The sequence below is a fragment of the Microtetraspora sp. NBRC 16547 genome (assembly GCF_030268965.1).
In the GTDB taxonomy this organism is placed as follows: domain Bacteria; phylum Actinomycetota; class Actinomycetes; order Streptosporangiales; family Streptosporangiaceae; genus Microtetraspora.
The window spans coordinates 284573-342243 of the sequence record NZ_BSSE01000002.1 but is presented as its reverse complement, the minus strand read 5'-3'; the positions used below and the strand labels follow the sequence as shown (position 1 = coordinate 342243).

Here is a 57671-nt window from a genome sequence, read left to right as displayed (position 1 = left end):
GTCGCCGTCGGCGGTGACCTCGACCGCGCGCAGCTCCGGTCCCGCGTCCGAGTCCGGGTCGCCGACACGGACCACGGGCAGGGCCGATCCGGTACGGCGAAGCCGCAGCGAGAGGCCGGGAACGGCGGGCGCGGGCCGCTTGGGCGTGTCCCAGCCGAGATCGTCCTGCCCGCTGAGGTTGATGAGGTGCACGGTCTGTCCGGCCGGCGAGCCGACGACCCTGCGCCAGACCGTACCGGCCCTGGGCTCGTGATGCGTTGGCGCGCCGTGTACGTCGATCTCGTCGTTGTGTGATCCGGCGACCGAGCGGGTGATGTCGGCGCTGCCCGGCGCGAGGAGCAGGTCACCGGTGGCGACCAGGAAGTCGTACCAGCGCACGAGCATCGCCTGGGTGTCTCGCGCGGCGACCTGGTTGTCGACGTAGTACGGGTCGACCAGGATGTTGCCGCCCTCGCCCGCCAGCAGTTGGGTGCAGCCGTGCGAGAACAGGGTGGCCATGGTCAGCTTCGTCGTCAGGTCGGCGTCGCCGCGCTTGTAGGCCGACTGGTAGGCGGCCATGATCGCGGGCCGGCCGGGTGCGAGCAGCCTGGCCCGGGTGGCGGCGGCGGCCAGGTCTCCGAGCTCGGCGTGCGGTTCCCACGGTTCGTTGTAGGTCGCGCCCTGCGGCGCGTCGGCCGTGGCCCAGACCGGGAAGTCGTTGACGTTGTTGAAGATCAGCTTGGCCTCGGGCAGCCAGCCGCGCACCGCCTCGATCAGGCTGACGAACGCCTCGGCGACGTCCACCTGCCCGCCGTCGGGACGTACGGCCCTGCGCGGGTAGCCGTACTGGTCGAGGTGGAAGCCGTCGAAGACGTCCGCGACCTTGGCCAGCTCGGGCACCCAGATGATGTCCGAGCGCATCACGTCGGGCAGGTCGGCCCCCGCGGCCGAGGTGATCAGCTTCTGGTGGAGCTGGTCGTACGGCACGGCCACGTCCTGGACGTTCGCGCCGGGGTGCTTGGCCTTGAAGCCGGGGATGACGACCTCGCGCAGCGTCTTCACCTCGGGGATCTTCTTTCTATCGGGGGGTGATGCCGACGGCCTGGTGGATCACGAGGCAGGCGGCCCCGCGCGCCCACAGCTGGTCGTCCACCGCGTCGACGACCAGCTCGCAGTCACGAGCGGCCGTGGAGAAGGCGTGCGCCTCGGCGGCGGCGGACGCGGCGGGACCGAACAGGTCGTGCGCGTTGACGTCCTCGCCGGAGAGGATCACCATCTCCAGGTTGAGCAGGTTGTAGAGCGCGGCCAGACCCCTCCCCAAGGCCTCGCCCGCGGCCTCGAAGGCGGCTCGCGCGGCGGCGCCGGACGGTCCGGAATCCTCCCGGGCCAGCCGCGCCGCTCTGACGATCGAGCGCAGGGCGGGTCCGCCCCGCTCAGCTATCGAGCGCAGGATGGCCGGGGTGGAGGCCATCGCCTCCAGACAGCCGCGGTTGCCGCAGCTGCACTCCGGCCCGTCCTGATAGAGGGGCAGGTGGCCGAGCTCGCCCGCCAGGCCGCCGGCGCCGGTGTAGAGCCGACCGCCGAGCAGCAGGCCGCAACCGATGCCGGCCCCGACCGTGACGACGGCGAACGACTCGGTGCCGCGGCCCTTGCCGAACCAGTGCTCGGCCACGACCAGGGTGTTGACGTCGTTGCTCACCACGGTCGGCAGCCCGGTCAGCTCGGCCAGCGGCCCCGCGACGTCGACGTCCTCCCAGCCCAGGATGCCCGAGTGCACGATCTTTCCGGTGGTCTGGTCGACGTGACCGCCGACGCCCACGCCCAGGCCGAGCGCGGGCGGGCCCTCGGTGACCATCAGTTCCGCGACGGCGTCGGCGGCCGTGCGCAGGACGGACTCCGGCCGGTGACCACGCAGCCGCCGCTCGGCCCGGGCGGTGACCCTGCCCTCCATGTCGGTGAGCACGGCGGTGACCTTGGACGGGTGCAGCTTGACGCCGGCCACGCGATGCCGGTCGCGGTTGACGCTGAGCATCCGCCGCGGCCGTCCCGGCGTGCCTCCCGCCGACGCCACGCCGGTCTCGACCAGGTAGCCGGCCTCCATCAGCGGGGCGACGACCTTCGTCACGGTCGAGGGGGACAGGCCCGTACGCTCGGCCACCTCGACACGCGACAGCGGGCCCGCCGACAGAACCGCCGCGAACACCGCGGCCCGCGTCTGCCCGGAGATCACATCCGGGCCGTCACCGGGCAGGAGTAGTGCGGGAACGTCCATCGAAGGCTCCTCCGTGGTCGACGTGCATGGATCGTGGCACGGGCAATTTTCGTTCGTCAAGAAACCCAGCAGCAGATTTTCTTGACGAACGAAAATCACCTGCTGAATCGAGCCGAGAGCCGCCTCTCGCACCGCGATAGATCCACCCTCCTTAGGTTCGTGTGGTCGAGGCCGCAGACATCGGATCTCTGAGGGGAGAAGCGCAACCCAGCTCTCGTCCGTACCAGGGGCGTGGTCGCAGCGAGTGCGTCGCCCGGTTTCGGGTGACCGCCGTGAGCAGGACATTCACGCGATCAGCTGCTGTTTCGGCGCGAGAAAGCGCGAGCGGGCCCCGCGGTTCGGTCTAGACCGACGAGCTGATCTGATGCTGACCATCTCCATTCCGGCGGCCTAACTGGTCTATACCCCCCGCTCCATTTGAGGTATAAGTCTTTCAATCTCGCTCGAAAGCAGGTTGAATTGCGCATGAAGCGACATGTAGCCCGATTGGTCGGAGGGGTGGCGCTCGCGTTATGCGTGCCGCTCCTCGCCGTCCCGTCCGCGGCGGCCGACCCCGCCCCAACGAGCACCAACCCCAACGCCAAGCCCGCCGTGGTCCCCGCGCTGCAGCAATGGGAGGGCGGAACCGGCTCGTTCGAGCTGCGTAAGCACAGCCGAATCGTGCTGGCCAAGAGGCAGGTCGACGAGCTCGAGGACCAGGGCGCGCGACTCTCGGCCGAGATCGAACAGGTGACGGGGCGAAAGCTGGATGTCTCCCCCCGGATCCCGCAGGATGGCGACATCGTCCTGTCGATCGATCCCGCCCTCGCCGACGCGGCGGGTGGCGCCCGGTTCACGGAGGAGGGCTACACCCTCACGGTCACCGATCGCAACGTGACGATCGCCGCGCCGACCGCGAAGGGTGTCTACTACGGCACGCGCAGCCTCCTGCAGATCCTGCTGCTCGACGACGGCCGCGACTCGGTCCCCGTGGGCACGGCCGTGGACTGGCCGAACTACAAGGTGCGCGGCTTCATGCTGGACGTCGGACGGCGCTTCTTCACCGCCGACTACATCCGCGACTACCTGCGGCTGATGGGCTGGTTCAAACTCAACCAGCTGCAGTTGCACCTCAACGACAACGGTTTCAAGGGCGACAAGCCCTCCTGGAGCGACGTCCAGGCCGGCTTCCGGCTCAAGACCGACAACCCCGAGCTGGCCGGGCTGGCCTCGGCGGACGGGGCCTATGACCGCGCGGACTGGGACTCCTTCGAGGACACCGCCGCCGCGAACGGCGTCACGATCATCCCCGAGTTCGACGCGCCCGCCCACTCGCTGGCGTTCATCAAGTTCCGCCCGTCGCTCGGCCTCAACAACGGCGATTCCGACCACCTCGATCTGTCCAAGCCGGAGACCACCGCGTTCATGAAGTTGGTGTTCGACGAGTTCGTGCCCTGGTTCCGCAGTCCTGACGTGCACTTCGGCGCCGACGAGTACACGGTGGACAAGCCCCGCTACAAGATTTACTTCAACGAGATGGCCGCCCACATCCGCGCGCTCGGCAAGCAGCCGAGGGCCTGGGGCAGCCTGTCGGTCATGACGGCCGACACCGACGGCTACGACCGCGACGTGATCATGAACAGCTGGAACAACGGCTGGTACGGGCCGCAGGCGCTCAAGCGGGACGGCTACTCCTTCATCAACACCAATGACGCCCTGCTCTACGTCGTCCCGTTCGCGGGCTACTACCACGGCCGCGGGCTGGACGGAAAGTACCTCTACGACCAGTGGGAGCCGCACGTCTTCCCCGGCGGGCAGGACGTGGCCCCCGGTGACCCGCAACTGCTCGGAGCCATGTCGGCGGTGTGGAACGACCTGACCGAGGCCACCTACACGGAGCTGGACGTGCACGGGCTGGTCGAGCCCACGTTCGGCGTGCTGGCGCAGAAGATGTGGAGCGGGGCCAAGGCCGGCGTGCCGTACAGCGCCTTCCTCGGCACGGTGCGCAAGCTCGGCGTGGGCACCGGGCTGACGAAGGTCGCCACGACGCTGGCCTCGGCGGCCTCGGGGGAGGTGAGCCTCGGCAAGGAGGCGACCGCCTCCGCCGGTGAGGCGGCCGCGGCGTTCGACGGGGTGCGTAGCACCAAGTGGGCCGGCGGTCCGGGAGACGAGGCCTGGCTGCGGGTGAACCTCGGCAAACCGTTCGCGATCAGCAAGGTCGAGCTGGACTGGGCGCCCGCGTACGGCCGCGACTACGAGATCCAGGTGTCCAGGGACGGCGAGAACTGGACCACGGTCGCCGGCCGTACGGGCCGCGAAACCGCCGGAACCGACACTCTCACGTTCGATCCGGTCACGGCCCGGCACGTACGGCTCGTCGGCACGCAGGCGGGCAAGAAGCAGAACGGGTACGCCCTGTGGAGCATGCGCGTCTACGAGGTGCCGGACCTGGCGCTGCACCAGCCGACCACCGCGTCGTCGTCCGAAGTGGCGAGCCTGGGGCCGGAGAACGCCACCGACGGAGACCCCAAGACCCGATGGGCCAGTGCCTACCGCGACGGCGAATGGATCCAGGTGGACCTCGGCTCCCCGCAGAGCGTCCAGCGCGTCCTGCTCGACTGGGAGACGGCCTCCGGTCGTGACTACGACATCCAGGTCTCCGACGACGCCGCCAACTGGAAGACGGCGGTCGCGGTCCGGGGCAAGCCCTCGGGCGCCCGCGTGGACGAGCTCACCTTCGCCCCGGTGACCGCCCGGTACGTGCGGATGCAGGGTGTCAAGCGGGCCTCCGGCTTCGGCTACTCGCTGTGGCGCTTCGAGGTTCGCTCGATGAGCCCTGAGCCCGACCCCGCGTAGGCCCGCGAGGGTGCGCTGACGTTTCGAGATCACGGGAGATCTGCGCCGGTCCTGGCATCGCCGGTGCGGCCGGCGCAGATCTCCCTCCCCAACCCCCCAGGAGCCGCATCGTGAGACGACGTCGCCGACATCTGTTACGAACCACCAGGATCACCGGGACCGCCATAACGGGTGCCCTGGCCCTGATTCTTACGACAAGCCCATCGACCGCCTTCGCAGCAGACAACGCCCCACCCGAGCGCTACACCGGCGACTACGCCTCGCTGGAGAAGCACCCCACGCCGCAGTGGTTCGACGACGCGAAGTTCGGCATCTTCATCCACTGGGGCGCCTACAGCGTCCCCGCGTGGGGGCCGCGCCGGAGCTATGCCGAGTGGTACGGCAACTACATGAACAGCAAGAACTCGGCCACCTACGTCCATCACCGGGACACCTACGGCGAGGGCAAGAACTACGACGGTTTCATGGACGACTGGAAGGCCGAGAACTACAAGCCGGACGAATGGGTCACGCTGTTCAAGGACGCCGGCGCCAAGTACTTCGTGCTGACGTCCAAGCACCATGAGGGCGTCGCCCTGTGGGACACCAAGCAGAGCACCCGCAGCGTCGTGCATCACGGCCCCAAGAAGGACCTGGCCAAGATGCTGTTCGACGCTGCCGAGGGCTCGGGCCTGAGGCGAGGCTTCTACTACTCCAACTACGAGTGGTACAACCCCAACTACACCGGGCGGCAACCGACAAATCCGTATACGGGGGCGCAGATCCCCTATACCGGTGTCACCACTGGTCAGAACTACGTAACCGACTACATGCTCCCGCAGATGAACGAGCTCATCGACGACTACGATCCGGACATCCTGTGGTGCGACGGTGAGTGGGACCGGGACGCGAGCTACTGGAAGATGGGCGACACCATCGCCCACTTCTACAACCAGGCCGCCGACCGCCCCCAGCCCAAGGAGGTCGCCGTCGCCAACCGGTGCAGGGTCAAGCCCGGCCCGTACCGCGGCGACCAGCTCGACTTCGAGACGCCCGAATACGAGAACGTCCCGGACATCAGGACGAGCAAGTGGGAGTCCAGCCGCGGGATCGGCTTCTCCTACGGGCTGAACAAGAACGAGCCGATCGAGGACTACATGTCCTCCACCGAGATCGTCCACGACCTGGTCGACATCGTCAGCAAGAACGGCAACCTGCTGCTCGACGTCGGGCCGGACGCCGACGGCACGATCCCCGAGGCCCAGGCCTCCCGGCTGCGCGACGTCGGGCGGTGGCTGAAGACCAACGGGGAGGCGATCTACGGCTCGACGTACTGGACGCGTGCCGAGGAGCCGGCGAGCACCGTCCCCGTCCGCTACACGGTGAACAAGGGGGACCTGTACGCCACCGCGTTGGCGTGGCCGGGGAACACGCTCACGCTCGGCGCGGATGTGCCGGTGAAGCCAAACACCAAGATCACGTTGGTCGGCGGCACGTCCGAGGCGGCGCTCAAGTGGGACCGCAACAGCGCGGGCGACATCGTCGTCACCATGCCGCAGGGGGGAAGCGGGATCGATCCGCTCGGCAGCGCATACTCCTTCAGGATCCACACCCCGAACGCGCCGATCTCCGCCCGGGCGGTCCTGGACCTGCCGGCGCGCGTCTCCCCGGGCGCCACGATGGACGGCACGCTGTCCTACACCAACGTGGGGGACACCCCACTCAGCGATCTCGCCCCCACCGGTCTGACGCCGGAGGGCTGGACCGTCACGGGTCTGCGCCCGGTCGCCTCCCTGGAGCCGCGGCAGACGGCCACGTTGCCCGTGCGGATCACCGTTCCGCCCGGCACACCTCTGGCCAGGAACGTCCCGGTCACGGTAACCGCGTCTGTGGCCGGCACTGGCGCCGGGCGTACGGTGACCGCCACCGACACCGTCGAGGTGGCGCCGGTCAACCTGGCGCTGGGCAAGCCCGCGACCCAGAGCAGCCTCGGCTGGGGCGGGGTGCCGGAAAGGGCGGTGGACGGAAACACCAGCGGCGTGTTCGGGCAGGGGTCGGTGACCCACACCGCCGAGCCGTCCAACCAGGCGTGGTGGCAGGTGGATCTGGGAGCCGCCGACACCCTGGCGGAGGTGCGGATCTACAACCGGACGGACTGCTGCGCCGACCGGCTGCGCAACTACTGGGTGATGACGTCCGAGCAGGAGATCCGCGGGCAGACCGTCGATGAGGCGAAGTCCTCGCCCGGCGTGACCGCGACCCGGCAGGCGGCCACGGCGGGAACGCCGAGCGTCATCGACCTGGGCGGCGTCAAGGGGCGTTACGTCCGGATTCAGCTCGAGTCCGCCACCGATCCGTTGAGCCTGGCGGAGGTGGAGGTCTACAACCAGAAGGTCACCGCGGCGGCCGTGCCGGGCGTGGTGCCTCAGCTGTCGAGCTGGAAGGCGGGCTCCGGGAGCCTCACCCTCGCCGACGACGCAGGGGTGAGCTATCCGGCGAATCAGAAGTCGCTGTCGACGACCGGCGCGACGATGCCCGGCCTGGCCGACCGGACGCTCGCCCAGGTGGCGGAGACCATCGCCGCCGACTACACGACGGTGACCGGACGGCCGATGGCGGCGAAGCCGGGCACCCGGGAAAGCGATCACGGGATCCGCCTGCGGCTCGTCGAGGAGAACGAGCTCGGAGCGGAGGGCTACCGGCTCACCGTCGACGATCGGGTCACCGTCGAGGCGAACACCACCGCCGGCCTGTACTACGGCGGTCGGTCGGTGCTGCAACTGCTGCGCCAGGACGAGGGCCACGCCCGCCTGCCCAAGGGACAGGCGGTCGATGTCCCGAGCAAGCCGCAGCGGTGGTTCTCCATCGACGCCGCGCGCAAGTACTACACGCCGGAGTACATCAAGGACACAATCCGCGAGATGGGCTGGACCAAGCAGAACATGTTGCTGCTGCACCTGGTCGAGCCGGAGGGCTTCCGTCTCTACAGCGACAACCTGCCCGGTCTCACGTCCAGCAAGTTCGCCTACAGCCGGGAGCAGATCCGGGAGTTCGTCGAGCTGGGCCGGGAGAACAACGTGCAGGTCGTGCCGGGGCTCGAGTTTCCGGGGCACGCCGATCCGGTGTCGAACTACTTCAAGGTCGGTATGGGGCACGGTCCCAATCCCGATGGGTCGGGCGCCACGCCGGACAACTCCTGCGGCCAGAGTTACACCTACGGCTGGGTGACCTCGAGCTTCGCGATGAACATCATGCGGCCCGAGGCGGTCACCGCCGCCGAGTGGATCCTGGATGAGTTCATGCCGTGGTTCGCCAGCCCGTATGTGCATCTCGGCGGGGATGAGATGCCGTCGAGCCTGACCAACTGCCCCGCGGTCAAGAAGTTCCTCGCCGACAACTCCGACCGTTACAGCACGTTCGGCGACCTGTTCAACGACTACGTCAACAAGCTGAACGATCACGTCGTCGCCAAGGGCAAGCGCTCGATCATCTACAACGGCTTCGAACGCGCCAGCGCCCCCAAGCAGCAAGTCTCCACCAATGTCATCGTCATGGACTACCTCGGCAACGGCAGCGATCCGCGGCTGGCCGCCTACGACCGGATCCAGGCCGGGCCAGCGGCCAACCTCTACATCGTCGGCAAAGCGCTGGGGAGCTACGGCAACCCGGGATGGGCGCACTCGTCCTGGCGGCTGGACCCGAATCCGAAGATGCTCGGCGGCATCGTGCACGTCTGGAATGACTACCAGATGTGGGCCGTGGACGGCTACGCCGAGCAGTGGGCGGCACCGCAGCGGGACGCGGCTGGCAACACCATGTGGCACAACGCCGCTCCCGCCACCGGCTACGCGCAGTTCGCCGAGCTCAAGGCCAAGATCGGCAAGGCGCCCGGGTGGAAGGGCTTCGAAGCCCAGCAGCCCACCACCGACGGCAAGCCGATCCACACCTACACCTTCGAGCCCGCGCCGTACCCAGAGGGCTGGCACGACGGAGCGCCGGGCATGAACGTCCGCCCGGTGCCCGACGGAACCGGATCCCTGCACATGCAGACCGAGATCGACGAGGCGAACATGAGGGTGCCGTCCTACGTCGACGGCCGGTCGGGCAAGGCGTTGAAGTTCAGCGGTCGCGGTGACGGACTGGGCATCGGCGGCCTCGACATCTCCGGACCGTGGACCTACAGCCAGTGGGTGCGCAAGGACGGAACGCTGAACGACGCCAACCTGCTCGGCTCCAGGCAGGGCAACATCAAGCTGGAGCAGTACGGCAGCGGCGGCAAGGTCGGCTTCACCAAGGTCGGTGTGCAGGACTACGCGTTCGACTACTCGGTGCCGCTGGGCCGATGGACACAGCTCACCTTCGTCTCCGACGGTTCGGCCACCACCCTGTATGTCGACGGGGAGCGCCGTCAGACGCTGCCGCAGACCATCGCGCTGCCTCAGGCGTACTTCGGCCAGCTCAACGGCACCACCCTGAACGGGGCGATAGACGACGCCGCCGTCTACGCCCAGGCCCTGACCGACGAGCAGGTCCGGGCTCAGTACGTCGCTTCGACGAGCTGAACCGCATCCGTCACGTTTCGCCCCCTCGACTGGAAAACGCCGGCATGACGTGTTGATCACTGTGCCGGTCTAGACCACTGGAGACTTCGTGAGAAGACGCAAGATCACCCCCAAAGCCTGCCTCGCGCTGGCCGCTACCCTGAGCGCCGGGGCGTTGCTGCCCATGCCCGCGGCCCATTCCGCCTCCGCTCCGAACGCCGCTCTCCCCTCGGTGTCGCCCACCCCGCAGTCGCTGGTCGGCAGCGGTTCCGCCGCCGTCGTGACCGGCCGGGTGCTCGTGGTCGCCGACGACCAGACCGATCCTGCCGCTCGTGACCGCCTCGTCCGGGAGCTCAAGGCGCACGGCGCCGACCGGGTGGACATCGTCGCCCCCGACCAGATTCCCGCGGCCGCGGCCGGCCTGCTCACGGTGCGCCTCGGTCCCGCGGCACGGCCGGACATCGCAGAGGTGCTCGGCGACACGGTCGTGCCCGACCAGGCCGAGGGATACGCGTTGCGGGTCTCGGGAGGCAAGCCGCGTCAGATCGCTCTCGGCGGTAAGGACGCCGCGGGCCAGTTCTATGCCGTACAGACGCTGCGCCAGCTGTTCGTCCCGTCCGACGACGGTTGGAAGGTGGCCGGCGCGCAGGTCAGCGACTTTCCGTCCATGCCTCTGCGCGGCACCATCGAAGGCTTCTACGGCGCGCCGTGGACGCACGCCGACCGCCTTGACCAGATGGACTTCTACGGCGACGTCAAGGCCAACACCTACGTGTACGCGCCCAAGGACGATCCCTACCACCGCGGCAAGTGGCGCGATCCGTACCCGGCGGACAAGCTGGCCGAGCTGGGCGAGCTGGTGGCACGGGCCGGCACGAACCACGTGCGCTTCACGTTCGCCGTCTCCCCGGGCGAGTCGATCTGCTACTCCGACCCCGCGGACCGCAAGATTCTCAAGCAGAAGCTGCAGGCGCTCTACGACCTGGGCACCCGGTCCTTCTCCATCCCGCTGGACGACATCAGCTACACCCGGTGGAACTGCTCGGCGGATCAGGTCGCGTTCGGCGCGCCCGGACGCGCCGCGGCGGCGAAGGCTCAGGTCGACCTGCTCAACGACCTGCAGCGAAACTTCATCGCCACGCACGAAGGCGCCCGGCCGCTGCAGATGGTGCCCACGGAGTACGGCGATCTGACCGACACCGCCTACAAGCAGACCATGCGGGCCACCCTCGACCCCGCGATCGTGGTGATGTGGACCGGCACCGACGTCGTCCCCCCGGAGATCACCAACGCGCAGGCCGACAAGGTCTCGGCACTGTTCGGGCGCAAGGTCTTCGTCTGGGACAACTACCCGGTCAACGACTTCGGCAACACCAGCGGGCGGCTGCTGCTCGCGCCCTACGCCAAGCGTGAGGCCGGTCTGTCGGCGCACCTGTCCGGCATCGTGGCCAACCCGATGAACCAGCCGTACGCGAGCAAGGTCGCGGTCTTCGGCACCGCGGACTTCACCTGGAACGACAAGGCGTACGACGCGACCACGAGCTGGCCGCGCGCGATGGCCTACCTCGCCGGCGGCGACCGCGCGGCCACCGAGGCGCTCCTCGTCTTCGGCGACCTGGAGCACCTGGCCCCGACCTTCGGCAGCACCCCCTGGCAGCCCCAGGCGCCTGAGCTCGCCGCGCGCGCGGCCGAGTTCTGGCGGGCATGGGACGGCGGGCGACGCACCGAGGCGCTCACCGCGATGCGCGCCTACGCGAACGCCATCGCCGCGGCCCCGGCCACCATTCGCGGCGGATCGGTGGAGAAGGGGTTCACCGATGACGCCGCGCCCTGGCTGAACGCCACCGAGCTGTGGGGCAAGGCGACGGTCGCCATGCTCGACGCGCTCGAAGCCCGGCAGGCCGGTGACGACGCCGGGGCCGCCGCGTCGCTCGCCGACTCGCAGGATCTGCAGCGGCAAGCCCGCGCTGTCCGGGTCAACCCGCCGCGCAACACGTGGGGCTCGGTCCAGCCCAAGGTCGGTGACGGGGTGCTCGACGTCTTCCTGGTCCAGGCCGACGTCCGGCTCCAATTGTGGGACGTCGCCGGCGGTGGCAAGAACCTCGCCCTGGACGGCACGGCGACCGCGTCGAGCGTGGAGCAGGGCCTCGACCGGCTGGCTGCCCGGTACGTCAACGACGGATCGATGGGCACCCGCTGGGCTTCCGGCTACTCCGACAACGAATGGGTGCAGGTCAAGCTCGCCACGCCGGCGAAGGTCGCGGCGGTGACCCTCGCCTGGGAGAACGCCTGCGCGGCGGAGTACCAGATCCAGACCTCCGGCGACGGCGTCAACTGGACCACGGTCTCGACCCAGCGTCCGGACACGTGCGGCAACGACGTCGTCCGGCTCACCGCGGATGAGGCCGTGCAGTACGTCCGCATGCAAGGTGTGCGGCGAACGACGACGTGGGGTTACTCCATCTACGAGATGGGCGTTTACGGAGCTCCCGTGTCCTGATCCGGGTCACAGCAGGTAGGAGGGCCGGGGCCACCCGGCCCTCCTTTCTCGTTCATCGAACAGGTCGGTGTCCCGGCGAATCAGGCGCTGGCCGGAGACGGCCCCAGGCCGGCGATGAACAGGTCGGTCAGCTGGGAGATCGCGGCGCCGACCCGCTCGTCCGTCCAGAGTTCGGGGTCCTCTGTGCTGGCGAAATAGAAGCCACGAAGCAGCAGGTAGAGAACATCGGCGGCGAAGTCGGCGTCCGATACACCTGCCTTGGCCGCGGCGGCGCGCAGCAGCTGATGATGTTCGGTCGCGTCCTGACGCAGGAGCTCGAACGCCGCGCTGCGCGACTCGGCCTTGGCGGCGACGTCGAGCCATATCTGCCGTACGGCGCGGTCGTGGCCGACCGTGCCCGAGGACCAGGCCATGTAGGCGCGCAGGTGCTGTGCTCCTTCGTGCGGATTGACGTGGTCGTCCAGGTCTGCCAGCCATCCGCGTTGCGCGTAGCGGATGGCGTTGACCAGAAGGTCGGAGCGGGTCTTGAGGTAGTTCGTGACCACCGCGGTCGAGCCACCGAGCTCGGCCGCGACCGCCCGGATGGTGATCGCCGCTGGACCTTCGCGCTCGGCCACACGCAGCGTGGCCTCGGCGATCTGTTCAAGACGCTCGGTGATGTCGATCTCGATCGGCATTGGCTGACCACGATTCTTCTCGGCTGCTGGATCTTCGCTGGTGTACGCGTGACGACTGCGTCCCCGGTGCACACGTGACGACTGCGTCCTCGCGCGGGGTGGGATATGTCCCCGCAATGTCGCAGGAATTAGTTCTTGACGCTCACTCGGCAGAGCATATAGCTTCCTCCAACAACGTCATATAACAGTGTCATACAACGACGTTGCATAAACGCCCCGTTCTCACGTGAGACGCGCACCCGGCACCGGGCTCGGGCGATTTCACCAGCACAGAGGGGAGTGCCGTCATCACTTCCAGGGCAGCATCGCGCGCACGAACATTATTGGGCCGGCTCACCGCACTTGTGACCACGCTGGGCGTGGCCAGCGTGGTCATCTACGGCGCCATGTTCATCGTGCCCGGCGACCCGGCAACGTTGCTCGTCGGGGGGAGCAAACCGAACCCCGAGGCGTTGGCCGCGGTACGCAGGCAGTTCCACCTCGACGACCCGTTCTGGCAGAGCTATCTCCGATGGCTCTCCGGGGCGGTTCGCGGTGATTTCGGGGTGTCACTCGTCTACCGCAGCCCAGTCAGTGACCTCATCGCCAGCCGAGCGCTGACCACGATCTTGCTCGTCGCGTATGCGGCGATCGTCATCGTCATCGCCGGTGTAGGGCTCGGTGTCCTCGCCGCGTGGAAGGAAAAGCGCGCGGGTGTGGTGATCACGATGGCCACGACCGTGATGATGGGCGCGCCCACGTTCGTGATGGCCGTCATATTCGTCGCGGTCTTCGCCACGGGACTCGGGTGGTTCCCCGTCTTCGGCGCGGGAAGCGGTCTGACTGACCGCTTGTGGCACCTGACCCTGCCCGCTTTCGCGCTGGCCTTCTCCTGGATCGCCTACGTGGCTCAGGTGACGCGGGCCGCCGTACGCGACGAGATACGTTCCGAGCACGTCGACACCGCCCATGCTCGCGGTGTTCCGGAACGGCTGATCCTCCGCCGTCATGTCCTGCGCAACGCCTCGGGGCCGATCCTCACCGTCAGCGGACTGACCGTGGCCGGGCTCTTCGCGGGTACGGCGGTGGCGGAGCAGGCATTCGGGATCAACGGCATCGGGGCACTCCTCGTGGAGAGCGCGGCCAAACAGGACCTCGCGATCGTGCAGGCGATCTCGCTGGTGCTCGTCGCCGCGTTCGTGGTGGTCAACATGCTGGTGGATCTGTGCAACGCGCTGCTCGACCCGCGGGCGGCGGGGAGGGCGGCCAGATGAGCGTCCTCCAGGTGGCCCCCAAGCCCGACTCCCGCGAGATCACTTCATGGGGCGCCCGCTTCGACGGCCCCACCACCGTGGCCTGCGTCATCGTGGTGGTGTTCACTCTCGCCGCCGTGTTCGCGCCGGTCATCGCGCCGTACGACCCGACACAGGTCGACCCGTCCGCCGTCTACCAGGGGCCGAGCGTCGCCCACCTGCTCGGCACGGACAACACGGGACGGGACATCCTGTCGCGGCTGCTGCACGGCGCACGCTCCAGTCTCCTGGGCCCCGCGATCGTCGTTCTCATCGCGGCCGTCGTCGGCACCGTCATCGCCGTCTCCGCCGCCTGGATCGGCGGACGGTTCGACGCGTTCGTCTCGCGGGCCCTGGATGTGATCTTCGCTTTCCCCGGTCTCATCCTCGCGATCGTCGCGGTGGCGGTCATCGGTCCTGGGCTCCTCGCCCCGGCCGCGGCCCTGTCGATCTCCTACATCCCCTACATCGCCCGGGTGCTGCGAACCGCGGCGATCCGCCAGCGCAACCTCCCCTACATCGCCGCGCTCGAGGTGCAGGGTTTCGGCGCCGTCGCGATCTGCGTACGGCACCTGGTCCCCAACCTGCTTCCGTTGCTGATCGTGCAGGCGACCGTGTCGTACGGCTACGCGTTGCTCGACCTGTCGGCCATCTCCTTCCTCGGCCTGGGCACCCAGCCCCCGACCCCCGAATGGGGACTGATGGTGGCGAACGGCCAGTCGTCGATCATCGCCGGCCATGTCGAGCAGTCCTTGTACGCCGGGCTGACCATCCTCGTCGCCGTGGTGGCATTCAACGTGCTCGGCCAGGGACTGGCCAAGGCATTCATGGGAGATGACCGATGAGCGCTCTGCTGTCGATCGATCGGCTCCGGGTGGAGCTGCCCGCCGCCAAGAAGGGGATGCGCACCGTCATCCACGACGTGTCGCTCGACGTCCAGGCGGGCGAGGCGGTCGGTCTCGTGGGGGAGTCGGGGTCGGGAAAGTCCATGACCACCCGAGCGGTGATGCGCCTGCTCCCCGAGGGCGCTCGCCTCTCCGGCGAGATCCGGTTCGACGGGATCTCGATCCCCGGCATGGACCGGCGCGCCCTCCGCCGGTGGCGCGCGACACGGGTGGGCATGATCTTCCAGGATCCCCGGGCGCACATCAATCCCGTGCGGACGATCGGGGACTTCCTCTTCGAAGGCGTGATGCTGGACGGCCGGCTCTCGACCTCGCAGGCCCGCGAGCGGATCTCTCACCTGATGCGCGCCGTGGGAATCGCGGATGTCGACCGGCGCCTGAACCAGTACCCGCACGAACTCTCCGGTGGCCTGCTGCAGCGCGTGATGATCGCCGCCGCGCTGACCACCGAGCCGGAGCTGCTCCTCGCCGACGAACCGACGACCGCCCTCGACGTCACCACCCAGGAGGAGGTCATAGCGATCATCGACGAGCTCCGTCGCGAGAGAGGGCTCGCCATGCTCTTCATCACGCACGACCTCGACCTCGCCGCGGCGGTCTGCGGCCGGATCGCCGTCATGTACGCCGGGTCGATCGTGGAGGAGCAGAAGGCCGACGCGCTCGGCCTGGCCACGTCGCATCCCTATACCAAGGGGCTGCTGGCCGCGCGTCCAGAACTGGGACGTCGTGAGCGCCGTCTCCAGACGATCGAGGGCCGGCCGATCTCGGCGTTCGAGGTCGGCGACGGCTGCGCGTTCGCCACCCGCTGCCCGCGGGTACGCGACCGCTGCCGGCAGGAACGACCCGCACCGACCCAGGTGCCCGGAGGGCGGGTCGCCTGCCACTTCATCGACTTCATCGACGCGGCCGCCGGATCTCCCGCCGTGGGCAGTGGTGGAGGCACCCGATGAGCAACCCTGTTCTCGAGGTGCGCGACCTGCGCAAGGTGTACCCCGTCGCCGTCACCGACGACTGCCCCGACGGTGAGTTCACGGCCCTGCACGGTGAGAGCTTCACCCTTGCTTCCGGTGGCTCCCTGGCTGTCGTGGGCGAGTCCGGCTCCGGCAAGACCACCTGCGCCCGCCTCATCGTGGGGCTCGAACGAGCCACCTCGGGTGCCGTCCTGATCGACGGCGTGGAGCAGATCCGCACGCGCGCGAGCTCGGCGCGTCGCCGGCAGCGAGGGCGCCAGGTGCAGATCGTCTTCCAGGATCCCTATTCGTCGCTGGACCCACGCCAGCGTGTCCGTGACTGTCTGAACGAGGTGCTCAAGCTGCACTTCGACATGGACGCACGCGAACGCGCCCGCCGTGTCGGCGAACTGCTCGATCAGGTCGGTCTCGACGAGCGACAGGCGGGCGCCCTGCCGCGCGCGCTGTCGGGCGGACAGCGGCAGCGGGTCGCCATCGCCCGCGCCCTCGCCGCGGAGCCGAAGGTCCTGATCTTGGATGAAGCCGTCGCCGCGCTCGACGTGTCGATCCAGGCCCAGGTCCTCAACGTGCTCGCCGACATCCGCGACGCGACCGGTGTCGCCTACCTGTTCATCACGCACGACCTCGCCGTCGTCCAGCAGATCTGCGATGACGTCGTCGTCATGCGCTCAGGACGCATCGTCGAGCGCGGAACGGTCGCGAGCGTGCTGGAGCGGCCGACCCATCCGTACACCCAACGGCTTCTCGCGTCGGTGCCGCGTCCGGGCTGGACTCCGCGACGCCGCACGACCACCGGTGAGCCTCCGGCCTCGAACGGTCACCCCCTGCCCCCCGAATCCGAGACAAAGGAGCCCCTCCCATGAGGGACCGAACCGCCGCATCGTCCGGACACCGCCCCGCATTAGGAGCCGGCCGTCCCTTCCTCCTGCTGGCCGCCGGACTCACCGCGTCGTCACTCGCCGCGGGGTGCGCCGCCAAGCCGGTCGCACAGGTGTCGCGAGAAGACCTGGAGAAGTCGGTGACGTACACGACGGCGCCAGGAAACGGGCAGTTGGAGCGGTTGACCTGGGCGCTCGCCGGCGGGGAGCCGACGTCACTCGATCCGGCCCTGATCGGCGACTACCCCGGAAGCACGGTCGAAGCGAACCTGTGCGAAGGCCTGGTGCGGATGACCGCCGACTTCAAGATCGAGCCAGGCCTGGCGGAGAAGATCACTCGTCCCGACGACCGGACGATCGTGTACGACCTGCGGCCCGGCGTGACATTCACTAACGGCGACCCGCTCACGCCGGAGGACGTCGTCTACAGCCTGGAGCGGCACACGCAGGACAAGAAGCTCGGGTCCTTCTGGTCGTCGACGTATGACGGCGTGACCTCCATCAAGAAGACGGGGCCGATGCAGGTCACGGTCCAATTCTCGAAGCCGAGCGTGCTCTTCGAGGAGTCGATGGCGACCCCGCCAGGTGTGATCTCGCAGAAGGCCTACGTCGAGAAGGCGGGTGCTACCTACGGGACGCCGAAGGGGGGTGTGATGTGTACGGGTCCCTTCGCGCTGGAGAAGTGGGCGCCAGGGGAGCAGATCACGCTTACCCGCAACGACAACTACTGGGACAAAACCCGTCTGGCCAAGGCCAAGCAGGTCGACTTCAAGTTCATCAACGACTCGAGCACGCTGACGAGCGCTCTCCTCGCCGGAGAGGTCGACGGAATGTACGAGTCGCCGAGCACGAGCTATTCCGTGCTCGCCAACTCCGGGTCTGGAAAGCTGTACCTCGGGCCGAGCACCCAGATGGTGGAGCTCCTTCCCGCCCAGGAGACGGGCCCGATGGCCGATCCGCGGGTGAGACAAGCGCTTGATCTCGCCATTGACAAGACCGCCCTGGTCGCGAACGTGTACGGCCCGGCCGCGGAGCCGCTGAACACCATGATCCCGCCGGGCATGTGGGGGACCGGCCCCACGCGGACCGTCTTCGAAGAGGCGTACGGGAAGCTGCAGGACACCTCCAAGCCCGACCTCGAGAAGGCGAAGTCACTCGTGGCCGAAGCCGATCCGGCGAATCGGTCGTTCGTGGCGGCGATGCCCGCCGGCGACCAGACGGCGTTGCAGATCCTGACGTTCGTCCAGGCGGCCGCCAAGGAGATCGGGCTCACCATGACGATCAGGCAGATCCAGCCGACGGAGTTCTCCGACCTCTTCTACAACGCCGACCGGCGCAAGGAAGTCGATCTCGTCTATGCCGTCGGCTACAGCGAAATCGCCAACCCGATCTCCTATCCGGACAACTACGTGCGGGCGGATGGCCTCTTCAACTGGACGGGCTACGACGACCCCGAGGTTCGACGGCTCATGGATGAGGGGCTGCACACCGCCGACGTGAGCACGTCCGCCGAGCTCTTCGTCAAAGCGCAGGCGCTCTACACACCGGAACGCCTCGTCATCCCTCTGGCCGGCCCCTACGAACAGCTTTACATGAACAACCGCATCTCCGGTGCGCCGGTGTCGTTCGCGTACCTGCAGATGCCCTGGGCGGCCATGATCGGCGCCGTCTAGACCCACTCGCGGCCACTCGCGGCCACCCGGTCTCGCGCTCCGGCCGTGGACGCGGCGCGGCACCGGCACGTCACGGCCGGTGCCGCGGTTCACCGATGCGCGTTTTCCCTTTCCCCGTGCCCTGTTTTCTCCGTTTTGTTCCCTTTGTTCTCTTTTGCCCTGCACACGAGGAGATTCGGTTCTGTCCATGAGCACTACTTCCACCGGCTCGCGCTGGGGCAGCGCCCCCGCACCGATCGACGCGCGCGCCGACGCCACGATGCTGCGCCTGCGTGACGGTGTGCGCCTGGCCACAGACGTCTACCTGCCCGAGTCCCAGCGGCGGGACCTGCCCACCGTGCTGGTGCGCCTGCCGTACGACAAGTGCGGGCGCTACACCTTCATGCCGGCGGTCGCCGCCTATCTCAACGCGCACGGGTTCGCGGCCGTGGTCCAGGACGTCCGCGGAAAGTTCCGGTCCGAGGGTGAGCGCTTTCCTTTCGTGAACGAGGCCGCGGACGGCCATCAGACGATCGACTGGATCGTGTCGCAGCCGTGGAGCGACGGCACGGTGGGCATGCTGGGCGATTCCTACTACGGCTTCACCCAGTGGGCCGCGGTTTCCAGCGGCCACCCCGCGTTGCGGGCGATCGTGCCGCGCGTCACCGGCTCGCGGTTCATGGACATGTTCTCCCCTGACGTCGTGCCCAAGCTTCCGCTTTACGAGTGGGTCCTGCACACCTTCACGACGTTCGGGATGCTCGACGGGGCCGTCCTGCCGGCCAAGCCGGTGGCCGGGCTCGACTCGCTCCCCGAGTACGCGGCCCACATGGCCCCGCTGCTCGAAGACCTCGTCCGCAGCTGTGGTGACGGCACGCTGCTGCGGCGCGCGTTTCCCGCGGGACCGCCCGCCCCGGCCATGAAACTCCCCGCGCTCCACATGGGCGGCTGGTGGGACAACCTCCAGCGGAGCCAGCTCGACGACTGGCGCTGGGTCGGCTCGTCGCCCGCCGCGGCGCACCAGTTCCTGCGGATGAACGCCACGGATCACGAAGACTTCGAGCTGCGCGAGGACGGCGTCCCGCACGAGGACCACGAGGTCGACGACGACGCCCTCGTGCGCTATCTGCCCAGGATGCTCGATGAGCCCATCCGGTTCCTGGACCATTACCTGTCAGGACGTCCCGGCCGGTGGCGAGCTCCTCGCGTGCGGTACCGGATCGCCAACGCCGAATGGCAGATCGCCGACCGCTGGCCGGTCGGGGACGCCGGTCTGGTCGAGCTGCACCTGACGGAAGGGGAGCGGGCGCTATCCGGGGCGGACGGCGGTGCGCTCCGCACGCGGGCAGACGGCACGGGTTCTCACGTGTCGTGGACGCACGACCCCCTGAACCCGGTTCCCTACCTGGTCGACGTCGAGTGGAGCCAGCTCTCCGGGCTTCCGGACGAGCAGGTCATCCACTCGCGCGATGATGTCGCGACCTTCACCGGGGACGCGCAGGACGCTCCGTTCGACGTCGTGGGTCCGGTGGAGGTCGAGTTGACGGTGGAGGCCACGGCACCGTCCACCCATGTGATCGTCCGATTGCTCGACGTCTACCCGTCCGGGCGGGCACGGATGGTGCTGGAGGGCGCGGAGATCGCCTCAACCGGCGCCGGTCCGGCCCGGGTACGCGTGCGACTCGGAGACACCGCCTACCGCGTCCGCCCCGGGCACCGTCTGCGCCTGGCGATCAGTAGTTCGTGTTTCCCGCTCTATCTCGTGCATCCCGGTAACGGCGAAGACCCGTGGCACGCGTCGTCGTCCCGGCAGGCGAGGCAGACCCTGCACCTCGGCGGATCGGACGGCGGCGTACTTCGCCTCCCGATCCGAGGGCGACTCGGGTGATCGACCCCGCCGGCCCCCACCGAATCCCTTCATCGCGACCCCGATGGGCGCTCCCCGACCTCCGACAACGTGACAAGGAGTGTGGCTCCGTGACCGACCTCGCCTACCTGCCCGCGACCGAGGCCCTGCGGCTGTTCCGATCCCGCGAGCTGTCCCCCGTCGAGCTGATGACCGCCGTCATCGAACGGGCCGAGGCCGTCGAGCCTCAGGTCAACGCGCTGACCGAGCGCACCTTCGAGGAGGCGCTCCTCCAGGCCAAGCAGGCCGAGGACGCCTACCGCGACGGCTCGGCGCGCCCGCTGGAGGGCATTCCGGTGGCGGCGAAGGACGAGCAGCCGATCGCCGGACGGCTGGCCAGGACCGGCTCGCTCGCGTTCGCCGACAATGTCGCCGATGTGACCCACCCGGTCATCGAGCGGCTGCTCGCCGCCGGTGGCATCGTGCACGCCCGCACCACCACGCCCGAGTTCTGCTGCGCGGGCTTCACCCACTCCAAGCTGTGGGGGATCACCCGCAACCCGTGGAACCTGGACTACTCGCCCGGCGGTTCTTCGGGCGGCTCTGGGGCGGCGCTCGCCTCCGGCACGGCCACGCTCGCCACGGGCTCCGACATCGGCGGCTCGATCCGGCTGCCCGCCGCCAACACCGGCACGGTCGGCTACAAGCCGCCCTACGGCCGGGTGCCCGTGATGCCGCCGTTCAACCTCGACCACTACTGCCACGAAGGGTCGATGGCCCGCACGGTCGCCGACTGCGCGCTGATGCAGAACGTCATCGTCGGCCCGCACGCCAGCGACGTGGTCTCGCTCCGCCCGGCCGTTCAGATCCCCGACACGCTCGGTGACGTGGCCGGGATGCGCATCGCGTACGCGCCGAACCTGGGCGACTGGCCGATCGAGCCGGACATCGCGGCCAACACCAAGGCCGTGGCCGACGCGCTGCGGGATGCCGGGGCGATCGTCGAGGAGGTCGAGGTCGGCCTGAGCCGCGCCGACGTCTTCCAAGCCACGATGATCCACTTCGGCGCCATCTTCGGCCCCTCGGTCGCCCGGGTCGCCGCCGAGTTCGGCGACCAGCTCAATCCCTACTCCCTGGCCTTCGCCGAGACGGCCGCGAAGGCGATGGGGCAGGGAGGCGGCTTCCTGTCCGGGCTGGAGATGGAGGCGGCGATCTACGCGCCGATCGGCGAACTGCTCGACCGCTACGACGCGCTGATCTGCCCGACCACCGCGGCGCCCGGCCTGCTCGCGGGCGAGGACTACGTCGACACCAAGCTCACGGTGAACGGCGTGGAGCTCGACGACTATCTGGAGTACGCGCTGACACCGGTCTTCAACATCGCCAGCCGCTGCCCGGTGCTCAACGTCCCGTCCGGGCGCGCGTCCAACGGCGTACCGACCGGGGTGCAGATCGTCGGCCGCAGCTACGACGACGCGACCGTCTTCAATGTCGGCGCCGCCGTCGAACGCGTCCGCCCGTGGGCCTTCCGCCCCGAATCACTGTGATCCGGAGGTAGGCCCGCCCGCCGGGCCGTGCTCTGATCCGCAGGTAGACCCGCTCGCCGTCAACGGTGGGCGGGTCTACCTGCATTCCAGCGGCGTCCCTCCGGCAGGTCGCCGCCTCGAACTCCGTCACCTGGGGGACCGCCGATCAGGTCTCACGAACGTCGGGACATCCCACGGTGTTGCGCCGCCCAGTGACTCGGCCGGAGTGTGTGCCACACCACAGTTCTGCTGCCGCCTCCGATGGGTTTGCATGGTCCTCCTCGGGCGGTGTTGCCGGCCGCCGGGCAGGGCGTCCGGCCGCGGAGCGGTACGGGTCAGCGGACGGACTTGACGCGGAGCACGGTCAGTGAGCCCAGGATCGCCACCACGATGCCGGCGATGAAGAGCGTCGGGTAGCCGCCCAGGCCGATGAGGAACGCCGCTGCGAGGGGCGCGATCATCTGCGGTCCGGCGTTGGCGATGTTGAGCACGCCCAGGTCCCTGGCCGCGTTCTCCGGGTTGGGCAGGACGAGGGTGACCAGCGCCGTGTCGACGGCGTAGTAGGCGCCGAAGCTCACCCCGTTGACGGCCGCGAAGATCATCATTCCGGTCCAGGTGGGTGACAGCAGCAGGATCAGCAGCGCCAGCCCGGTGATCGCGCTGGAGGCGAACACGAACAGCCGGTACCGCTGCAGCTTGTCGGCCAGCGGCCCGCCGATCAGGGTGGCGACGACGGACGTGCCCGTGTTGATCAGGGTCAGGGTCGCCACGCCCCCGATGGCGGTCACGCCCGAGGGCAGCGCGATGTAGTCCTGGAGGATGTAGAGCTGGAACATCAGCACCATGAAATAGCTGAGGTTCATCAGCGCGCGGCCGAGGAACACCCACATGAAGTCGCGGTGCTTGAGAGCGGAGAGGAAGTCCGTCAGCGCGGCGAACGGCGACCTGCGCTCCTTGACCACGACCTCGTACTCCCCGGGACGGGGATCCCTGCTGAACAGCACCAGGAGGACGGCCGACGCGACCACGCCCCCGCCCAGGAGCAGGTAGCCCGCGACCGAGCCGATGTACGCGGCCGCGATTTGGGTGCCGATGATGGCGGCGACCGAGGTGGCGATGCCGGCGACGGCCGAGGCGGTGCCGCGCAGTTCCCTTGGCACACGATCGGGGACGACGGCCGTGAGCGCGGCCTGGAAGAGGTTCATCATGGCCTGGGCGATGGACCAGGCGACCAGGATCACAATGACGGTCTTGGCCGTGCCGAGGAACCACAGCGCGACGAACGCGGCCAGCGCGCCGCCGAGCAACCAGGGGTTGCGGCGGCCGAACCGGGAGTGCGTGCGGTCGGAGAGCGCCCCGCCGATCGGGTTGAACAGGGTGGCGAAGATCGCGCTGACCCCGGCGACCAAGCCCGCGTTGGACACCTTGTTGACGGGGTCGGCGACCTCGATGGCGCTCTGCACGAGCGGGCCGCCCACGCCGAAGTAGACGGCGAACATCGCGGTATTGGCGATGAAGAGGAGCCCGAAGAGGCCGGCCTGACCTGTCCTTCGCGCGGAGGTGGTGACGGTCATGATGCTCCATTGGGGGGTGTGATCGGCATCAAGGAGTGCGACGTGTCGCGACGTGTTTCGAGCACGGGAGACGTGCTCGCGCAGCGGCCCCCTCAGGCGGGAGCCGTAGCGGAAGATCTAGATCCAGCCCTCGAGGCCGGCCATGAAGTCTTCGAACAGGTGGCGATGGATCGTGTGTTCGGCGCCCTTCACCACGCGCACCTCGAAGTCCTTGGAGACGAGGGTGTCGGCGAATTCCGGAGAGACCAGCATGCTCGGGTCGGCCAGCTGGACCAATGACGGAACGACCGGCTCCGGCGTGAAGTCCGAGTCGACGAACGAGCTCAGCGCCACCGCGGTCGCCGGGTCCCACTTGGCCAGCATCTCGACCTCGAGCGCGCATTCCTCGGCGGACCAGCCGGGATGGGCCTGCTGCACCATCTCCACGGTCTGGTCCTTGGCCGCGGCCATCATCGCGCCGAGATCCACCCCATCGACCTGGGGAAGGCGGAACCCCGGGTCGGCGTAGACCGCCCTGCCCGGCTTGAGCCGCTCGACCGCGACGGCCAGGGTGAGGCCGCCGAGTGAGTGGCCGATGGCCAGGCCGGGGCGGGCCGGGACCGACTCCAGCACGCTCGACGCGTACAGCTCGGGGGTGTACCGCTCGGCGCGGGGGCTGTCGCCATGGCCGGGCAGGTCCACCGCGATGACCCGGTAGCCGCGCTCGGCCAGCGCCGGGCCGACCCGCCACCAGCAGCGGGAGTCGGCCATGATGCCGTGGATCAGTACGGCTACCCGGTCACCGGAGCCCCATTCGCGAGTGTGCAGCAGCATTGGAATTACCTCACAGAAGTGATCGACTGTTCGGCGCGCCGACGAGAGATGGCGTCCCCGCTTGGTCAGCCCGGCGTCGACGGCCTGCTTATACGTATAAGCAGTTGATAGCATCGCGCCCAGAAGGCGACAAGAGCAGGGTTCTGGTCTTTATCAACTCGCTATGATCCAGAATGGACGTGATGTCCGCTAAGCCACCCACAAGTCTCGACGTCGCCCGCGAGGCAGGGGTCTCCCAGGCGACGGTGTCGTATGTCCTCAACAACCGCGAGGGCATGCGGATCAGCGACGAGACGCGGGCGCGCGTCCGGGAGGCCGCCGACAGGCTCGGGTACGTGCCGCACGCCGGAGCCCGGACACTGCGGACCGGGCACAGCGGACTGGTGCTGGTCCCGCTGGTCGACATCCCCTACGGCGTGCTCGCCGTCGGCATCATGGAGGAGCTGGACCGCGAGCTCAGCAGGCTCGGGTACACCATGATCCAGTACGGCGCGCGCCGCCTGAAAGGCGTCGCCGCCGCCCGCGCGTGGGCCGAGCTGCGCCCGGTCGCGGTCATCGCCCCGGCCGAGCGGCTGACCCGGCAGGCCGTGGACGTCCTGCACTCGGCGGGGATCAAAGCGGTGGTCGGCCTCGGCGTCGTGGGCTGGTCCTCCGAGATCGTCTCCACTGTGACCATGGACCACGAGGCAATCGGGGTCACCGCCGCCGAACACCTTGCCGCGCGCGGCTGCTCCACCCTCACCGCGATCGTCCCGGTCGAGGACGGCCTGCGCGAGATGGGCCTGCGCCGGGCGTCGGGCGTGCAGCGGGTGGCCGCGGCCCACGGCGTGCCGTACACGCGGGTGGACCTGGCCTTCTCCGAGGCCGCGGCCGCCGCGATGCTGGACGTGTGGCGGGACGCGAACAGCGCAGGCAGCGCGGACAGTGTGGACGGCGCGGACAGTGTGGACGGCGCGGACACCGCCGGACGCGCGCCGGCGAAGCGTGGCGTGTTCGCCTACAACGACGACTACGCGATGCTGCTGATGGCCGTGCTCGCCGACAACGGGTTCTCCGTTCCCGGCGACGTGGCGGTCGTGGGGTGCGACGATTTGCCGTTGGCGAAGCTGCTGCGGCCCCGATTGACCACCGTCCGTTTCGACGTCGCGACCGCTCCGGCCGTGCTCGCCCAGGCTCTGGACGAGGTCGTCAAGGGCGGCGAGATCGGACGGCACCGCCTCACCCTGTGGACCCACGCCCTGGTCGAGCGCGATTCCACCTGAGAGCTGGTGATCAGCGGCAACTCGGTCCAACCGGCACGGCGAGACGGCTGGGTAGCCGTGGCTCAGCGCGCGGACAGCAGAACGACGCCGACGGTGACGATCCCCGCCGCGACGATGCGCCGGCGGCCGAGCCGTTCGGAGAAGAACAGCGCGCCGATGAGCGCGCCCCACAGGATGCCCGTCTCGCGGAGCGCCGCGACCTCGGCGAGCGCGCTCCGGGTCTGGGCCCACAGCACCAGGCCGTACGCCACCATCGAGATCGTCCCCCCGACGGCCGAGACCCGCCAGCGGTCGCGCAACGCGGGCACGATCGCCCGGCCGCGTACGGCCGCCATCACCGCGAGGGTCAGCACCCCTTCGACGGCGAACATCCAGACCGCGTAGCCGAGCGCCGTACCTGACTCCCGTACGCCCAGGCCGTCCACCACGGTGTAGGCCGCGATGGTCGCCCCGGTCAGCACGGCCGCCGTCACGGCCTGGCGAGATGGCATGCGTCGCCGTCCCGCCCCGGCGAGCGCCAGCGCCGCGAGCCCACCGCAGGTCGCGGCCAGGCCGAACACCTGAAGAAGCGCGAGCCTCTCACCCTGCAAGCCGGCCACGATCGCGACGAGCAGCGGAGCGCTCCCTCTGGCGATCGGGTAGACCTGGCCGAAGTCGCCCAGCTCGTAGCAGCGGATGAGCAGCAGCATGTACACCAGTTGCAGCGCGATCGAGACGCCCCAGTACGGCCAGGCCCCGGCCGCGGGCGGAGCCACGAAAAACAGCAGCGGCAGGCAGATCAGCGACTGGGCGATCCCCATGACGCCGAAGGCGGCGTGCCGGTCGGGCACCGCCTTGGCGAGCGCGTTCCACGTGGCGTGGAGTAGTCCGGCGAACAGCACCGCGACAGCGGAGAACACGAGTAACCCCCGAGAGCGAGCGCGTCAGCCGGAAACGCCGGCGCGGCCGTTTTCGAGGTGGCCCATCACCCGGCGGTGGAAGGACGGGTCCTCGGCGACCGTCAGCCGCAGGTCGTACCAGCCGGACGCGGTGTCCCAGTCGAGCACCGTCCGGTCTCCGGCCGCGACGAGCACGTCGCGCCGACCGGAGCCGTAGGCGAGCGCTTCGAGCGTGAACGTCAACGGCGCCGGTCCGGGGTTGGCGATCGTCACCGAGAGCCGGTGGCCCGCGCCGCAGGAGGACACCGCCACACGGGCGGCCGGGCCCGTACGGGACCCGGCGAACTCGCGCCGGAAGCCGTTCGGGCCGGTGAGGGTCAGCCGGTAGGCATCCACTCCGAGGGGGACGGTGAGCGACCGCGCGCCGAGCACGTCGAAATGGCGCGGGAACTCGAATTCCCCGGCGTACGGGTAGAGCGCGAAGTGGCTGCCCCGGTCCCCGACGTCGGTCATGGTGACGATCAGCCCGTCGTCCGCCAGGACGGCGGATGCCTCCGGCCGGTAGGGCAGCGGCCGGGCGGGCCGCGTGCCGGGCTCCTGCGCGGTGAGCCGCCCCTCGGCGGGGGGTGTCGCCGGCCAGCGCACCCGGAACGGGGGCACGGTCACGGCCGCCGCCGTCGGGGGCCCGGTCTCCTCCGGTGCCGCCGGCGCGGATGCGGGCGCGGGGGGCGCGGCCGAGTCGAACGCCGGCGTGAAGTCGAACGCCGAGGTGAGGTCGCCCGCCACGCGTCGCCGCCACGAGCTGATGTTGGGCTCCGCGACGCCCAGCCAGCGTTCCACGAAGCGGATCGTGGACGTGTGGTCGAACACCTCGGAGCAGACCTGCCCGCCGACGGTCCACGGCGACACGACCGTCATCGGCACCCGGTAGCCGAGCCCGATCGGAAGCCCGTCGATGAACTCGTCCTCGGTGCCCTCGGGCGGCAGCGGCGGCGGCACGTGGTCGTAGAACCCGTCGTTCTCGTCGAAGGTGAGGAACAGCGCCGTCCGTTCCCAGATCGAAGGATGCGAGGCGAGCGCGTCGAGGATCTCGTAGACGAGTCCGGCGCTGTGGGCCGGGCTGGACGGGTCCGGGTGCTCGGAGTACGCCTCCGGCGCGACGATGTAGGAGACCCGCGGCAGCCGTCCCTCGGCCACGTCCGCGCGGAAGGACGCGGCGAGCCGCCCGGGCGCGACCCTGGACAGTCCCCGCTGGTAGGCGTCCAGATCGGCGGGGGCGAGCTGCGCGACCCCCTTCTCCAGCGCCGCGAGCATCTCCTCCCGCTCCGCCGCGGGCAGCCCGGCGATCGACGTGTAGAAGGAGTGCAGGCTCCGGTAGGGAGTGTGGGCCAGGGCCTCGCGCGCGACCCTCTTGAAGGAGGCGAAGTAGTCCAGCGAGTTGCACTGGTAGTTGTCCCACTCCTGGTAGACCCGCCAGGTCTTGCCCGCCGCAGTCAGTCGCTCGGGGTAGGACGTGTGGGTGTAGCCGGGGTGGGTGTCCTCCTCGCAGGCGTCGTTCGCGGTGGTGCGCCGCCCCGACGGCTCGGGTCCGACGGTTCCCGACCAGTGATAGAGGCGGTTGGGGTTCGTCGGCCCGAACATCGAGCAGTGATAGGCGTCGCAGAGGGTGAAGGCGTCGGCGAGCTCGAACTGGAACGGCAGGTCCCGACGGTCGAAGTGGACCATCGCGCCCGGTCCCTTGCCCGCGATCCAGCCGTCGTGCCAGCCGCCGCCCCGGGTCCGCTGCCCCGTGTCCCATTCATGGTCGACGCCCTCGACGTACTGGAGGTCGCCTTCGGTCAGGTTCCGGTCACCCGTCCCTGCGCGCACCGGGTAGGGGAGGACACCGGACTGGTCGAACACCGGCCGGCCGTCCCGCAGCGTGATGGCGTTGCGGTCGCCGAACCCGCGCACTCCGCGCAGAGTCCCGAAATAGTGGTCGAAGGAGCGGTTCTCCTGCATGAAGAACACGACGTGCTGGATCGAGTCGAGCCCCCCGGGCGGCATCGGCCGGGCCAGCGCCGCCCGCAGGGACGGGGGAAGAGCAGACAAGGAAGGGGAGGCCTTTCAGATCTTGCGGCAGTAGAGCGCGTCGGGGGTACCGTAGCGGCCGATGCTGTTGGAGAAAGCGATCCCGGCGGCGTACTCGTCGGACGCGCACTGCGCCTTGTAGTAGCCGTAGGCGTAGTCGCCGCCCTCGCCGGACGCGGGACGGCTGTCGCCCCGGTCGTCCCACAGAGTCCGGCCGGCGCCGGCCAGCGGGATCCGGCCGGGGGCGCAGAGCACGGCCGACACCTTGTCGCCGCGCAGGCTGTAGCCGTTCATGAACTGGCCGTTGGGGCACTGGTACTTGGTGAACCCGGTCGCCCAGTCGGTGGTGACGCTCTCACTCTTCACCACCTTGGCGTCGCCCGACTCCCACAGGTTCGCCACCCCGGCGTCCGTGCACAGGCCGCCCTGGCCCTTCTGGCTGATGCCGATCATGCGCTGGTCGTCCGGGCAGGACAGCTTGCGCGCGCCGGAGTCCCAGTCGCCGCGGGCGCGCATCCGCGCGGACTGGTTCGCGTCGCTGCGGATGCCCTGGAGCATGGACCAGGCGCGGACGGGGGTGACCTGCCCGGTGTACCCGGTGGCGGCGATCAGGCGGCCCCAGTGCGCCGCCCGCCAGTCGTCGGTGTCGAGCACGCTGCGCAGGCCGCCGTCGGCGGCGTAGCGGACGAGGCCCCAGGTGTTGCCCTGGTCGTTCTCCTGGAATCCGACCATCGGCCAGTACGCGAAGTCGACGCCGTTCTCGATGAGGAAGTCGACCATGTTGGCGAACCAGGCCTTGTCCTTGTCGGTGGCGACCTTGCCGACGCCGAACTCGCTGATCCACACAGGGGCGGTGAAATGCCGGTCCGGGGTGGTCGCCACGTAGGTGGCGGTGTCGCGCATGACCGCGAAGAGGTCGGAGCGGCTCAGGTCCCGGTAGCGGTAGTCATGGGTCTCGCCCAGTCCGTCCGCGCCGGTGTGCTGCGGGCCGGTGTAGCCGTAGAAGTGCGCGGCGTAGACGAGCTTGTGCGAGCGGACGAGCGTCTGCGAGAGCGTCGCGACCGGCTTGAGCATCGGCCGGTCGTGCCACAGGCCGTCGACCGGGATGCCGGACCAGTTGATCCCCTCGATCATGATCAGCATGTCCGGGTCGGCCTCGGTGAGGATCCGGTCGCCCGCCCGCTGGGCGGCGGCGGCCCAGTCGTGGCTGTCGCCCAGGCCCCAGTTGGGGTTGTCCCAGGTGTCCCGGCGCACCTCGTTGCGCAGGTCGGCGCCGACGACCCGCTTGTTGGCCTGGTACCGCCGTGCCATGAACACCCAGTCGTCCAGCCATTTCTGGGTGCTCTGGCTGCTGTTCCACCGTTCGTTCCCGTCGACGGCGCAGCACCAGCGAGTGGTGGTCGTGTGGTTGTTGAGGATGACGGCGAACCCGTCGGCGGTGAGCGCCTCGACGACCTTGTCGTAGACCTGAAGGGGAGTGAGGCCGCGCAGCTGCGGGTTGGCCGCCACGCCCGCGTCGCTGACCGGCCGCGCGTCCGTGATCATCTCGTTGGAGAACGGCAGGCGGATGCTGTTGATGCCGAGCGCGTGGAAGTCCGAGATCATCTTGCTGATCGGGACCCGGGCCAGGCCGAGCGGGACCCGGTGAGAGGTCTCGGAGGCGAAGTTGTCGGCCGGGTTCTCGTCGTCGCCGCTGCCGGTCCAGGTGCCGCTGGCGCCGTGCCAGTTGCCGGACTGCAGTTTGAACCGCTTCCCGGTGGCGTCCACGATGTAGCGGCCCCGGGTGCTGAGCGGCCCTTCCCAGGACGCCGCGAGGGCGGTCGGTGTGTCGGCGGCCGCGGGCTGGGGAACCACGGTCAGGCCGCCGAGGGCGGTGGCGATGACCGCCAGGAGTGCTCCTAATCTCATTGAGTCACCTCGGATCGGGAGTGACGCGCGAGAACCGCGACGTCGCGGGGGTGGAGGGTGACCTGCTCGACCTCGGGGCGCCCGGGGGCGAGCAGGTGGTGGAACGGGCGCGGCAGGTCGACCGTGCGGACCCGTTCGGTGTGGTTGAGCAGCAGCAGGAACTCCCGGCCGCCGCCCGCGCGCACCGCGGCCTGGACGCCGTCGGGGAGGTCGGGCAGCACCGGCTCGGCGCCGGCCTCGGCGAGCGCCTCGGCCATGACCGCACGCATGATCGTCTCGTCCGGCCGGGTGGCGACGTAACGGACCGTGCCCGTGCCGAACCGGTTCCCGGTGACCGCGGGCGTGCCGTCGGCGAAGGCCAGCAGGACGTCCGCGCCCTCGATGCGTACGTCCTCCCGCCACAGATCGGCGGTGCCCTGCCCCAGGGGGAACGTCTCGCCTTCGGCGGCGGGGCGGTACTCCTCGACGCGCAGGCCGAGCGCCTCGCGCAGCGGCCCCGGGCAGCCGCCGTCGTGGATCCGGTCGTTGCCGTCCACCACACAGGTGAAGAACGACACCAGCAGGTGCCCTCCGGCCGAGGCATAGTCGGCGAGCCCACGCGCGTGCTCCTCGGTGAGGAGGTAGAGGTTCGGGACCACGACCAGTTTGTAGCCGGACAGGTCCGCGCCGGGCGGCAGCACGTCCACGCCGACGCCGAGGTCGAACAGCGGGCCGTAGTGGTCCAGCGCCCGGTCGACGGCCTTCAGCCCGTCGGACGGGCGGGAGTCCAGTTCGAGCGCCCACCAGCTGTTCCAGTCGAACAGCACGGCCACCTCGTTGGCGACGCGGGTTCCGGCCAGCTCCGGCACCGCGGCCAGCTCGGCGCCCAGGGCGGCGACCTCCCGGAACACCCGGGTGTCCGGACCCGCGTGCGGCACCATCCCGGAGTGGAACTTCTCCGCGCCGCCGCGTGACTGCCGCCACTGGAAGTACAGGACGGCGTCGGCACCGTGCGCGATCGCCTGCCAGCTCCACAGGCGCATCCGGCCGGGTTCCTTGATGCCGTTGCGCGCCCGCCAGTTGACCGCCGAGGGCGCCTGTTCGACCAGGTACCAGGGGTCGCCGCCGTGAGCGCCGCGCGCCAGGTCGTAGGCGAGGCCGGCCGCCACGTGCGATCGCGGCCAGAACGGGTCGGGGTAGCTGTCGAGCCCCACGACGTCCATCCGGTCGGCCCAGGAGTGCACGTCCACCGGTTTGTGGTGGGCGAGGAAGTTGGTCAGGATCGGCACGCCCGGTGTGACACGTCGCAGGATCGCCGCCTCGATCTCGAAGCACGCGCGCAGCGCCTCGTTGCTGAACCTCTTGAAGTCCAGTTGCTGGGCCGGGTTGGCGTACGTCGGCGCGAGCCTGGGGGGCAGGATCTGATCGAACGAGGTGTAGCGCTGGGACCAGAAGTCGGTGCACCAGGCGGCGTTCAGTTCCTCGATGTCGCCGTACCGCGCGCTCAGCCAGCGGCGGAAGTCGCGGGCGGACTCCTCGCAGAAGCACTCGGCGACGTGGCAGCCGTACTCGTTTCCGACATGCCAGAAGCCCAGGGCGGGGTAGTCCCTGTAGTGCACGGCGAGCGCCTCGACCAGCCGGGCGGCCCGGTCGCGGTAGACCGGGCTGGACGGGCAGAAGTGCTGGCGGCCGCCCGGAGACAGGACGGCGCCGGATTCGGTGACCGGCAGGATCTCCGGGTGCTCCGTGGCCAGCCACGGCGGCGGCGAGGCGGTCATGGTGGCGAGGTCCACGGTGACTCCCGCCGCCGCCAGCTCATCCATCACCGCGTCGAAGTAGGAGAAATCGTACGCGCCGGGCGCGGGCTCGACCCGCGCCCATCCGAAGACGCCGACGGTGACCAGGTTGACCCCGGCCTCGGCCATCAGGCGCACGTCCTCGGCGCGGATCTCGTCCGGCCACTGCTCGGGGTTGTAGTCGCCGCCGAAGCCCAGCCCGCCGAGGCGGTCGGTGAAACTCATGTACTCAGTCCTTCATTCCAGTGGCGGCGATGCCCTGGACGATGTAGCGCTGCGCGAACAGGAAGACCGCGATCAGCGGGAGGATCGTGACGACGGCGCCGGCGAAGAGCGCGGGAAGGTTGATCGTCTGCGAGGTCAGGAACGTGGACAGCGCGATCTGGGCGGTCCACGATTCCGGGTCCTGACCGATGACGAGGGGCCAGAGGAAGGCGTTCCAGCTCTCGATGAACGACAGCGTGCCCAGCGAGGCGAGCAGGGCGGCCGAGTTGGGCAGCACGAGCCGCCAGTACACGCCCAGATGGCCGAGGCCGTCCAGGCGGCCCGCCTCCTCGATCTCCTGCGGGAACTTCAGGTAGAAGTTGCGGAACAGCAGCACCGAGAACGCGTTGAACAGGCCCGGCGCGATGACGCCCCACTGGGTGTTGACCCCGCCCATCGCGCTGACCAGCACGAAGGTGGGCACGAACGTGGCCGAGGTGGGGATCATCAGGGTTACGACGATGAAGGACATGACCACGCCGCGGCCGGGCACCGCGATGCGGGCCAGGGCGTAGCCGGCCATCGAGCCGAGCAGGGTGGAGACCGGCGCGGTGACGATCGCGATGATGAAGGAGTTTCCGAGCGCGCCCGCCATCGGCACCGACGGGTCGTCGAACACGTCCAGGAAGCCCTGCAGGCTGAACGGGTCGGGCAGCCAGTGCCAGTTCGGGTCGGTGATCTGCATCCCGGTCATCAGCGCGGCGCGCAGCATGAAGTAGAAAGGCGCCAGGAACAGCACGGCGGCGACGCCGACGACCAGATAGGTCAGGACCGTCACCGGAGTCCTGCGCGTGGTCTTGCGCATGGTCAGTCCTTCCGGCCGAATCCGACGAGGCGGCCCTGCAGCAGGGTCACCAGGATGATCAGCAGGGTCAGCAGGAACGCCCCCGCCGAGCCCACGCCGTAGTCCTGGCCTTTGAGCGCGGTGTCGTACAGGAAGACCAGCGGCGGCCGCACGGGGGCGGTGGAGTTACCGGTGGCGGTGATGAACACGTTGTAGAACTCGTCGAAGGCCTGGAACGCGGCGATGAGGATCAGCATGAGGATCGCCACCGACGTGTTGCGCAGCATCGGCAGGGTGATGTGCCGGAACTGCTCCCACCGGGACGCGCCGTCCAGGGAGGCCGCCTCGTACAGGTGGGCCGGGATGGCCTGGAGGCCCGCCAGGAACAGGATCATGTAGAGGCCGACCTGGAGCCACAGGCGTACCGTGATGATCACGATCCAGTAGAGGGGCGGGTCGGTGCTGGCGATCCACGACTGGACGTCCCAGCCGAACAGTCCGCCGATGGTGTTGGCGACACCGGACGGCAGGCCGTTGAACAGGCTCATCTTCCAGATCAGGGCGGCGACGACGTAGGAGACGGCGGCCGGGATGAGGAAGCTGGTGCGGAAGAAGGCCCGGCCGCGGCGCAGCCCGTTCAGCAGCATGGCGAGCCCGAGCGACATCCCGAACGTCACCGGCACGATGAAGATCGTGAACAGGATGATCCCGGTCATCGACGAACGGAACGCCTCGTCCTTGAGCAGGAACGTGTAGTTGTCCAGGCCGATCCAGGATCCGAGATCGACGGTGCCGCGCGCGTCGCTGAAACTGAGCAGGAAGCTCCAGCCGATGGCGACGTATTTGAACAGGCCGAGGCCGAGGACCATGGGCGCGGTCAGCAGGGTGAACGCGCCCACGGCCTTCCAGTCGACCGGCCGCCCGCGGCGGCCGCGCCGGACCCCGGCCGGGCGGACGGCGACCGCCGCCCGCCCGCTCGTGGCGGTGTCGGACATGCTCAGGCCAGCTGCTTGTCGAGCTCGGCCTGGCACTTCGCCGCGGCCTCGTCGAACAGCGACTTGGCGTCGCCGCCGCTCTTGGCGATCTTCAAGACGGCCTGCGCGAACGCGGAGTCCATCGCGGTGTTCCACAGGTTCGGGTAGGCCTTGCTGGTGTTCGCCAGGATGTCGGCGGCGTCCTTCGCTGGGCCCGAGGTGAACTCGGTGGTCTGTGCCGCGACGCTCTTGCGCGACGGGACGTGGAACCCGTAGCTGACGCACCAGTCCTTCTGCAGGTCCGTCTGCTTGATCCAGAGCCACTCGATGTACTTCTTGGCCTCTTCGACGTGCTTGCCCTTGGCGTTCACGGCCGCGAACCAGCCGCCGATGCGGGAGACCGCCTGGCCCGTGTCGCCGAACTTCGGCCACGCGACGACACCGAAGTCGTCACCGAGCGCCTTCTTGATGGCGGGCATGGCCCACAGACCGCACCACTGCATGGCGGCGGCGCCCTGGATGAACGCGCCCGGGTCGTACCAGTCGGTGGTGAAGTCCAGCAGCAGCGACTTGTCGTCGTGCAACTGCTTGAGGCCGGCGATCGCGGCGATGGCCTCGGGCGAGTTGAAGACGACCTTCTTGCCCTCGGGGTCGAGCAGGTCGGCGCCGTTCGACCACAGCAACAGGTACGCCGCGTTGCCGATGCCGTCGGAGCCGACGAACAGGCCCTTCTGCTCCCGGCTGGTGAGCGTCTTGGCGGCGGCGGCCAGCTCGGCGAACGTCTGCGGCGCGGCGATCCCGGCCTTCTCCAGGACGCTCCTGCGGTAGTACAGGACCATCGCGTCGTCCATCATCTTCAGGCCGTAGAGCTTGCCGTCGGCCGTGGCGGAGTCCAGCGACGCCTTGGAGTACTCGGCCTCCTGCCCCTTGACGATGTCGTCGAGCGGAGCGAGCAGGCCGTTCTTGACGTCGACGTACTGGAAGTCGCCGATCTCGAACAGGTCGGGCGCCTGCGGGGTGAGCAGCGTCGAGTGGAGCTTCGCGGAGTAGTCACCCGCGATCCAGTTGACCTTGATGGCGACGTCCGGGTTGGCCTTGGTGTATTCCTCGGCGTACCTCATCACGGCCTGCTGGGTGCCGGCCTCGCCGTAGGCGTGGTACCACTGCTCCAGCGTGATCTTCGCGCCCGCCTTGACGGCGTCGTCCTTGCCGCACGCCGCGAGCGCCACGCCGCCGACGAAGAGGAGCGACCCGCCGAGGAAGGCGCGGCGGGAGGTCAGGTTAGTACTCATTGGGGGGTTCCTTTCTGAGGAGCCGAGGCGCTCCGGCGGCCCGTGGGGCGGGCCCTTGTTCTCGGAGGTAGTGCTAGGAGGGCGTGACCAGGGACTGAACGGCGACGGCCGCCGCGCCACGGGCCCATTCCTCGAACGGCAGCGGGCGGATGACCAGGCCGCACCGCCCCGCGCTGCCGTAGGCCTGGGCGGAGAACGCCTCGCGGATCGACTCCTCGAACAGGTCGTAGGCGTCGAGTCCCTCGCCGGAGACCACGAGACTCTCCGGGCCGAGGAGGTTCGCCACCACGGCCAGGCCGAGGCCGATGGCCCGGCCGACCACGGCGAAGACCTTGCGGAGAACCTGGTCGCCTGAGCGGGCCAGATCGACCGCCTGATCGATGGTGAGGTCGTCCACGCCGGTGGCGCGGCGAGCCTCGGTGAGCAGTGCCTGGGTGGAGGCGAGCGCCTCCAGACAGCCCGTCGCGCCGCAGTGACAGCGCGGTCCCTCGACGCCGATCGGCACATGACCGATCTCTCCGGACACGCCGAACGCGCCGGAGACGAGACCCCCGTTGACGACGAAGGCGCTGCCTATGCCGGTGCCGACGGTGACCAGGGCGAAGGAGGACGCGCCGACGCCCTCACCGAACCACTGCTCGGCGACGGCGAGTGCCTTGACGTCGTTCTCCAGGGTTGTGGTGAGCCCGGTCGCCTCGTCCAGCAGCGCGGCGAGCGGGACGTCCCGCCAGCCGAGGAAGGGCGAGTAACGCACGACGCCGGCGTCGCGGTCGACGTCGCCGGAGATCGCGACACCGAGCCGATGGGTCCGCTCCCGGAATTCGGGGTGCTCGTCCAACAGCTCCGCGGCGAGCGCGGCGATGGCCGCGACCACGTCGGCGGGCTCCATGGGAGACGCGGAGGCGTCGGTCCGCACGTCGTAACCCGGCACGGCGTGGTGACGAGCGGCGACGATCCGGGAGCCGAGGTCGGTGATCACGCCGATGAGATCGTCGCCGGTGATCTTGATGCCGATGAAGTACTCGCGCTCAGGCGCGATCGCCAGAGGACTGGCGGGCCTGCCCGCGCCGGGCGCCGTCCGCTCAGTGGGCGCGAGTTCCCGCAGGTAGCCCGCCTCGATCAGGGGGCGGGCGGCCTTGGTCACGGCCGCCGACGAAAGGCCGGTGAGCCGGCAGACGTCGACCCGGCTCACCGGGCCCCGGGTGAGGACCATGGTGAAGACCACGGCGGCGGCGGGGCTGGTGATGGGCGCCCCGGAGCCCTGGCTTCTCGGCATGCGGGTTACCGTAGGGTCAACTAATTAACTTCGTCAAGAATTTAATTCGGGACGGTCCAGCCCTACACTTCCGGACTGTCCCGGATCCCCCGCCGCGAGGAGCACCCCCACTGTGATCGAGTTCGACCCCCGGCACCGGATCTGGCTGCTCAGCACGCCGACGACCGCGTACGCGCTCCGACTGGACGAGGACGGCACGCCCCGGCATGTGCACTGGGGGCGCCCGTTGACATTGGAGCAGGCGGCGGCCGTGCCGCGGTTCCGTGACCCCGCGGACAGTAGCTTCGAGCACCCGCGGGCGGATGGGGCGGAGCTTCCCGTCGCCGGCTTCGGGCCGTCCGCTCTCCAGGTTCGCTTTCCGGACGGAGGGCAGGAGATCGAGTGGCGCTATGACGGGCACACGGTGGACGGCGGCCACCTGTTCAGCCATCTGACGATCCGGCTGCACGACCGTCTCCATCCGCTCGCGGCCGAGTTGCACTACCGGGTGCACGAGGACAGCGATGTGCTGGAGCGATGGACCGTACTGCGGCACACCGGGGAGGACGCGCCACTGGAGCTGCTGCGCGTGGACGCGGCCTCGTGGGGCGTTCCCCTCCTGGCGGGCTACCGGCTGAGCCATGTGACCGGGGCGTGGAGCAGCGAGTTCCGGCTCCGCCGCGAGGCCGTCCCCGGAGGGGAGACCGTGCTGACGAGCAGACGAGGCGTGTCGGGGCACCACACCAATCCATGGATCATGATCGATGGCGGCGGGGCCGACGAGGAGCACGGTGAGGTGTGGAGCTCCGCGCTCGCCTGGAGCGGAAGCTGGCGGATCACGCTGCACCGTTCACCCGCCGAGCGCCTGTGCTGGAGCGGCGGATTCGGCCACGAGGGCGTCACCTGGCGGCTGGAGCCGGGCGAGTCACTGGAGACGCCCGTGTTCGCGGGCCTGTACCGCCCGGACGGGTTCGGCGGGACGAGCCGGTCCTGGCACGACTACATCGCGCGGCATGTGCTGCCCGCCGGATCCGAGCTGCGCCCGGTGGTCTACAACTCATGGGAGGCGACCGGCTGGGCGGTGACGGAAGACGGGCAGAAGGACCTGGCGGCGCTGGCGGCCGAGGTCGGCGCGGAGCTGTTCGTCATGGACGACGGCTGGTTCGGCGCGCGCGACAGCGACGAGGCCGGACTGGGCGACTGGGCGCCGAACCCCGGCAAGTTCCCCGCGGGGCTGCACGGGCTGATCGCCGAGGTGCACCGGCTCGGCATGCGGTTCGGGATCTGGGTGGAGCCGGAGATGGTCAACCCCGACAGCGATCTCTACCGCGCCCATCCCGACTGGGTGCTGCATCAGCCGGACCGGCGCCGCACCTTGCTGCGCAACCAACTGGTGCTCGACTTCGGGCGACCCGAGGTGGTCGCGTGGGCGCACGACTGGCTCGACCGGCTGGTGCGCGACCACGAGATCGACTTCCTCAAGTGGGACATGAACCGGGCATTCACCGAGGCGGGCCGGCCCGGATCCAGTGATCCCGGCCGGGTGTGGATCGACCACGTGCGCGGCGTCTACGAGGTGATGGACCGGCTGCGCGCCGACCACCCCCGGCTCCGGATCGAGGCGTGCGCGGGCGGCGGCGGCCGGGTCGACCTGGGGGTGCTGCGACGCACCGACGAGGCGTGGACCTCCGACAACACCGACGCCGCCGACCGGATCGCGATCCAGCACGGGTACGGGCAGATCTATCCCACCCGAACGATGGCGGCCTGGGTGACCGACAGCCCGCACTTCCTGACCGGCCGGGACCTGCCGCTCCGATTCCGCTTCCACGTGGCGATGGCCGGAGTCCTGGGCGTCGGCGGCGACCTGACGCGCTGGAGCGCCGCCGAGCGGCGGGAGGCGGCGGAGCTGGTCGCGCTCTACAAGGAGATCCGCCCCGTCGTACAGCACGGAGTTCACCACCGGTTGGGAGAGCCGCCGCTGACCGGCGCGCAGTATGTCGCGGACGGCCGGGTCGTCGTGCTCGCCTGGCGGCGCTCGTCTCCCTTCGGAGCCCCGCCCGTCCCGCTCCGGCTGCGCGCGCTGGACCCCGGCGCCCGCTATCGGGACGAGGACACGGGGACCGTCCACCACGGTGCCGTCCTCATGGCCCACGGCCTCCCGCTGGAGCTACCAGGTACCGACTACGCCAGCGCCCTCGTCCGCCTGACGCGCATCACCTGAGACAGCATCCCCTGAGACAGCAGGCCCCGCCGCTCGTCAGCCGCCGCCCCGCCGGCGGCTGAGCAGCGCGGCGACCGGTATGGCCGCCGCCAGGCCGCTGAGCAGCACCGCGGCAAGCGCTCCCAGGACGGCCGGCTGGTTGCCGAAGGCGATACCGGCGGCGGCCAGCGCGGGCCCCATGTTGCGCACCGCCGTGACGCTGCCCATGGTGGTGCGGCGCACCGGCGATCCGGTGGCCAGCCACGCGCCGACGGCGAACGCGGCGACGGCGAGGACGAACCCCGCGAGCAGGGTGAGTGAGCCGAGCAGCGCGACGACGTCGCGCCAGTTGCCCGCCAGCATGCCCACCAGCACGATCAGGAACGTCACGTTCGACACCTTGACGGCCACGGGGTGCCACGACCGCGCTGTGGGCGGTGCGTAGCGTCGCAGTATCAGTCCGACGGCGAACGGTACGAGCTGCAGGATGGCAACGGTCCGCACCAGCGCGGCGACGTCGATGGAGATACCCCCGCCCGCCTGGGCCGCCGCGAGGATGGCGTTGGCTGTCAGGCCGAAGGTGATGCTGCCGACGGCGGCGAGCAGCACCTGCATCGCCGCGCCCGCGACCACGTCTCCTTTTTGCACCATCGCGAGCTTCGCCCCGAACGGTCCGCCTGGTGACGACGCGACCAGGACCAGCGCGGTGAAAGCCGCCGCCGGCAGGCTGAACAACGCGGCGATGCCCCAGCCCAGCAGCGGGACGACCACCAGGTTGGCCACCAGCGCCAGCAGGAGCAGCGGGAGGTCGGCGAGGACGGCGCGTAACGCCGTCGGCGTGGCTCCGAGACCGGCCGCGAACATGGTGGTCGCGATGAAGATCACGGTGACCGCGTTGAAGAGCAGATGCAGCGTATCCATGAAATCCGTCCACACTGGTGGAGACCGTGCCCCGGCGGCGCCGCTCGCCTCAGCGCGGCTCGTCGCCGCGACCTCAGCCTTTTGGATCAGTCTTTTAGATCACCAAGCCAGCGCAGGGCGCTCAGTCCGGGCATGAAGCAGTACTCGCCGCCGCGCGTGACGACGAACCGCGGCAGCGACTGCAGGCGCCGCCGTACCGGCCGCCGCTGGATCGTGAAGTCACCGGTGCCGTCGCCGGACCCGACCACCGGATCTTTCGCGTCCCCCGCGCCGAAGAAGACACCGTCGTTCATCCATTGGGACTGGACGAACTCGAACTGCCGCCCGAGGTGCGCTCCGATGAACGTGAACATCAGCCCACGGTCCGCCCCGTCGTCCTCCAGGACCCCCTCGGGCAGCGGCGGGCCGTACGCGGTGCCGCGCCTGATCATCCGGTGCAGCCTCGGTTCCCCCGCCACCGACGCGTCGCGGGGGTTGGCCCGGCGGATGTGGCAGCCGAGGGGAGTCGTGAATCCCGCCGGATCACCCTGCTCGTAGAGGAACCTGTTGTTGCGGCCTGGGTCGGCGCCGAGGTCGGGGTCGTCGTGCTGCGGGCGGAGCGCCAACGGCGCGCCGCTGCGCCAGCGTCCCATGATCTTCGCCGCCAGCAGCTCCTCGTCCTCGGGGCCGGTGGAGTTGTCCTTCAGGTACCGCCGGAACATGGCGACACGTTGGTGGAGTTTGCGGAAGGCCACGTAGGTGCCGTTGCGGCCCAGCACCTCGGGCTGCGGGGTCTGGACGCCGCCGAGCTCGTCGCGGTAACCGAGCACGAACTCCCCGGCCTTGAGCGGCACTTCCAGCGGGTTCGACCCGGCGATGCCGCTGCCCTCGACCGCCGGGTGGCTGATGCCGTCGCGGTAGCCGAAAGGCTCGGTCTCGGTCGGCAGCGCGTAACAGTCGTGCCGCCAGACCGGGACCACGCCCGGGAGGTTCTCAAACGCCGGGCGGGAACGATCGATGGCCGCTTCGAGCTGTGCGCCGTCGGGCGCGAGCGCCACGAGCACCACGTGGACATCCGGCGTGCCCAGCGGCGATTCCCAGTGCTCGGGGCTGCTCTCGCCCGTGTCGCCCAGCGCTTTCGCCCGTGCGGCCATTCCTTGCCGGAACTCCCAGGCGAACGTGTCCAGCGATTCCTTCGGCACGCCCAGTGCCTTGAGGCCGTGACAGGTGACCGCGACGCTCACCCAGGTCTCGCCCAGGGGACTCATCGAGTCGGTGGCCGAGGTCACCACCTCGCTCAGCCGCCGCATCAGCTGCCGCCCGTGCGCGCGGTCGTCGATGCGGAACAGGATGTACGTCGCAGCGTACGGGGTCGGCCGAGGGCTGAGAACCCCCCGCTGGATGTCGTCGAGTTCGAGCGCGGCATGCGTTTGCTCGGTCACGGATACCTGCCTCCCTGTGGCACTACCTCGCTGGGGCACTACTTCGCCGTGGCACTACTTCAACGTGACGAGGTTTCTCCAGAAGTTGCGCAGGCTCTCGTCTCCGCCGAACAGCGAGCTGAAGATCGTGGAGTCCGCCAGGAGCACATCGCCGGCCCGCTCACCGGTCGGGGGCATCCACAGGAACATGTTGAACTCGGTGTTTCCCGCCTCGGTGAACGGGTGCGGCTTGGTCATGTCGATCGGCTGCCTGCCCAGCACGTGGATGGCATTCGGGTCGTCCGTCGTCACGGCGTAGTGCGGCAGGTGCATGTGGAAGTTGAAGGTGGTCACCCCTTCCAGCCATCCCTTGGTGTCCAGATCCCTGGCGATGGACAGCGGGGCGATCTTGCGCGGTTCCCGCATCGCTGGACGCAGCCCGTAGCGGTTCTCCACGGGCACTCCGAGCCCTTGCATCAAGGAGCGGGTGTACATACCGAACCGTTGCTGTCGGGGAACCAGGAGGTCGCCGTGATGGTGGTATTCCATATCGCGCACGGTCAGGTCGTCCGATGCCCCGACGTCGTGGTGCGGCCCCAGGACCAGGCAGGTTCCCTCCCGGTTGACGAACTGCCGCAGTGCCTCGATCTCCTCGGGCGCGGCCTCCTGCCCGGTGATCATGTGATCCAGCCCGAACACGAACAAGGTGTCGGTGTCCGCCAGCACCCGCTCGTCGAGCGGAGTCCGGAAACCGGCTTGATCGATGCGCTGGTACACGGGTACGGGGTGCCCGGTGGTCTCCTCGACGAACTGCTGGAACGGCACCCAGGCCCAGAAGAACAACTCCAGCGTCCCCGCGATGCCCTGCTGGAACTGCATGGGGTCGGACCACTTCGGATCCTCGTAGGCAGGCCAGGCCACGCGCCGGACTTCGGTCATCGTGGAGAACCGGTTGTCGAGCTCGGCCGGGTTCCTGCCGGCCTCGGCGGGATAGCTCCACGCGACGTAGATGCTCACCCGTCGCCGACCGGGGGTGTACTCGCGTGGCACATGGTTCTGGTTGTAGGTACGTGCGGTCCTGAACTCACTCATTTCGTCTCCGATCGACGGCGCAGCAGGTGGACGACAGCCCGGCCTCACTGCAATTGGTCGAGCATCTCCGACAGGGCGCTCTTGATCCGCAGAGCCTTCTTGATCTCGTCGGCGCTGATGTACGGATACTCTCCGTATTCGATGAAGCTCGGGCACTGGTGCTCGCGAACGAACCTGATGAACGCCTCGGGGTTCGTCCTCCAGTCCTCGGGGAATCCCTCGAGGTTCTCGAAAGCCGTGCTCACCCCGGACTTGGTGAACAGCGCGATGGCGTCTTCGGTGTACTTGTCGAAGTCGGTGTCGAAGATGCCCTGATACATGAAACGCGTATCGTCATCGAAGAGCACCCAGCGCAGATAGTGCAGCTTGAGCGGCGCGAGAAGGTACGGATCGCTTTCCAGCGCCTTGGCCAGCGTGTAGCCGTAGTTGCGGATCGCCTCGGCTCTGCCGGGTTTGACCTTCGCGATGACGGTGAATCCGTAACACGCCGGGGTCCTCGGAAAGATGGGACCGTATTTCCCCTGCTCGAGTTGGTCGGTCTCCTTGGGGATAACGACTGCCTGCGGTCTGATGTCCATGACTCTCCCTCCGTCACTAGCCAGTGGGGGGAACACGCCAAAGCAGCTAACCGGACACTACACCCATACCGGGATAAGCAGGCGATAAGTGGGATCGGGGCGCCGTGTCCGGTGCCACCGCGTCCGCGCGGTGAATGACATCGGCCATGAGGACGTCGACCGGGCGATGGGCCGGGCCCGTCGGAGATCCGGCGGTCAGGAGATGGTCGCGGCCGTCACGGTTCCCGGCAGGCAGAGGTCGTACGGCGGGGCGCACCGATGGTTCGCCGCCGGGCGCCGCGTCCTGCCCGTTCTCGCCTGTCCGGTTTCGAGCAGTCCGGTTTCGAGCATGGGAGAAGCCTGGCCTGGGCACTATCATCTGATCGAATGATCGGATGATTGGTATTCCCCAGGAGGCGTTGCCATGGCACTGTGGGACCAGATCCCCGACGTGGATCCAGAGGAAACGGCCGAATGGCACGAGTCTCTGGATGCGCTCGTACGGGAGGCGGGCCCCGAACGGGCTCGCTATCTGATGGGGCGGCTGCTCGACACGATCGGCAGGCCGCCCGTTCCCTACCTCAACACCGTTCCCACCAGTGAGGAGCCGCCGTACCCAGGCGACCTGGCGATCGAGGAGCGCATCGCGGCCTACGACCGGTGGAACGCCGCCGCGATGGTGACGAGGGGCAGCAAGCTCGGCCTCGGCGGCCACATATCCACCTACGCCTCGGCCGCCTGGCTGTACGAGGTGGGTTTCAACCACTTCTTCCACGGCACCGACGACCAGGTCTACTTCCAGGGCCACGCCTCGCCGGGAATCTACGCGCGAGCGTTCCTGGAAGGGCGGCTGACCGAGGCGCAGCTCGACCGGTTCCGCCGGGAGGCGGGCGGGGGAGGCCTCCCGTCCTATCCGCATCCGCGGTCCATGCCGGACTTCTGGCAGTTCCCGACCGTTTCGATGGGACTGGGCCCGCTGAACGCGATCTACCAGGCCAGGTTCAACCGCTATCTCGCGGCCCGGGGGATCAAGGACACCTCGCGCGGCCACGTGTGGGCCTTCCTCGGCGACGGCGAGATGGATGAGCCGGAGGCCACGGCCGCGCTCACCCTGGCGGCCAGGGAAGGGCTCGACAACCTCACCTTCGTCATCAACTGCAACCTCCAACGGCTCGACGGCCCCGTACGCGGCAACACCCGCGTCGTGCAGGAACTCGAAGGCGTCTTCCGGGGTGCGGGCTGGCACGTCGTCAAGGCGCTGTGGGGCGAGGAATGGGACGGCCTGCTCGCCCGCGACATCGGCGGCCTGCTCGCCGCCCGGTTGGGCGAGGTGCCCGACGGGCAGTTCCAGACCTATGCCGCCTCCAGTGGCGCCTACATCAGGGAGCGCCTGTTCCAGGGGCTGGAGAGCCTGGCGGCGCCGTACAGCGACGAGGATCTCGAACGCATCGTCGGCGGATCGCGGGCGGGACACGAGCCTCGCAAGGTCCACGCCGCCTACCGCGCGGCCCTGGAGCACCGCGACGGCCCCACGGTGATCCTGGTGCAGACCGTCAAGGGGTGGACGCTCGGCTCCGGCTTCGAGTCGCGGAACGCCAACCACCAGATGAAGAAGCTCACCCAGGACGAGTTCCGGGCCATGCGGGACCGCCTCGACCTTCCCGTCCCCGACTCGGCGCTGGAGGGCGAACTGCCGCCCTACCTGCACGCCGGACCGGAGGAGCGGCGTTACCTCGCCGAACGGCGGAACGCGCTCGGCGGTCCCGTGCCCCGGCGCACCGCGACGTACGCCCCTGTGCCGCCTGCCCCGGACCGGCCGTTCGAGGCGCTCGCCAAGGGCGGCGGCACCATCGCCACGACGATGGCCTTCGTCCGCCTGGTGAAAGACCTGATGCGGGTGCCCGAGAGCGGGCAGCGCTGGGTGCCGATCGTCCCCGACGAGGCCCGCACGTTCGGCATGGAGTCGCTCTTCCCCACGGCGAAGATCTATTCGCCGCTCGGCCAGAGGTACGACGCGGTCGACCGGGAGCTGCTCCTGTCGTACAAGGAGTCGGCGTCCGGGCAGATCCTGAACGAGGGCATCACCGAGGCGGGCTGCATGGCGAGCTTCACCGCCGCCGCCACCAGCTATGCCACGCACGGCGAGCCGGTGATCCCGTTCTACATCTTCTATTCGATGTTCGGCTGGCAGCGCACGGCCGACCAGATGTGGGCGCTCGCCGACCAGATGGGCCGCGGGTTCCTGATCGGCGCGACCGCGGGCCGCACCACCATGACGGGGGAGGGGCTACAGCACGCCGACGGCCATTCGCAGCTACTCGCCTCGGTGAACCCGGCCTGCCTCAGCTACGACCCGGCCTTCGCCTACGAGATCGGCGTGATCGTCCGGGAGGGCCTGCGCCGGATGTACGGCCCGGCGGGGGAGGACATCTTCTACTACCTCACCGTCTACAACGAGCCGCAGCCCCAGCCGTCGATGCCCGAGGGCGTCGAGGAGGGCATCCTGCGCGGCATCTACCGGTACTCCGCCGGAGGCGGCCAGGCCCAGATCCTCGCCAGCGGCACCGCCGTGCACTGGGCCCTGGAAGCGCAGCGACTGCTCGCCGACGACTGGGGCGTGGGCGTCGACGTCTGGTCGGTCACCTCGTGGAGCGAGCTGCGCCGTGAGGCGATGGCCGCGGAGCGGGAGCGCGTGCCGTACGTCACTGGAGCCCTGGCCGGGGCGGACGGGCCGGTGGTGGCGGTGAGCGACTGGATGCGGGCCGTCCCCGACCAGATCAGGCCCTGGGTCACCCAGGACTGGGTGTCGCTCGGCACCGACGGGTTCGGCCTGTCGGACACGAGGGAGGCGGCGCGCCGGCACTTCGGCGTGGACGCGCACGCGATCACCGTGGCCGTGCTCCGGGCGCTGAAGCCCGAGCTCGCCGAGGAGGCGGCCCACCGGTACGCCTGAACACCGGGGGTTCCCGGCGTCGTCGGCTCGCGGTGGCCGTTGTTACCGCGAGCCGAGGTGCGCCCGGATGGCGTCCAAGACGGCGTCCGGGTCGGCCGAGCGCGGGAAGGTCGCCACGACGACCTGGTCGCCGCCGTTGCGCGGCCTCTCCAGGTTCTCCAGGTGGCGGAACGTCCTGATGATGTACTGCAGGGCGTGGTCGAGCGGCTCGAACGGGGCGTACGACCCGCCCGCGCGCAGCCAGCCGCGGAGCACCTGGTTGTGCGCGGCCACGACGGAGGAGGCCATGAGCTCGGCGCGGAGCGCGGCGTCGGGCGACCCGGCCAGCCAGTCACCGACGTACTCGCGGAACAGCCGCTGGTAGCGCGCGACGCTGACGATCTCGCGGTCGCGCAGCGCGGGCACCCGGCCGACCAGGCGGTAGCGCCGCAGCGACACCTCGGCGTCCTCGACGTAGTGCGCGAGCACGATGCGGACGGCGTCGCACACCGCCACGATCGCGGTGTCGGCGGTCGACGCCCTCAGGCGGGCGTCCACCTTCGCGAGCAGCGCGTCGTGATCCGGGAAGATCACGTCGTCCTTGGACCGGTAGTACCTGAAGAAGGTGCTGCGACTCACACCCGCGCGGGCCGCGATGTCGTCGACGGTGGTCTCGTCGTAGCCGCGCTCGTTGAAGAGCTGAATCGCCGCGTCGGCGAGGCGCTGGCTGGTGGGCGATCGTGGCATCGAGCCATTCTCCCGGATTCGCTGGCCTTGTCGGTCGTCTTGGTACTGAGTATCGTACGACTGAAACTCAGTCTCAAGAGGTGTGGTGATCAATGGATCTGCACAGTACGGCGGGCAAGCTCGCCCAGCTCGAAGATCGCCGCGATGAGGCCGTACGGGTCGGATCCACCGGACGGGCGGCCGAGAAGCGGCACGCCGAGGGCAAGCTCAGCGCCCGGGAACGGATCGAGCGGCTGCTGGACGAGGGATCGTTCGTCGAGCTGGACGGGCTCGCCAAGCACCGCAGCACCGCGTTCGGGCTGGAGCGCAACCGCGTCCCGGGCGACGGCGTCATCACCGGCTACGGGACGATCGACGGCCGGCACGTGTGCGTCTTCGCGCAGGACTTCACCTTCCTCGGCGGTAGCCTCGGAGAGGTGTACGGCGAGAAGATCTGCAAGGTCATGGACCTCGCCGTGAAGACCGGATCCCCGATCATCGGCATCAACGAGGGCGCCGGGGCGCGCATCCAGGAGGGCGTCGTCTCGCTCGGCCTGTACGGCGAGATCTTCCGGCGCAACGTGCACGCCTCCGGCGTGATCCCCCAGATCTCCCTGATCATGGGAGCCTGCGCGGGCGGCCACGTGTATTCGCCCGCGCTCACCGACTTCACCGTCATGGTCGACCAGACCTCGCACATGTTCGTCACCGGCCCCGAGGTCATCAAGACCGTCACCGGTGAGGACGTGACCTTCGAGGAGCTCGGCGGCGCCCACACCCACAATGCCAAGAGCGGCAACGCCCACTACCTGGCCCACGACGAGGACGACGCGCTGGAGTACGTCAAGGCGCTGCTGTCCTACCTCCCCCAGAACAACCTGGACGACCCCCCGGCCATCGGCGAGGAGGCCGACCTCCAGATCGGCGAGGTCGACCTGGCGCTCGACACGCTCGTGCCCGACTCGGCCAACCAGCCGTACGACATGCGGATCGTCATCGAGTCCCTCCTCGACGACGGCGACTTCCTGGAAGTGCAGGCGCTGTTCGCGCCCAACATCATCATCGGCTTCGGGCGGATGGAGGGCCGGCCGGTCGGCGTGGTCGCCAACCAGCCCATGCAGTTCGCCGGGACCCTCGACATCAACGCCTCGGAGAAGGCCGCGCGCTTCGTGCGTACCTGTGACGCGTTCAACATCCCCGTGCTCACGCTCGTCGACGTCCCCGGGTTCCTGCCCGGCACCGATCAGGAGTGGAACGGCATCATCCGCCGCGGCGCCAAGCTCCTCTACGCCTACGCCGAGGCCACCGTCCCGCTGATCACCGTGATCACCCGCAAGGCGTACGGCGGCGCCTACGACGTGATGGGGTCCAAGCACCTCGGTGCCGACCTCAACCTCGCCTGGCCGACCGCGCAGATCGCCGTGATGGGCGCCCAGGGCGCGGTCAACATCCTCTACCGCAAGGAGCTCGCCGCGACCGACGACCCCGAGGCGCTGCGTGCCAAACTGGTCACGGAGTACGAGGACACACTGGCCAACCCCTACCAGGCGGCCGAGCGCGGCTACGTCGACGCGGTGATCGCCCCCCGTGAGACCCGGCGGGAGATCGTCCGCTCGCTGCGGCTGCTGCGCGGCAAGCGGGAGGGGCTGCCGCCCAAGAAGCACGGGAACATCCCGCTGTGAGCGAGCTACGCGTCATCAAGGGCGAGCCATCTCCGGAGGAGCTCGCCGCGTTGGTCATGGTGGTCGCCGCCCGCACGGCGGCCGCCCCGGCCCCCGTGCCCACCCCGCAACGTCGCTGGGCCGCCCGTCACCACATGCTGCGCCGGCCCGTCGTCGCCAGTCACGGAGGCTGGCGCGACTCGAGCTGGAAGCTTGGAGGACTTCAGTGAGCAACTCTCCCGTCCTGCGTAAGGTGCTCGTCGCCAACCGCGGAGAGATCGCCGTACGCGTCGTCCGCGCGTGCAAGGACGCCGGAATCGGCAGCGTGGCGGTCTACGCCGACCCGGACCGCGACGCCCTTTTCGTACGGATGGCCGACGAGGCGTACGCGCTCGGCGGGGCCACCCCGGCGGAGACCTACCTCGACATCGAGAAGATCCTCGACGTCGCCCGCCGTACCGGCACGGACGGCGTGCACCCCGGGTACGGCTTCCTCGCCGAGAACGCCGCCTTCGCGCAGGCGGTCATCGACGCCGGCCTCGTCTGGATCGGCCCCCCGCCCGCCGCCATCGAGGCCCTCGGCGACAAGGTGCAGGCCCGGCACATCGCCCAGAAGGTGGGGGCGCCGCTGGTCGCCGGGACCAGCGACCCGGTGTCCGGCGCCGACGAGGTCGTGGCCTTCGCGCGGGAGCACGGACTGCCCATCGCCATCAAGGCGGCCTACGGCGGCGGCGGGCGTGGGCTGAAGGTCGCCCGCACCCTGGAGGAGATCCCCGAACTCTACGAGTCGGCCGTCCGCGAGGCCGTCACCGCCTTCGGGCGCGGCGAGTGCTTCGTCGAGCGCTACCTGGACCGTCCCCGCCACGTGGAGACCCAGTGCCTGGCCGACCGGCACGGCAACGTGGTCGTGGTCAGCACCCGTGACTGCTCGCTGCAGCGCCGCCACCAGAAGCTCGTCGAGGAGGCCCCGGCCCCCTTCCTCTCCCGTAAGCAGCTTGCGGTGCTGTACGACTCCTCCAAGGCGATCCTGCGCGAGGCGGGCTACGTCGGAGCCGGGACCTGCGAGTTCCTCGTCGGTCAGGACGGCACGATCTCGTTCCTGGAGGTCAACACGCGGCTGCAGGTCGAGCACCCGGTCAGCGAGGAGGTCACCGGCATCGACCTGGTCCGGGAGATGTTCCGGATCGCCTGCGGCGAGGAGCTCGGCTACAAGGACCCCAAGGTGCAGGGGCACTCGATCGAGTTCAGGATCAACGCCGAGGACCCGGGCCGCGGCTTCCTGCCCGCGCCGGGCACGATCACCCGCTGGCACGCGCCCTCCGGCCCCGGCGTACGGCTCGACGCAGGGTACGACCAGGGCGAGACGGTCCCGGGATCCTTCGACTCCCTGGTCGCCAAGCTCATCGTCACCGGGCGGGACCGCACGCAGGCGCTGGAGCGCTCGCGCCGGGCGCTGGCGGAGTTCGTCGTCGAGGGCATGCCGACCGTGGTGCCCTTCCACCGGGTCGTGGTCGACGACCCCGCGTTCATCGGCAGGGGCAAGGCGTTCGACGTCCACACCCGCTGGATCGAGACCGAGTTCGTCAACACGATCCCGCCGTATGCCGGAGACACCGGGGACGCCGGGACCGCCGAGCCCGCCGCCGTCGAGCGCATCACCGTCGAGGTCGGCGGCAAGCGCCTGGAGGTCGTCCTTCCCGCCGGGTTCGGGGCGTCCGGTGCCGCCGCGGCGGCGCGGCCGAACGGCGGAAAGCCGAAGCGCGGGGGCGGTTCCCGGAAGCCGGGCGGCGCCGCGGCGAGCGGTGACGCGCTGACGTCGCCCATGCAGGGGACGATCGTCAAGGTGGCCGTCGAGGACGGCGCGGTCGTCGCCGAGGGTGACGTCATCGTGGTGCTCGAGGCGATGAAGATGGAGCAGCCGCTCACCGCCCACAAGGCGGGCACCATCGCCGGGCTGTCCGCCCAGGTCGGCGCGGGTGTCACCGCCGGGTCCACGATCTGCGAGATCAAGGATTAGGTCGTGTCTGACGACAGCCGCCCGTGGCGGGCGAGCGGTTGTCGTGGGACTTGAAGAAGTTTTCAATTGGCTACCATGGTGTGTGACGATTTCTCGTTGTCAGCTCGATCCGCACCAGGGAACGGAGACGTGCATGCGTGACGTCGCCGGGCCGCGCACACCACGCCGGGTGGCCCCGCCGCCGGGCGCGGCCGGCCGTAGGGGGAGGTGCTGATGCCCGTTCCCCTCTACCAGGCGAAGGCCGAGTTCTTCCGCACGCTCGGTCATCCCGTACGGATCCGGGTCCTGGAACTGCTTCAAGACGGCCCGCTCCCGGTGCGCGACCTGCTCGCCGGGATCGAGGTGGAGGCGTCCAACCTGTCGCAGCAACTAGCCGTACTGCGGCGAGCGGGTATCGTGACCTCGACGCGTGAGGGATCTACCGTCGTTTACGCGCTGAGCAGCAAGGACGTCGCCGATCTGCTGCGGGCGGCGAGGCGGATTCTGACCGACATGATCGCGGGCCAGGGGGAGCTGCTGGCGGAGCTGCGGGAGGCGGAGCATACGCGGCCCTGACGACCTCGGGCCGACACGTCGTACGGCAGGCGCGGCCGGGACACACTCGTCGAGGTGCCGGCGGTGACAGTGGCAAGCCGTGGTTCTCTGTGGTGTGACCTCGGGGGACTCGGATCCCGCCGGCACAAGCCGTACGCAATGGGCAGAAGATCTATGTCCCAGGGCCGGACGGTGTGGGAAATTGCATAATTCTTCAAATGATAGAGAATAGGGCGAAGCACGGCCTGTGTGAGGGAGGACGATCAATGGGGCGGGGTCGGGCCAAGGCGAAGCAGACGAAGGTGGCTCGCCAGCTCAAATACGCCAACCACAACATGGATCTCGAGCGGCTGCGCCAAGACCTCGGTGTCGGCGACGAGCCCGTACGCGATGACGAGACCGATGTTCCCGGCGACGGCACGGGTCAGGCGTAGGCGTGGAGAAAGACCGGTCCCTTCGTGGGGCCGGTCTTTCCGCTTTTCCGGACCCCTGCCGGGGTTCCTGCCCCACCCTCTTCTCTGCCGTCCTCCCCGATCGGTCGTGTGACGTTCTGATGGGGCGGGCTGGCTGATGGGGCGGGCTGGGCCTGCGCCCGCATGATCAGTCCGTGCGCATGCGTGCGCCTCGGGGGCCGATGTAGGTGAATGCCCATCGGTTGTCGCCGACGCGGTGGAGTTGGTAGCGGTCGGGGTGTTGGTAGCGGTCGCGGTTGTGGAATTGGCAGGTGGGGCCGAGGTTGTCGAGGTCGGTGGCGCCTGCGTCGCTCCAGTTTTGGACGTGGTCGATCTGGCAGAGGTGGGCGGGTAGGTGGCAGTCGTCGACCATGCAGGTGGCGTAGCGGGCGAGGATGGCTCGCCGCTGTGTTCTGGTGGCGCGGCGGACGGTGCGTCCGACGTCCAGGATCCGTCCTTCGGCGTTCATGACCAGGCGGGTGAGGCTGGAGGTGGAGGCCAGGCGGTGGATGTCGGTGATGGGGAGGAACTGCCCGGTGGCCAGCAGCAGTCCGGGCAGCGTCCGGCCCGAGATCAGCCCGCCAGGGGTCACCCAGTCAGACACCCGCCCGCTCCGCGTCGAGCGTCGCCTACTGTGTGGCCCACTCGCCGTCTCCCGTGACGAGCTTCGCCCATCCCGCGATGTACTCGCTGTATCCCGCGATGGGCCGCCCGTGGCTTGCGCCCAGTCTCGTCCGTCTGCTGTCGCGCACGCTTCATCCAGGGTCGTGCCACGACCTTTGCCGGACGGCCTGCGTTCCTGCCCGGGCGTGTTCCGCCCGCTTGCGGACGGCTCCCGCTCGCGCCGTGGTTTGTCCGGCTCTTGTCGTGGCGTGGGCGGCTCATCTGTGTCTGATGTCGAGGCTGTAGCGGGAGGTCCGCTCTCGGTCCTGGCGCCAGCCGCACTCGCGGCCGTGGTGGTTGCGCCGCTGAGGTGAGCAGCCGTGCCACGCGTCTGGGTGTCATCGGCGGCCGAGTCGCCAACGGCTGCCGCTGCCCCATCGGTGGCCGCCTCTTGGCCGGTCGTCTTTCCGGCAGCCGTGTCTCGGTCCGCCGCATCCTGCGGCGCAGCCGTGCCTTGCATGGCGGCGCCCTGCCTGGCGGTGTGCTGCCCGCTCTGGGCGTGGTCAGCACTCTCCCGGGCTGCCGCGCCCTGGGTGGTGGTGGTGCCGTGGCCGGCTTCCTCGCAGTCGGCGCTCTCGCGGGCAGCGGTGTTCTCGCGGGCTGCCATGTCTTGTGCGCCGCTGGCCTGGGCGGCTGTGTCGCGGGCAGCCCCCTGCGAGCCGATGCTGTCGTGGTCGGCACTGTCCGGGGCTGCCACGTCCTGCGTGGCCGCCTCTTGCGCGTCGGTGCCACGGCCGGGGGTGCCGTGGTCGGGGGCCGCGATGTCGTGCGTGGCCGCCTCTTGCGTGTCGGTGCCCTGGGCGGGGGTGTCGTGGGCTGGGGTGCGCTGGGCCGGGGTGTCGTGGCTGGGGGCTGCCGGTGGGTCGTCGGGGAGGGACTCGGCGTTGATCAGAACCAGCAACTCGGTGCCGATCTGGTGTTCCAGCAGCGCGATCAGCGTGTCGGCATTCCGCACCCGCAGCGGCCGGTCATCACCCTCGGCCTTGGGCTTGGCATACGCATCCAGCAACGCCCGAAGCCGCGCGCCCGCCTCCCGGGGCAACCGGAACTCCCCCTCCAGGCCGCCGGTGGAGCTTTCCCGCACAAGCAGGAAACGCTGCCGGTAGTCGGCCTCGGCGTCATCGGCCTCCCCATCAGGGTTCAGCACCGCGTGCAGGTAGCGGCCGGCCCGGGCGATCTCCGCCGGAGTCGCCTGCTCGGCGAGCGTGAGGAGGATCGGCTCGGCCAGCGCGGCCTGCTCATCGGTCAACCGGCCGGTCGCCGCGCAGATCGCCGTCACATACCCCTCCGCCAGGCTGCCGTCGGCGAACCGGGCCCGCACCTCAGGTAGGCGGGCCAGCTCCACCGCGAGCGCCAGCATCCGGCCCGCGCCCGCGACACCCATCCCGGCAGCGGTACGCAGCCAGGACTTGGTGGAGGCATGCCCGCACGCCTTGGCCTCACCGGCGGCATGCACCCGCTCCACCCGCGCCGCGATCGCGGAGATGAGCCGATCCCGCGCGAACAGCAGGTCTTCCGCCTCGGCCAGACACACCCCCGGCGAGTCCGGCACCACCGCCAATGCCAGCGCGGAGGCCGTCTCCCGGACCGAGGCCACCAACGGCCACGACACCCGACCCGACGACACGCCACCACCGGGAGCGGCCTGCTCCTCCGCCGGAGCCTCGCCGTCATCGAAGGTCTCGCCGCTGTCGGACCTTTCATGACCACGAGCGTCTCCACGGTAGGACGCTTCCCGGAAACCGGAAGCACGCTGCTTCTCGGTCGGAGCTTCGTCGGTGTGAAAGGCGTCGCCGTTGGGGGGAGTCTCGCCATAGGCGAAGGCACCTCCACGGTGGGAGGCTTTCCCGCATCCGGAAGCAGGCCGCTGCTCCGCGGCCGGAGCGCCGTTGTGGACGGTGCCGCTGCTCGCAGACGTGGGTGCCGCGCAGTCCTTATCGGGGGCAAGGGCTGAACTGCCATCCGACCCCCAGGACTTCGCCCGCGAGGTGATCTGATCCCACCACTCGGAATCACACGGCCCAGGCGGAGAAGGACGCTCGTCTCGCGAAAAGAACTCCAACGACCCGAAGAACTCCGCCACACCCGCCCCCTCCGCGAATATTCGAACGCGCATCTGAATAATGCCACACTCGAACACGCATTCGCAACGGATTCGCTGCATCAAATGACAGTTTTTTGTAATGATATTTGGAGATATGCCCCTTTTGCTTGTGCGACAGACCATGAGCGTCAGCCCATTGCAGAGATTCGGACTATTTACTGCATTTCTTGGCATTTGCGCAGCTATGGACGCTATACACCTGATGCGCTATTCGGTTTCGAGGCGGAGGTGGTGGCGCGATGTCGGTCCAATGTCGGTCCGCTGGTAGATCTGGCACGGGTTCGAGCCGGCGGGATCACGAATGAGCCGCGGATTCGCCAGCCGGCACGCATGTCTGAGCTGGATGCGAGCGAGATGACGCTTGGGAGGTGATGCAGGGGCGCCTTGAAAGCCCGATCATCAGTCTGAAATCACCGCAAACGGGCCCATGCTGTCACGCCTAGTTTGCCGGTGTTGCCAAGATCTACGTACTGCGGCACTGTCTGCGGGGGCTCTCCGTCGACTGGGGCGATCTCCAGATAGGAGCCGATCGTCGCGGTCACTGTAGGGTCCGTCATCGTATTCCTCCAGACCAGACCCGCCACCGCCTTTTCGCCGGGTTTCAACGTCACCGACATAGGCTTGGTGTCGTACCCGTCGATAAGGGCAATGGACGATGTCCCATTGCCGACCTTGACATCGAGTGGTCTCCGGTCGGGATCAAGGACGCGGATGGACGGAAAACCTTTCACGCGGTAGCGGTGGTCCCCGCAGTTGACCATCTCAATGCTGAGTGCACGAAGCCCCATAGCGGCGTCGACCTCTCCCGTCGTGATGACGACACCCGATTCGGGACAGGGCGGAGCAGTCTGGGCGGTAGAGGAAAGCGTGGGATCCGGCTTCGGGGGCGGCCCCTTCGAGCGTGAGACCTTCGCCGATGGCGACACCACGCAGGCGGTGAGCAGGGTGCTCGCCGTAAGCAACCCAGCGTAAAGAGCGAGTCCGCGACGATTCCCAGCCAACATCGAGCTCATGCACTAATCATTCTCTAACTCACCTTTAGCCGTGACATTTCGGGATTGATGGGACGCGGCACGGTCTTCACAGGATCCGGGCTCCCCTTCACGGGCTCCGGGCTCCCCGAGGGCGGGATCGGCGTCGCCGCGGACACAGCCCTCACCCTGAAGCTCTGCGGTCGACGAGCGGAGAGCGGAGAGCGGAGCGGAGGTGGGTGGTTGTGGAGGCGCGCGTAGGACCGTGCCATGTACCACCGCGCCCGCGAAGGCCGCGACAGCGGCATCACCGGAGGCCCGCTATCACGGCGCGCCGGAACAACCACCCACCGCAGCGCAGCAACCCACACCCACACCCACGGCGAACAAGGCGAACAAGGCGAACGACACGCTGCCCCGAAGGCGGGAGCGTGAGCAGTTAATCCGAAATCGCCTGGATTAACGCGAACAGTGCGAAGGCGTTCAGCTCAAAGGCGTTTGAGGCGGTCGACGGCCTCGTCGATGACCTCGTCACGCTTGCAGAAGGCGAACCGCACGTACCGGGCGCCGTACTCGGGGTGATCGTAGAAGACCTGGGTGGGGATGGCGACGACACCGGCGCGTTCAGGGAGCTGCCGCGTGAAGGCGAGCCCGTCGTCGAAGCCCAGCGACCGGATGTCGGCCTGGATGAAGTACGTCCCGGCCGACCGGAGCACCTCGAAGCCGCTGGAGGCCAGCCCCGCCGCCAGCCTGTCGCGCTTCGCGGAGAGGGACGCACGCTGGGCCGCCACCCATTCCATCTCGTGCCGCAGACCGTACGCGACCGCGAGCTGCCAGGGGGCGCCGGAGGTGAAGGTCATGAACTGCTTGACCGCCTGAACCGCGCTCACCAGGGTGTACGGCGCGCAGACCCAGCCGATCTTCCAGCCGGTCACGGAGAAGGTCTTGCCCGCGGAGGAGATGGTCACGGTCCGTTCCCGCATGCCGGGGAACGTCGCGAGCGGGAGATGCTCGACACCGTCGAAGGTCAGGTGCTCGTAGACCTCGTCGGTGATCGCGATCAGGTCGTGCTCCTCGCACAGACGCGCGATGGAGGCGAGTTCCTCGCGGGTGAACACCGTCCCGGTCGGATTGTGCGGCGAATTGACGAGGATCGCCCGGGTGCGCGGCCCCACGGCGGCGGCCAGCTCGCCCGGATCGAACGTGAACCTCCCGGCGTCCACGCGCAGCGGCACGGGGACGCGGGCGGCTCCCGCGAGGGCGATCGCGGCGGCGTAGGAGTCGTAGTAAGGCTCGAAGACGATCACCTCATCGCCCGGCTCGCACAGCGCGAGCACCGTCGCCGCGATGGCCTCGGTGGCGCCGACCGTGACCAGCACCTCGCCGTCGGGGTCGTAGTCGAGACCGTAGCCGTCCTTCTGGTGCTCGGACACCGCCTGGCGGAGCTCCGGGATTCCGGGTCCCGGCGGGTACTGGTTGAGGCCGCCGCGGATCGCCTCCACGGCCCGCTCCAGCATCGCCTCGGGTCCGTCGGTGTCCGGGAAGCCCTGTCCCAGATTGATCGAACCGGTCTCGACCGCCAGTCTCGTCATGGTCGCGAAGACGGTCGTCCCGAACTCCCGCATCCGTGCCACCAGAGGCTCTCTCACGCTCGTAATCTACCGGTTGACCGCGCCGAGGTGCTCCGGACGATGACGGCAGACGTGATCCACCACGCCCCCGGTCCCGGATCGCCGAGATCGATGCTCTCCGCCGGCGCTGGTGGCCGGCCGGCTACCGGTACGGCCCGCTGGAGTGGGTCCGGCGCCGCCTCATACGGTGCTCGTACCGTGCTCACACCGTGCTCACACGGCGCTCACGGTGCTCGCATGGTGGGAGCCCCCGCCCAACGGGCAGACTGGGAACCGTGACACGCGTAGCCCTGTGCCAGATTCCGATCTCCCGCGACCCGAAGACGAACCTCGAAGCCGTGCGCGAGGCACTGGCCGAGGCCCGGGACGCCGAGCTGGCGGTGTTCCCCGAAGCCACGCTGACCCGTTTCGGCCGGGACGTCACCGAGGCCGCCGAGCCGCTGGACGGCCCGTTCGTGACAGGACTGCTGGAGGCGGCGCGCGAGTTCCGGACCGCGATCATCGCCGGGACGTTCGAGCCGGGGGACGGCCGCGTGCGCAACACGGCCGTCGCGATCTCCGAGGAGGGCGAGCTCAAGGCCGCCTACCGGAAGATCCACCTCTTCGACTCGTTCGGGGCCCGCGAGTCCGACCTGGTCGTCGCCGGTGACGTCCCCGTGGTCGTGGAGCTCGCCGGACTCAGGATCGGGCTGATCACCTGCTACGACGTCCGCTTCCCCGAGCTGGCCAGGGCGCTGGTGGACGCCGGGGCGGACACGTTCGCGGTCATCGCCGCGTGGGGGTCCGGGCCGATGAAGGAGGAGCACTGGGCGACCCTGGTCCGGGCCCGCGCCATCGAGAACACCACGTGGACGATCGCGGTCGGCCAGGCTCCCAACCCGTCCGCCTCCGACGGGTTCGGCGTCGGCCGGAGCATGCTGGTCGATCCCCTCGGCGTCGTACGGCACGACCTCGGGCCGGGGCGTGCCGTACAGACGGGGGAGATCGACCTGGCGCTCGGCGCGCAGGTACGCGACACGGTTCCCGTGCTACGGCACCGGCGGCCGGACATTTTCTCCCGCCCCGCCGGCGCGGCGGTCACCGGATCGTAAACTGTCGGTCATGACCGAGCCGGGACACAGGACGT

General features: G+C 69.3%; 42 protein-coding genes (2 of these 42 running past the window's edge). 20 read left to right on the top strand and 22 right to left on the bottom strand.

From position 1 onward, the window contains the following. Both QSK17_RS04250 and QSK17_RS04245 read right to left on the bottom strand, forming a co-directional pair. Positions 1-1041, bottom strand: the 5' portion of a protein-coding gene (locus QSK17_RS04250) for an extracellular solute-binding protein (protein WP_285703049.1). 72 nt of this gene lie to the left of the window's left edge; only the first 1041 of its 1113 coding nucleotides appear in the window; the start codon lies at positions 1039-1041; the stop codon falls past the left edge of the window. Positions 1042-1057: 16 nt separating this feature from the next. Next, positions 1058-2251 (bottom strand): ROK family transcriptional regulator, encoded by a 1194-nt coding sequence (locus QSK17_RS04245; protein ID WP_285703047.1) that lies wholly within the window; start codon positions 2249-2251, stop codon positions 1058-1060. Positions 2252-2716: 465 nt separating this feature from the next. On the opposite strand from QSK17_RS04245, the gene QSK17_RS04240 reads away from it, so the two are divergent. The 3 genes from QSK17_RS04240 (at position 2717) to QSK17_RS04230 (ending at position 12106) form a co-directional block, all read left to right on the top strand. After that, the gene (locus QSK17_RS04240; RefSeq protein WP_285703046.1) at positions 2717-5086 is read left to right on the top strand and encodes a glycoside hydrolase family 20 protein; all 2370 of its coding nucleotides are present in this window, start codon (positions 2717-2719) and stop codon (positions 5084-5086) included. A 110-nt stretch (positions 5087-5196) separates the two neighbouring features. Beyond that, positions 5197-9627: an alpha-L-fucosidase gene (locus QSK17_RS04235; RefSeq protein ID WP_285703045.1), complete on the top strand. Its 4431-nt coding sequence runs from the start codon at positions 5197-5199 to the stop codon at positions 9625-9627. Positions 9628-9715: 88 nt separating this feature from the next. Continuing rightward, on the top strand, positions 9716-12106 hold the full coding sequence (locus tag QSK17_RS04230; protein WP_285703044.1) for a glycoside hydrolase family 84 protein: 2391 nt from the start codon (positions 9716-9718) through the stop codon (positions 12104-12106). A gap of 80 nt (positions 12107-12186) precedes the next feature. On the opposite strand, the gene QSK17_RS04225 is transcribed toward QSK17_RS04230, so the two are convergent. Further along, entirely contained in the window at positions 12187-12783 is a 597-nt protein-coding gene (locus QSK17_RS04225; RefSeq protein ID WP_285703043.1) for a TetR/AcrR family transcriptional regulator, read from the bottom strand. Between the two features lie 323 nt (positions 12784-13106). Between QSK17_RS04225 and QSK17_RS04220 the strand changes: the two genes are divergently transcribed. From QSK17_RS04220 to QSK17_RS04190, 7 genes are all read left to right on the top strand, one after another. Next, positions 13107-14036, top strand: a complete 930-nt coding sequence (locus QSK17_RS04220) for an ABC transporter permease (RefSeq protein WP_285703042.1) — start codon at positions 13107-13109, stop codon at positions 14034-14036. Further along, positions 14033-14899, top strand: coding sequence for an ABC transporter permease (locus tag QSK17_RS04215; RefSeq protein WP_285703041.1), 867 nt, complete (start codon positions 14033-14035; stop codon positions 14897-14899). Before QSK17_RS04220 ends, QSK17_RS04215 begins: the two co-directional genes overlap by 4 nt. Beyond that, positions 14896-15909 carry an ABC transporter ATP-binding protein gene (locus tag QSK17_RS04210; RefSeq protein ID WP_285703040.1) on the top strand — a complete coding sequence of 338 codons (1014 nt, stop codon included), beginning with the start codon at positions 14896-14898 and terminating at the stop codon, positions 15907-15909. Before QSK17_RS04215 ends, QSK17_RS04210 begins: the two co-directional genes overlap by 4 nt. Further along, complete coding sequence (locus tag QSK17_RS04205) at positions 15906-16793, top strand: ABC transporter ATP-binding protein (protein WP_285703039.1); 888 nt, start codon at positions 15906-15908, stop codon at positions 16791-16793. Before QSK17_RS04210 ends, QSK17_RS04205 begins: the two co-directional genes overlap by 4 nt. Beyond that, positions 16790-18481: an ABC transporter substrate-binding protein gene (locus tag QSK17_RS04200; protein ID WP_285703038.1), complete on the top strand. Its 1692-nt coding sequence runs from the start codon at positions 16790-16792 to the stop codon at positions 18479-18481. The genes QSK17_RS04205 and QSK17_RS04200 overlap by 4 nt, the downstream gene beginning before the upstream one ends. 187 nt (positions 18482-18668) lie before the next feature. Next, a complete protein-coding gene (locus QSK17_RS04195; protein ID WP_285703037.1) occupies positions 18669-20348 on the top strand; it encodes a CocE/NonD family hydrolase in 1680 nt (559 codons plus the stop codon). An 89-nt stretch (positions 20349-20437) separates the two neighbouring features. Next, a complete protein-coding gene (locus tag QSK17_RS04190; RefSeq protein WP_285703036.1) occupies positions 20438-21853 on the top strand; it encodes an amidase in 1416 nt (471 codons plus the stop codon). 314 nt (positions 21854-22167) lie between these two features. Here QSK17_RS04190 and QSK17_RS04185 read toward each other — a convergent pair whose 3' ends face one another. Beyond that, positions 22168-23406, bottom strand: coding sequence for an MFS transporter (locus tag QSK17_RS04185; RefSeq protein WP_285703035.1), 1239 nt, complete (start codon positions 23404-23406; stop codon positions 22168-22170). 117 nt (positions 23407-23523) lie between these two features. Next, positions 23524-24219, bottom strand: coding sequence for an alpha/beta fold hydrolase (locus QSK17_RS04180; protein WP_285703034.1), 696 nt, complete (start codon positions 24217-24219; stop codon positions 23524-23526). A 182-nt stretch (positions 24220-24401) separates the two neighbouring features. Here QSK17_RS04180 and QSK17_RS04175 point away from each other — a divergent pair, with 182 nt between their 5' ends. Further along, the gene (locus QSK17_RS04175; RefSeq protein ID WP_285703033.1) at positions 24402-25481 is read left to right on the top strand and encodes a LacI family DNA-binding transcriptional regulator; all 1080 of its coding nucleotides are present in this window, start codon (positions 24402-24404) and stop codon (positions 25479-25481) included. A 62-nt stretch (positions 25482-25543) separates the two neighbouring features. On the opposite strand, the gene QSK17_RS04170 is transcribed toward QSK17_RS04175, so the two are convergent. The 8 genes from QSK17_RS04170 to QSK17_RS04135 form a co-directional block, all read right to left on the bottom strand. Further along, positions 25544-26380, bottom strand: a complete 837-nt coding sequence (locus QSK17_RS04170; RefSeq protein WP_285703032.1) for an EamA family transporter — start codon at positions 26378-26380, stop codon at positions 25544-25546. 24 nt (positions 26381-26404) lie between these two features. Beyond that, a complete protein-coding gene (locus QSK17_RS04165) occupies positions 26405-28450 on the bottom strand; it encodes a phosphocholine-specific phospholipase C (protein WP_285703030.1) in 2046 nt (681 codons plus the stop codon). A gap of 15 nt (positions 28451-28465) precedes the next feature. Continuing rightward, positions 28466-30337 carry a glycoside hydrolase family 5 protein gene (locus QSK17_RS04160; RefSeq protein WP_285703029.1) on the bottom strand — a complete coding sequence of 624 codons (1872 nt, stop codon included), beginning with the start codon at positions 30335-30337 and terminating at the stop codon, positions 28466-28468. Next, positions 30334-32337 carry a beta-galactosidase gene (locus QSK17_RS04155; RefSeq protein ID WP_285703028.1) on the bottom strand — a complete coding sequence of 668 codons (2004 nt, stop codon included), beginning with the start codon at positions 32335-32337 and terminating at the stop codon, positions 30334-30336. The genes QSK17_RS04160 and QSK17_RS04155 overlap by 4 nt, the downstream gene beginning before the upstream one ends. A 4-nt stretch (positions 32338-32341) precedes the next feature. Further along, on the bottom strand, positions 32342-33181 hold the full coding sequence (locus QSK17_RS04150) for a carbohydrate ABC transporter permease (RefSeq protein ID WP_285703027.1): 840 nt from the start codon (positions 33179-33181) through the stop codon (positions 32342-32344). 2 nt (positions 33182-33183) lie between these two features. Continuing rightward, a complete protein-coding gene (locus QSK17_RS04145) occupies positions 33184-34155 on the bottom strand; it encodes a carbohydrate ABC transporter permease (RefSeq protein WP_285703026.1) in 972 nt (323 codons plus the stop codon). Between the two features lie 2 nt (positions 34156-34157). Further along, positions 34158-35426, bottom strand: coding sequence for an ABC transporter substrate-binding protein (locus QSK17_RS04140; RefSeq protein ID WP_285703025.1), 1269 nt, complete (start codon positions 35424-35426; stop codon positions 34158-34160). A gap of 73 nt (positions 35427-35499) precedes the next feature. After that, positions 35500-36702 carry an ROK family protein gene (locus QSK17_RS04135; RefSeq protein ID WP_285703024.1) on the bottom strand — a complete coding sequence of 401 codons (1203 nt, stop codon included), beginning with the start codon at positions 36700-36702 and terminating at the stop codon, positions 35500-35502. 112 nt (positions 36703-36814) lie between these two features. On the opposite strand from QSK17_RS04135, the gene QSK17_RS04130 reads away from it, so the two are divergent. Then, positions 36815-38905 carry an alpha-galactosidase gene (locus QSK17_RS04130; RefSeq protein WP_285703023.1) on the top strand — a complete coding sequence of 697 codons (2091 nt, stop codon included), beginning with the start codon at positions 36815-36817 and terminating at the stop codon, positions 38903-38905. Positions 38906-38941: 36 nt separating this feature from the next. Here the strand turns inward: QSK17_RS04130 and QSK17_RS04125 are convergent, their stop codons facing one another. The 5 genes from QSK17_RS04125 to QSK17_RS04105 all read right to left on the bottom strand — a co-directional run bounded on the left by QSK17_RS04125 (position 38942) and on the right by QSK17_RS04105 (position 43205). After that, complete coding sequence (locus QSK17_RS04125; RefSeq protein WP_285703022.1) at positions 38942-39805, bottom strand: bile acid:sodium symporter family protein; 864 nt, start codon at positions 39803-39805, stop codon at positions 38942-38944. Between the two features lie 86 nt (positions 39806-39891). Next, on the bottom strand, positions 39892-41226 hold the full coding sequence (locus QSK17_RS04120; protein WP_285703021.1) for a Dyp-type peroxidase: 1335 nt from the start codon (positions 41224-41226) through the stop codon (positions 39892-39894). A gap of 54 nt (positions 41227-41280) precedes the next feature. Then, positions 41281-42297: a hypothetical protein gene (locus QSK17_RS04115; RefSeq protein ID WP_285703020.1), complete on the bottom strand. Its 1017-nt coding sequence runs from the start codon at positions 42295-42297 to the stop codon at positions 41281-41283. Between the two features lie 44 nt (positions 42298-42341). Beyond that, positions 42342-42875: a hypothetical protein gene (locus QSK17_RS04110; protein WP_285703019.1), complete on the bottom strand. Its 534-nt coding sequence runs from the start codon at positions 42873-42875 to the stop codon at positions 42342-42344. Between the two features lie 195 nt (positions 42876-43070). Beyond that, positions 43071-43205 carry a hypothetical protein gene (locus tag QSK17_RS04105; protein WP_285703018.1) on the bottom strand — a complete coding sequence of 45 codons (135 nt, stop codon included), beginning with the start codon at positions 43203-43205 and terminating at the stop codon, positions 43071-43073. Positions 43206-43278: 73 nt separating this feature from the next. On the opposite strand from QSK17_RS04105, the gene aceE reads away from it, so the two are divergent. Continuing rightward, positions 43279-45807 carry a pyruvate dehydrogenase (acetyl-transferring), homodimeric type gene (gene aceE / locus QSK17_RS04100; RefSeq protein ID WP_285703017.1) on the top strand — a complete coding sequence of 843 codons (2529 nt, stop codon included), beginning with the start codon at positions 43279-43281 and terminating at the stop codon, positions 45805-45807. Positions 45808-45849: 42 nt separating this feature from the next. Here aceE and QSK17_RS04095 read toward each other — a convergent pair whose 3' ends face one another. Further along, complete coding sequence (locus QSK17_RS04095; protein ID WP_285703016.1) at positions 45850-46533, bottom strand: TetR family transcriptional regulator; 684 nt, start codon at positions 46531-46533, stop codon at positions 45850-45852. A gap of 92 nt (positions 46534-46625) precedes the next feature. Between QSK17_RS04095 and QSK17_RS04090 the strand changes: the two genes are divergently transcribed. The 5 genes from QSK17_RS04090 to QSK17_RS04070 all read left to right on the top strand — a co-directional run bounded on the left by QSK17_RS04090 (position 46626) and on the right by QSK17_RS04070 (position 51158). Beyond that, positions 46626-48194, top strand: a complete 1569-nt coding sequence (locus QSK17_RS04090) for an acyl-CoA carboxylase subunit beta (RefSeq protein WP_285703015.1) — start codon at positions 46626-46628, stop codon at positions 48192-48194. Next, the gene (locus QSK17_RS04085; RefSeq protein ID WP_285703014.1) at positions 48191-48403 is read left to right on the top strand and encodes an acyl-CoA carboxylase subunit epsilon; all 213 of its coding nucleotides are present in this window, start codon (positions 48191-48193) and stop codon (positions 48401-48403) included. The genes QSK17_RS04090 and QSK17_RS04085 overlap by 4 nt, the downstream gene beginning before the upstream one ends. Positions 48404-48417: 14 nt before the next feature. After that, positions 48418-50190, top strand: coding sequence for an acetyl/propionyl/methylcrotonyl-CoA carboxylase subunit alpha (locus tag QSK17_RS04080; protein WP_285703252.1), 1773 nt, complete (start codon positions 48418-48420; stop codon positions 50188-50190). A 213-nt stretch (positions 50191-50403) separates the two neighbouring features. Beyond that, a complete protein-coding gene (locus tag QSK17_RS04075; protein ID WP_285703013.1) occupies positions 50404-50745 on the top strand; it encodes an ArsR/SmtB family transcription factor in 342 nt (113 codons plus the stop codon). Between the two features lie 245 nt (positions 50746-50990). Then, positions 50991-51158, top strand: coding sequence for a DUF3073 domain-containing protein (locus tag QSK17_RS04070; protein ID WP_502889123.1), 168 nt, complete (start codon positions 50991-50993; stop codon positions 51156-51158). 166 nt (positions 51159-51324) lie between these two features. On the opposite strand, the gene QSK17_RS04065 is transcribed toward QSK17_RS04070, so the two are convergent. The 3 genes from QSK17_RS04065 to QSK17_RS04055 all read right to left on the bottom strand — a co-directional run bounded on the left by QSK17_RS04065 (position 51325) and on the right by QSK17_RS04055 (position 56563). Further along, a complete protein-coding gene (locus QSK17_RS04065; protein WP_285703012.1) occupies positions 51325-53451 on the bottom strand; it encodes a DUF222 domain-containing protein in 2127 nt (708 codons plus the stop codon). A gap of 902 nt (positions 53452-54353) precedes the next feature. After that, complete coding sequence (locus QSK17_RS04060; RefSeq protein WP_285703011.1) at positions 54354-54956, bottom strand: DUF4232 domain-containing protein; 603 nt, start codon at positions 54954-54956, stop codon at positions 54354-54356. A gap of 446 nt (positions 54957-55402) precedes the next feature. Beyond that, positions 55403-56563 carry a pyridoxal phosphate-dependent aminotransferase gene (locus QSK17_RS04055; RefSeq protein WP_285703010.1) on the bottom strand — a complete coding sequence of 387 codons (1161 nt, stop codon included), beginning with the start codon at positions 56561-56563 and terminating at the stop codon, positions 55403-55405. A gap of 257 nt (positions 56564-56820) precedes the next feature. Here QSK17_RS04055 and QSK17_RS04050 point away from each other — a divergent pair, with 257 nt between their 5' ends. Then, positions 56821-57636 carry a carbon-nitrogen hydrolase family protein gene (locus tag QSK17_RS04050; RefSeq protein WP_285703009.1) on the top strand — a complete coding sequence of 272 codons (816 nt, stop codon included), beginning with the start codon at positions 56821-56823 and terminating at the stop codon, positions 57634-57636. Positions 57637-57646: 10 nt separating this feature from the next. Next, positions 57647-57671 carry the start of a hypothetical protein gene (locus QSK17_RS04045; RefSeq protein WP_285703008.1) on the top strand. 434 nt of this gene lie beyond the right edge of the window, so 25 of the gene's 459 nt are visible here — the first part of the coding sequence; the start codon lies at positions 57647-57649; its stop codon lies off the right edge, out of view.

What these genes read in the sequence shown, in the direction of transcription:
- QSK17_RS04240 (WP_285703046.1), top strand. Translation starts at nt 2,717, where the DNA reads ATGAAGCGACATGTAGCCCGATTGGTCGGAGGGGTGGCGCTCGCGTTA.
- QSK17_RS04095 (WP_285703016.1), bottom strand. Translation starts at nt 46,533, where the DNA reads ATGCCACGATCGCCCACCAGCCAGCGCCTCGCCGACGCGGCGATTCAG.
- QSK17_RS04140 (WP_285703025.1), bottom strand. Translation starts at nt 35,426, where the DNA reads ATGAGTACTAACCTGACCTCCCGCCGCGCCTTCCTCGGCGGGTCGCTC.
- QSK17_RS04145 (WP_285703026.1), bottom strand. Translation starts at nt 34,155, where the DNA reads ATGTCCGACACCGCCACGAGCGGGCGGGCGGCGGTCGCCGTCCGCCCG.
- QSK17_RS04070 (WP_502889123.1), top strand. Translation starts at nt 50,991, where the DNA reads ATGGGGCGGGGTCGGGCCAAGGCGAAGCAGACGAAGGTGGCTCGCCAG.
- QSK17_RS04210 (WP_285703040.1), top strand. Translation starts at nt 14,896, where the DNA reads ATGAGCGCTCTGCTGTCGATCGATCGGCTCCGGGTGGAGCTGCCCGCC.
- QSK17_RS04155 (WP_285703028.1), bottom strand. Translation starts at nt 32,337, where the DNA reads ATGAGTTTCACCGACCGCCTCGGCGGGCTGGGCTTCGGCGGCGACTAC.
- QSK17_RS04185 (WP_285703035.1), bottom strand. Translation starts at nt 23,406, where the DNA reads ATGACCGTCACCACCTCCGCGCGAAGGACAGGTCAGGCCGGCCTCTTC.
- QSK17_RS04205 (WP_285703039.1), top strand. Translation starts at nt 15,906, where the DNA reads ATGAGCAACCCTGTTCTCGAGGTGCGCGACCTGCGCAAGGTGTACCCC.
- QSK17_RS04180 (WP_285703034.1), bottom strand. Translation starts at nt 24,219, where the DNA reads ATGCTGCTGCACACTCGCGAATGGGGCTCCGGTGACCGGGTAGCCGTA.
- QSK17_RS04215 (WP_285703041.1), top strand. Translation starts at nt 14,033, where the DNA reads ATGAGCGTCCTCCAGGTGGCCCCCAAGCCCGACTCCCGCGAGATCACT.
- QSK17_RS04075 (WP_285703013.1), top strand. Translation starts at nt 50,404, where the DNA reads ATGCCCGTTCCCCTCTACCAGGCGAAGGCCGAGTTCTTCCGCACGCTC.
- QSK17_RS04245 (WP_285703047.1), bottom strand. Translation starts at nt 2,251, where the DNA reads ATGGACGTTCCCGCACTACTCCTGCCCGGTGACGGCCCGGATGTGATC.
- QSK17_RS04115 (WP_285703020.1), bottom strand. Translation starts at nt 42,297, where the DNA reads ATGAGTGAGTTCAGGACCGCACGTACCTACAACCAGAACCATGTGCCA.
- QSK17_RS04135 (WP_285703024.1), bottom strand. Translation starts at nt 36,702, where the DNA reads ATGCCGAGAAGCCAGGGCTCCGGGGCGCCCATCACCAGCCCCGCCGCC.
- QSK17_RS04090 (WP_285703015.1), top strand. Translation starts at nt 46,626, where the DNA reads ATGGATCTGCACAGTACGGCGGGCAAGCTCGCCCAGCTCGAAGATCGC.
- QSK17_RS04195 (WP_285703037.1), top strand. Translation starts at nt 18,669, where the DNA reads ATGAGCACTACTTCCACCGGCTCGCGCTGGGGCAGCGCCCCCGCACCG.
- QSK17_RS04160 (WP_285703029.1), bottom strand. Translation starts at nt 30,337, where the DNA reads ATGAGATTAGGAGCACTCCTGGCGGTCATCGCCACCGCCCTCGGCGGC.
- QSK17_RS04105 (WP_285703018.1), bottom strand. Translation starts at nt 43,205, where the DNA reads ATGCTCGAAACCGGACTGCTCGAAACCGGACAGGCGAGAACGGGCAGG.
- aceE (WP_285703017.1), top strand. Translation starts at nt 43,279, where the DNA reads ATGGCACTGTGGGACCAGATCCCCGACGTGGATCCAGAGGAAACGGCC.
- QSK17_RS04125 (WP_285703022.1), bottom strand. Translation starts at nt 39,805, where the DNA reads ATGGATACGCTGCATCTGCTCTTCAACGCGGTCACCGTGATCTTCATC.
- QSK17_RS04175 (WP_285703033.1), top strand. Translation starts at nt 24,402, where the DNA reads ATGTCCGCTAAGCCACCCACAAGTCTCGACGTCGCCCGCGAGGCAGGG.
- QSK17_RS04060 (WP_285703011.1), bottom strand. Translation starts at nt 54,956, where the DNA reads ATGAGCTCGATGTTGGCTGGGAATCGTCGCGGACTCGCTCTTTACGCT.
- QSK17_RS04225 (WP_285703043.1), bottom strand. Translation starts at nt 12,783, where the DNA reads ATGCCGATCGAGATCGACATCACCGAGCGTCTTGAACAGATCGCCGAG.
- QSK17_RS04150 (WP_285703027.1), bottom strand. Translation starts at nt 33,181, where the DNA reads ATGCGCAAGACCACGCGCAGGACTCCGGTGACGGTCCTGACCTATCTG.
- QSK17_RS04200 (WP_285703038.1), top strand. Translation starts at nt 16,790, where the DNA reads ATGAGGGACCGAACCGCCGCATCGTCCGGACACCGCCCCGCATTAGGA.
- QSK17_RS04110 (WP_285703019.1), bottom strand. Translation starts at nt 42,875, where the DNA reads ATGGACATCAGACCGCAGGCAGTCGTTATCCCCAAGGAGACCGACCAA.